The following is a 57,671-nucleotide window of genomic DNA, read 5'->3' as shown; positions in this document are numbered from 1 at the left end:
ATAGAAAACCTTCGCATAGTTGTCATCTGTCCAAGCCAAGGTATTTTCCTCGTCATACGCTGCAAAAATGCTTAACAAACCTTTCTTTGGAAGTTGATTTTCACCAGGCGGTATTTCGCTTAGATGAAACTGGGCTATAAATCTATAATCACCAAATTCGTGCTTGGGCCATTCAAAATTGCCGGGCACAAGTGGATTGCCACCATACTTGCTTATTCCCTTTTCATCAAAAACCGTTGCTTGCTCAATGATAATGGCTGGCAGCATGACGGACCTTAGAAAATCCTCTTTCAAGTCCAAATCATATTTTCCTTCAATTATAATCTCATTAAAATCCCTGATATCCATACTATCGTTTTACCACTTTAAAATTGGCTCATCTTTCCATATCACCAACCTGAAATCTTCATAATGCTTTCCTGTTGCAATGGTATGGTCGTCTCTAAGTCCTTTATCTAACTGCAGTTTATGCAGCATACCTGATGAGGACCCTACCCATAAAGTTTTCTCATCATCTGAAATGGCAATTCCGCTAAGACTAGACCCTAAATAGTGTCTCCAAAGAGAATTACCTTGAGTGTCAATAGCTCTTATATAACCAAAGGCATCTCCAAGAATGTAGTATTTTGATGTTGCTATACCACAATAGACTCTCATTTCTTCATCTATAACCGTATACTGCTCACTTTCTTCGTAGGCGGGTATATTCAAGTTTTCGAGTTCGGTGGAAGGTACACCTATGGTAACTCCGTTATAAAAGTGGCAGGAGTTTGTTATAAGTTGATTGTCATCTTTTGAAAAAAGGCAAAAATCTGGGTAAGATGATTGCGGACCAACCTCACCTATCTGAATTCCGTTGGCATCCAACACTCTGTGGTCACTACACTGGTCGCCTACAACAATGTGTTTGTTATCATTGGAAATAGTAGCGTTCTCCATGTCCATATAAGGTTCCCATTCCTCATCTTCAGGATCTGGCAATGGGTGAATCATTTTCTCGGAATCGTTGGCGATAATAAAAATACCCATAGCAGTAGTCAAGAGTACTTTTTGTCCGTCGTTAAAAGGAACCAGTTCGACTATTGCCAAGTTCTTTGCATCATGTAGATGGAACGTGGCAATAATTTCGCCTTCCCAACCTTGCGTGGTTACAATGGTGTTGTTCGATGCAATGGCAAAAACATTATTCTGCTTTGACTTTCCAATAGCGTCAATAGAACCATCCAATTCAATGATTTCATCATCTTTAAGAAGATATGCCTGCCTTTTCTGATATGCGGTACCCACTAAGAACACTATCTTCTGACCGTCTATAAATTGTAATTGCTGAATACTTTGCGCCTTTGCTTTCATAAACTGCACCATTGGTGCGTGCGCCGGCGGAAAATCATTTCTAAAAGCATCGACCGTATTATTCTTATTGGCATCTTTTAATAATTGAAATACTGCTTCTGCCAAGTGATCTCTTTTGTCTTCGGGCTCTTTTCCTTTCCAATTTTCCCATCCATTGGTTTCACCAAATTCAACCATTTTATTGATATCGGAAACGTATCTACTTCCTTTTGTATTCCATTCCGCTTTAATATCCTCTATATTCTTCTCTGTTAAATTCATATCTGATTTTTTAAATCTATTTACTAATGATCTAAACATGATTGTTTTCTATTTTGAAAGTGTTCTTCTATTAGTAATTAAATGCACAATTAGCTATTAACCTACAGAAATACACCAACATTTCTTTATAAAATCTATTTTAGTCACGCCCGTTTCAATGAGTTTCAAATGTAGAAACAGTACATACAATCTATATCCCTGAATTCAATGAAATAATCACTTAGGTAGTTTTATTTCAGCATTAATTACAAAACATAATCAGTTATTAATCTTCGGCTTTTTTCAGATTTATTCCAACCCTTTAAATCCACTCGGCATCAATACCAAGAATAACGAATTCATCACATATATGTTCTTGTGCGTAACACAAGGTGGCTTTCTTTAAATTGGGAAAATGCTTCACATCATCGCTCCGTTCAATATCCCAATATTCTACAGCTCCCCCAGAAAAAGGTGATAGGTTCATATAAATATCGTTTCCGCCATCTTGATAGATTTCAGTAATCTCCGAAGCCAAACGTTTGGGAATAGGCAAATCTTTAAAATACTGGGTTACTTCAGCTATAGGCTCATAACCTTCTTCGTCAATATCTATTTCACGACCCTTGTACCAATCTGCAAACTCATACAAGTCAAATTTCGGCTTCAAAAGTCCTTTCATGTACATCAATTCTTCAATGATGGAAAGTTTAAAGCCAAAATCCATAAACTCAATTTCTTCTTCATCGAGCGGCTTAATGGTGTATTTGTCTTCCGATATTCCCACGCCTCGCACGTATGGTTTGTGAATGCTCACTTCAATGGCGCGAACAACGTCTTTCGTTACGCTAAACCAAGCACTTAATCCGTTCTGCACTAAGGCACCGGAATCGTCCCCTTTGAATGTTGTCATCCGTTCATCCTCATGGGTTTTGTAATATTGAAGAATATCTTCACCATTGTAATTGAATGTTCCGCTAAAAACTACTTTAGGACTGAAATCATAGGTTGAAATTTCCAATTCAAATCCCAAGGAATCTACCGAATCCCCATCGGATGAATACCCGATAATCCCCAAATTTTCCCAAACAAAAAGTATCTTATTTTTTCCTTTATGTTCTTTACAATCAGGGGAAATACACGTTTTTAAAGTTTCAATGGGTATAGGGAATTCTACCGCAACGGAGTTGATTTGAAAGCTATCCGAAGAAAATTCTATGTGAACCATAAGTGTTTGTAATTATTATATTATAACGGTTTTTGAGTTCTTAAAAGTTCCGAAAAAGACTTAGATATTAATGCTACTTCGGCCCCATCGTGGTAATATGCCCAAACCGTAAATTTGCATTCGGGGTCTAAATATAGGTAATCACCATTCTCCTCACCTATTACAAAACCTTTGCCTACGCGCTCTAATTTTACGGAACGAAAATGTGCTGAAGGTGCCGTGAGCTCCATCCCTACTTCTTCTTGAACTTGTGTGTAAAGTTTTAAACATTCGTAGTTGGCTGCTTCACCTACTCCTTTCATTTCCCATCGTTTTAGCAATGCCTCAGTTCCCATTAGATTCCAAGTGCGCTTATCCCACCTACTGTTATTCTTCAGTGGTGCACCTTTTGGATTTTCCTGAAGAAACTTTAAGTATTTCAACGGTAATCTTTGCTGAAAAACATCGCTCATTTCCAATTTCATAAATACTGTTTAATTGATTTGACAGGATGTAAATGTGAACTACAAAGATGCGTGTAGGGTTTAAAATATCACTCACCGTTTTCAGTGATATTGAGATGAACTCATTACTACGCTAAATACTAAAATCACCCTTTTCAGGGATATAGAAAATCAAGGTTCACCATAGCTTTGTCCCAAAGAAATTTTCATGGAAGACAAAATAACGAATGCCGCTTTTTTAGAATCGCTAAAGCGCAACAACGAAAAAATTAGAGACGACCGTGCAAGTGCCATTGCCGAAGATGCGCAACTGATGTACAGGCGTGAAACGGAAGACTTGGCGCTGTCTTTAAAACGATTGAAACGTGAGCAGGAAAATATGTTAGATATGAGCCCGACAGATGCGAACAGTTTGGTATTGGCTTCAGATTTTGATGCGAAGGACTATGTTGCCAAAGACTTAGAGATGTCGGTAAAAATCAGAAACCTGGAAATTAAATTAGAACTGGCAAAGAAGCGCTACGCGTATTTGTTCGGTGGACAAATAAATGAACTGTAATTATGGGAGGAGGAAGATTTAGTCACGAAGCATATTCAAAACTTAGAACATCTAAAGGCTACAGCAACAAATCTAGGGAAGAGATATTTACCGCTTCGCAAATAGACCCCGAAATGGACCCCGCCAACGTAATTGTTAGGGAGTCTAGAGATTCAAAAGAGCATCCAGAAACCGTTTCCATCATTGTAGGTCTAGATGTAACGGGCAGTATGGGCTTTGTGCCAGAACTTATTGTAAAAGAAGCTTTGCCAGATTTAATCGGCTCGTTAATGGAAGCCGGTATAGAACATCCACAAGTGCTTTTTCTAGGTTTGGGAGATTTCGTTTATGACCATGCACCGTTACAGGTAGGGCAGTTTGAATCTTCTGCCGAATTACTAGACCGTTGGTTAACCCGTGTATATCTAGAAGGCGGCGGTGGCGGTAATAATCAAGAAGGCTACAACCTGGCGCATTTATTTGCGGCACGCCATACTTCTATAGATTGCTGGGAGAAAAGAAAGCAAAAAGGCTTTTTGTTCACCATTGGCGATGAACCGGTTTTCCCTACGATTCCCGCAGCGATTATAAAAAAATACACTGCCGCAGAGGAAGCTGAAACCATTACGACCGAGGCTATTATCAATGAAGCTCAAGAAAAATACAATGTTTTTCATATGCACCTAGAGCACAGCGAATGGTCTAAATCGCCAAATAGAAAAGGCAACTGGAAAGAATTACTTGGTGAGCATTTTATTGTGATGCCCGATTATAAAAAAGTAGCCAAACGGATTGCGGAAATAGTCATTCAACACCATACACCAACTACGGGCAACACTACTTCGGGCATTTCCGATACCGAAGTCGAAGATATGTTATAAATGCAGCAATGTAGTATAGTTATAGATCTAGGTTTTGGCGATGCCGGTAAAGGGTTAACGACCGATTTTCTAGCATCGCAACAACCTGAACAAAGTATTGTGGTCCGGTTTTCTGGCGGACACCAAATTGGGCATACTGTAAGCACGGATGTACTTACACATACCTTTAGCAATTTTGGTTCGGGCACCTTCGTTGGCGTTCCCACCTTTTACACGGAGCATACTACGGTATTTCCACCTGCCATTTTACAAGAAGGTAACTTTCTAAAAAAGTACAAGCCGCAACTGTATTTTCACCCGTTGGCGATGATTACTACCATGTATGACATTGCCTATAACAGGGCTTTGGAAAAAAAACAAAACCACGGTTCTTGTGGTCTGGGTTTTGGCACAACAATCGCCAGAAACAAAGAGGAGGTTTATTTCTTTGCCAACGATCTACAGTTCAATTGGGTCGTTAAGCAGCGACTAAAAAGTATACGAACGTACTACGAAACCAAGCTGTTGCATCAACCCAAAAGCGTTCAAGAATACTACTTCAACGAACTTAGCACCTATGACGAAGATTACTATTTGGATACGTGTTCGGCTATAAAACCCTTCTATCAATTGGCAACCCTACCAGAAATAGCGGCACGCTTTGAACATTTTATTTTTGAGGGCAGCCAAGGTATTCTTTTGGATACGCAACATGGTTTTCACCCACATACCACTTGGAGCTACACGACTTCTAAAAATGCCATTCAGCTTATTAAAGACCATTTGGGTCCCACTGCTACTGTGCGTATTTTCTATGTAACCCGTTGTTACCAAACCCGGCACGGCAACGGACCCATGTCCGAAACCCAATCGGTTACGCTTAAAAACAACGATAACGAGGCGAATGAAACCAATGAGTTTCAAGGTGAATTCAGAACCAAAGGTTTGGATCAAGAACTACTAAATTATGCCTTGCAATGTGATGCTATTCATCATCAAGATCTACCCATCGAGTGGAATTTGATGATTACCTGTCTAGATCAACTACCAAGTTTTTTACCTGCTGATTTAATTAAAAACTTAGCCCCCAATTTCTCATCGGTTTACGGCAGTTACGGACCTATGCGTAAGTTCATTAAGCAATTACCTGTTTAAATTTTCAATTCCGACATCACTTAAATTCCGGTTTAAAAAATTAAAATCACCCTTTTCGGGGATAGCCTCCCCATTATTCTAAGGTACCTTAGCAGCATCAATAAATAAGTGAAGATGAGAAACAGAATTGCGTTTTCAGAGCATGTGGAACAAATGAAATGGGAAGATTTTCATTTTGATGTGATGCCGGTCAACACCTTGCCACCGTTAGAAGACCCAGAGGATATTGACAATAGCTTTACATTTTGCGATGCGCTGTTAGATGCATTTAAAGAGGCTACAGGTAAAGAGGTTTTAAAAATTCTCTTTATAAGTCCAGAAGACATATCTAATTCTAAGTACTTCGGCATCGCTTATTTAGAAGACAAGGAAATCTTTACAGCTGAAATAGAAAACACGTCTTTGTTTAATGAATGGTTCACCGTTGTTGATGAACGAACGAGTAGAAACGAAATCACCACCTCAAAAGTGTATTTTTTTGGTGCCAACTCTTTTAGTTGTCAGCCAATTTCCAACTTTAAAAACAACATGGTTTTTGATAAGACCGGCGTATTTATTTCGAAGGAAATACCCAATGAATTTATTGCGGAAAAATTAACGAAGGAAAAAGCGGACTTTATAGCTCCGTTTATTCAATTAGACGCTGAAAGCCGTTTTGAGAAAGTAGTGCAGCAATTTGTGCAATTGGTTCATACGAAAGGACTCACTATTATTCCGCCTAAAAACAATGATGCTATTTATTCGGAGTTTGAGGCTGCTGCCGGATATCCTTTCCCGACTATCATAAAAGAATTTTTGACACTACATAACGGTGTACAAAACTCAGCGATTATGGGTGCCGAGAAAATTTTTCAAGAATGGAAAGATTGGCAAAGGATATATAACGATTGGACGCAAAAGGAGTTGTTGGATACCTACAGTACCAACGAAGGCAAAACATTACTAATGTACACAACGCCCTATTGGATTCCGTTTTTCGATTTACAGAACGGTAATTTTTTGGCATTCGATTTTGCTCCGGACAAAAAAGGTACTGCGGGACAAATCATCCGTTTTGGCGCTGACCAAGAAATTGGCTACATACAAGCTGATAGTCTCGATTTATTTTTAGCGAGTTTAATGGATGATGAAGGCGATATTCAAGACTATGAATGGTTTAGAAGTGAATAATCCAACCATAAACCACCATCAAAATCAATTTACAACCTACCAGAACATCTAATTACATGTTAGAAATTTTCAAGAATAAAGTAATTCCGAAGTTAGAACTCAAGGAGCTGGAAGCACCTAATACAAAAGCTTTACTACAGGTTTTAGAATTACAAGACTGCCAAAACACCGAAGTATTTGAGCAACTAAAAAATAGTTTGGACAATCAAAACATTGAAACTGTTTTTACTGAGGATTTGGCACAACAAATCTTTTATCATCCAGAAATTTATGCCGATGAAAAAGAGGGAGCAGCATTCGTAATTTCTTGGCTTCCACTATTAGAAAACGGGTTTTATCCTGATAAAAAAAGCACAGAAAAACTGATTGCATTTCTGTATTTTAATCTTGGTTTTCTTCAAAGTGAAGCTATTTCAGAGGATGAACTAACACAAATTTTCAGCGTTTTAAAAACATTGGTGCACAGCGAATCTTCCGCTTCGCTGCCCGTTTCCCGTTTTTTAATGCATCGCGCTCTAGATATTCGCGATTGTGTGAATTCAGATTTTATCATACAGAACTGCATTACTCATGAGATTCTTGCTGGAACCTATTCTGTTTTAAATGCAGATAAAACATTTTCAAAATATCCCTTCAGAATTAACAACGAATTTGTTCAGCATTTTTACGAAGGAGATTGGCATGTATTGGTAAACACTATGCACCAAATGCTGCCAGTTGGAAAAGTATATCTGCCGGGCGCTTACAATGTAATGCAAGCTTGGTTCAGTGAGGAACTAGCTGCATTTTATCAGGAAAATACAGAACTGGCACATGTAGCGCATGAAGCCTTAAACGAACGGTTCTTATTTGTAGAGGATGAAGGTTTAGCCTTATTGAACCTACAAACTTCTGAAAATATTTTTCCATTAATCACAGCTTTAGGCAGTAAACAATGGGATGCTGGCGACGTGCTTCTTTTCAATAACCGAGATAAAAACATACCTCAAGAACAACTGGACCAATGTTATAAAAGGTTTTTAGATTGGTTAAAAGCCGATAGAGGTAGTAATTTTTACACCGAAGCTTTTCAAGAGTTCGGAAAGCATATTCTAACGGAAGAAAATTCCGCCGTACTTCCTGTCGATTTTATTCCGTTTTGGTTTGAAAAGTGTAATCCTAAAACAGGTATAGCAGACCAAATTGAACTATACAACAGTTTATTTTCTAGATTTCTAAAGGCAAATTCAGAAGGAAAACTCCCGATGGTTCGTTTGGGTAATGAAGACGTTCAGCTTACTGGTGAACATCTTATTACAGAAGTATTTCAAATTACCGACAACCTGACTAACTGGATTTCAGACCTTGAATCATCAAACATATCTGACCCTCTAAATCAGTTTTTGATTCTAACTTTTTACGATGCACGAGAATCTTTACCGACGCTTTTCAATTCAGAAAACCAAGAGGTTCTATTCGGTTATCTAGAAAAAATGGCATATTCCGCCAAAGAAACAACGGAAGAAATCAGAAAAGCGAACCTTCCATTACTCGTTAAAACCCTAACCACGCTATTTGCAGAAACCAACAATTTTACGCGCGTCAATAAAATTTGGGCATTGAAAAGCATAGACGATAGTGTACTGAACTTGTGTAATGATTATGTGCAATTGCAGTATGTAAATGAAAATCGCCCTTTGTTTTTGGGTCTCCTGCAAAGCTGGTATAATTTCTTAAGCGACTACTATTATAGTTTGGGTAGCGAGTCGGTTTGGGTGCCACATATGCTGAATACACAAGGTAGACGCAGTGCCGCCTACCTTAATGAATTGGATGAAAACGTAACGTCTTTCGTGAACAAGGCTTTAATGCATCTTTTTGATTTCCATAAAAAGAGTAAGCAGAAAGCTGAATCCAACGTGTTCTTTCAGTCCATCCAAACGGATATCGAAAACTACTTAGAAGACTTCCTTAAAGAATTAATGGAACACAATCTTGCAAAAGAAACAGCAGACAATATGTTCATCTACAGTAAATCGCACTTTGCGCATCGCAAAACATTACAAGAAGTAGTTCATAAATTCCAGGACTACCATAAAGAAGTAGAACCAAAATCTGAAAAAGCCGTTCTTATTGAACAGCTACAGACATCTGAAATTGATTTTTCACAAGTAGCATTCGACCCAAAATATGCCAATGCGGTATTACACAATCTAGAAAATTATAAAACCGAAGGTACCTGCGACAGCAAACTGCTTGAGGTTTTGGATACCAACACAACAGCATTTAAAACCTGGTTGGCAGAAGAACCTACTATTGAAGCTAAATTTATACAAGCCCTTTACATGACCTTGCTAGATAAAGATCTAGCACCTGAAACCCCCTTGGAACCCTATGGTAATTTATGTAGAAGCTTGTTCATACAACTGGCAAAAGGTGGTAAAATGGCAAGCTCTTACGAGATGGGACTAAAGGCGATGGCAAATTCCGGAGCCTACCCAGAAAACTTAACAACTGCTTTGTTACAAGTAGTCAACGACTTAAAAGCTTAGAGAATGACAGCAGAAATAACATCAAAAACTCAAGATCAACTCAACCTTTCTGCCTTGGTTTTGATGAACAATTATAAAAAGGCGGATCTAAATAGTTGGTACGGATTTGATATTGAAGACCATCTACAATTAAAAAATGTAGAGCGTATTGCCAAGCTACACGGCATACTTTCTGGTGTACACCTTCGTAACAGTTTGCATCGTTACGAAACAGGTGAAATGGCATCTAACCCTTTTGAAAAACTGGCAATGGAGTTGCGTAACGATACTACCAATACTTTTGAAGCCAAGTTCAATGCCATAAAGAACCCGACGAGCAAAAATGCCTATAAACTGGTTTGGAGATACCGTTTTAGCCTTAAAGATCAAAAGCTGTACGGTTATGAATTTGCCTATTACATTTTTCTAATGCGCATAGGTGGCGCTCTCGGTTTTATAAAGCCCCAAGAAATAGCCATGCGATTGGAAGACGTGGACACAAGAATGAAAAAAACATTTTCTAGTTGGGGAGAATTTCACCGTAATGTATGTATTGGCGATGAGTTTATACGCGGGGCTTCGGAACCTGACATTAGTAAATACCCCGGTACCGAAACACTTTGGGAATGCTACCAACGATTGAATATTCACCATGCCGACAGGTTTAAAGAATGGAACATATGAGCTTAACAAGAAAAGAGGTCGTACAATATATAGAACAAGCGCATAACCTTTTAAGCGAAAAAAAGTTTGCCGAATTAAACCCGGTTATTACGGCTATACAAGATAATTTAGATGTTCTGGGATATACGTACCCGTCGGACAATGCTCGTTATTACCGTTTTTTCATGTTGTATATGGGTGCCTTTGAAAAGGTGAATATAGAGGTGATGCATTCATATGTAGAAGCGCTTGAGCAGGTTGGTCAAGTATTGGCTTCCGACTATGAATACATATGCAGCTATTACCGAACATGTCCGGAAGCGGTTTATGAAAAAGCATTACAAAAGTATCCGTATAACGAAACACTTCACATACATTATGCCTTAAAATTACAGGTCGAAAAACGGTATACAGAAGCTATTTCGGTGCTGAAATACATTCTGGAATGTTACCCAGCCACTACCGAAGCACGATTTTTACTATGGGAAGTTCAATCGGCTCAACTAGACGATTTAGTGACCTCTACCGAAGAAGCAGATTGTTATCAATTGCTAGATTTAGCCTCTGCAACCCATAATCTCCAAGTCTTAAAGGGACTACAATTAGACACGCGTTTAGACAAGAAGACTAAATTACTCACCTATATTCAAGTTGCCATATGGGAGAACAGGTCGGTTGAAGTAATCGAGCTTTGGAAGAGCGAATGGAAAACGCTAGACCTTACGGACCAGAGTCGTTATGTATTGGCAGACTATGCCAAGGCTTTTATGATGTATGATCTGGTTCCCCAAATATTAAAAGCTCCCCAGAAACCAGATTTTCCGGAAACCGATTTCACCAACTTTTCCGAATACAAAGTCTTTATGGAGGTACTTGTCAATTCCGGCTGGCAACTAGCGCAGCATCATTATTTGTTGTTGGGGAATGCCGCGTATTTTCATTCCAATAACAGCAATGCGGTAGAAATTTGCTTAAAACAAGGTTTGGCGCTCAACGAGAAAAACCCGTTGTTGTTAAACCTGAAAGCAATGTACCTTAAAAGCCTAAATAAATATCAAGAAGCTGGGGCAATCTACCATGAGGCGTTTAGAAACGGACTCACCATGGATAATTATTTGCTGTATTTAATTGAACTGAACAACAGAATTGAAAGTTACCAGGGCGTTCTAGATACCGTAAAGCAATTTCATATAAGACATACGCCCACATTAAAATCCATGTTTTTCAAGGCAAGGGCTTTGTTTAAATTCCACCGAGATGATGAAGCATTGGCAGTACTGAACGAAGCGCTTCAAGATTTTCCACTACACTCCCGCTCCTATGCTCCGTGGATGCTTCACTACCGTATGATCATCAATAAAAGAAAAAGAAACTACACCCAGTATTTCATAGATCAACAAGCGGAAATCAATTACTACGTTGATGGGGACGACGACTATTTCAACACGACCAACCTTGCCGTTGAAACCATTTTTGAACAGGGCGAATACGAGGAATGTTACAAGTACGCCATTTACAATCACGAACAAGGGAAACTGGCAGAAGAACTATATCCTATTTTTCAATGGATTTGTTTTTATGATTTTCTACTTGAGAAACCAGAAGATTTACAAGATGTAACGGAAGCAAACATAAATCAACAACCGGAAACCTTTGAAGATTTCAGAAATAATGGTTTAATCTATTGGATGTTAGACGACCATACTGCTGCTGCAGAATCGTTAATGATAGCGGCATCAAAAGCCATCAACAAGGCGCTCTATCTAAAACTAGCGTTGACTTGTGCCAAAGAGGGCTTTAACAATTCACTCTGCCTCACTATTATCGAAACCATACAAAAAGAAGTTCCCGAAGCACGCGAGTTCAAAACGGACTATACCTACGCCAACATTTTAAATGATGAACAGCGACATCAAGAAGCCTACGAAGCCCTTTTAAATGTGCTGAAAAGCTATCCGGAACGTGCGTTTTTTGAATTCCCGAAAGATTTCAATAACCTGTTGCACACTTTAAAAAACAACGCCAAAGCATTGGAAGATATGGGTGGGTATAACAAATATATTTCCATGCTTTTAAGTAGGGACAATCCTATCGAAAATCAACTCAGGGAGCAGCAAGAATTGGCAAAATCGCAAAGCGAAGAAGACCATTTTCTACAGCACAACCTCATGGAAAACCTAGCACGATTTAATTTTGAAATGCACCCAGAGGAACAAGAGGAATTAAAGGAAATGAAAAAGCGTATTAAGACTGCCCATTTCGCTTAAAGGTGGTAATTTTGCCCATTCTTAAATGAAGCTAATTACATTACATAAAACCCTCATCATCTTCCTGTTTTTAGGAGCTTACACGAATAGTTGGTCGCAAAACAAAGAAGAAAACAAGCTAATGGACTCGCTTTCATACGTTTATCAAAAAAACGTATATGCACAACCTATATTAGCAAAAGAAGCTGCACAAAAATGGCTTGAAGAAAGTGAAAAATTAGGGCTGAAAATACATACCATCAGGGCGCATTATGCACTGGCGAATCTGGGTAATATTTCGGGCGATTATAAAACGGCGGTCAGTGAAACCCAAAAAACCATTGAACTGCTAAAAGAGCTAGAGATGGAAAACGGCTTGGCGGCAAGCTATAATATTTTGGCGTTGGGCTATAAAAATCTTGGCAATTACCCCAAAGCAATGGAAAGCTTTTTGGAGTGTTTACGGTATGCCGAAAAAATGGACGATACCCAGCAAGAAGCAAATGCCTACCAAAACATAGCCACTTTATACGTTTTACAAAAGGAGTATAAAAAAGCAACCGAAAATTTAGACCGTGCCGCTGACCTCTACCGAGAATTGGGCGATGATGACGGTGTATTGGTTACCCTCTTTAATTATGCGAGTATTTTAAAAGAGCAAGGAAAATATGATGCCGCTCGCGAGCATTTTAAAACCGTTTTGGACTATCGTGAAAAAGAAGGGAACAAAGCGGTAATTGCGTATATCAACATGAATCTTTCTCAAATGTTGGTCAAAGAAAACAAGTATAAAGAAGCGGTTATTTCTTTAAAGAAAACCTTGTCACTTTTAAAGGAAGTCGATTTTAAATCGGACATGGTCATTATTCTGAACGACCTGGGTTTGTGCGAAAGTAAATTGGGGCATACCAAACAAGCCATCTCCTATTTTGAGCAAGCTTTGGAAATGGGCGAAGAACAATCCATCAGACAATACAAATCGGACATCTACAAGAACCTTTCTCAATTATATCAAGATGAAGGTGATTACAAGAAGGCACTAGCATTTTACGAAAAAGGAGTGAGTACACTTTCGCAGCAAAACTCATTGGATAAAGAAAAATATGTTGCCGAGCTACAAGAGCGGTATGAAACGCAATTGAAAGAAACGCGAATAGACCTACTTGAAAAAGAACAAAAACTGGGCGAAGCCGAACTTCAAAAGGCAGAGCTAACAGTTAAGAGACAACGTATTATTAGAAATGCTTTTATTGCCGGATTTGTATTGGTCCTGATTTCGCTGCTTATCCTGCGTCACCAATATTTTAAGCGATTGAAAGTCCAGCAAGAATTGAGCATGCAGCGCGAAGAAAATGCCGACCAGAAAATAAACCAGATGATCAAAGATTACAGGTTGTCGGCGGTAGAAAAATATCAACAAGGGCAAGATGAAGAACGTGCACGCCTGGCACGAGAAATTCACGATGGTATAGGCAGTGATTTGGCAGGCATTAAAATAGCATTTGAGCATTACATAGAAGACCAACAAGAAAAACCACAGACCAAAAGAATATTAACGGCAATAAATAATGCCTGTACCGATGTTCGCGGACTCTCGCATCAATTGCATCCGCCAGCTTTTGCCGCACTGGGTTTTACGAATTTCTTGAGCGATTTTATAGACCAGATTTCCAAAAGTGTCACCATAGATTTTCAAACGTTTTTTTATCCGGAGGAAGATATCAATCAATTGCCCGATGCCCTTCTTGCCGATGTCTACCGTGTGGTACAAGAATTGGTCAACAATATTCTTAAACATGCCGAAGCTACCAATGCAGAAGTGCAGCTTACCAAACACGAAGACCACTTGAATATTGTGGTAAACGATAATGGAAAAGGCTTTCATGAACATAAAAAACAAGGTATAGGGCTGCGAAATATAAAAGAACGCTTACAAAAAATGAAAGGTTCTTTAGACATTGACAGCAGTGCCAGCAGCGGAACATCCATAACTATAGATATTCCTTTAAAACAGACATCGTGAAGAAAATCAACATTATTATAGCAGACGACCATTTAATGTTTCTTGAAGGCATCAACACCATTTTGGGCGACATGCCCGAAATTGGTGAAGTACACCTTGCCACGGAAGGAAAACAGGTAGTGCGGTTGTTGAACCAGTTTGAAATAGGATTGATTATCAGCGATATCAATATGCCAAAAATGGACGGTATTGAATTGTTGACCGAGATAAAAAAGAAACACAGTACCGTAAAGATTATCATGTTGAGCATGTTGGACAATCATAGAACGGTACACAAGGTCATTCAAAAAGGTGCTGACGGTTTTGTACCAAAATTCACCAGTAAAGAAGAATTGCAAAAAGCGGTACGCACGGTTTTAGGCGGCGAGCAATACTTTTCCGAAGTCATTAAGCAACGTTATATGGAAAGTATTTTTGAGCGTAAAAAGTATAAGAATATTGAGCTTTCCCCACGAGAAAAAGAAGTGCTCTCTTTATTGGCAGACGAACTGACCTCCAAAGAAATATCGGAAAAGCTTTTTATATCGGTCAATACCGTAGAAACGCACAGAAAGAACATTCTTCTAAAAACAGGGTCAAAAACAACTACAGGAGCCGTGAAATATGCGATAGAATCCGGATTATTCGACTAAACTCAGCCACTTTTACATTTGAATTCCTTCGGCTTCAACCCGTAATTTGATGAGTTCTAAAGTCTCATCATAGCTAATTTTATCGTTTTCCTGAGATATCATTTCCCCAAAATATAAATGCCCCGTATCTATATCGTAATAGGTAACATAGAGTCCGGTTAAAGGGTTTTGCCATTTCTCGTTTTTGTCATTATCTATCGTTGTATCGTTCAGGTATTGCACCCATGCAATTTTAGACAATGCCGTTTTATCCAAGATAATTTTTCTATAAGATTCGTCTATTTCATAATTGGGATACAACTTGTCCAAATCGGACTGTACACGCTCTTTTATCTTATTTTCTATAGCATCAAAATCGCTCATTTTTGGCGAAAGCATAAATATTTGCGGATGCCATTGATTTTCAATATTCTCTAGCGGAATATCAATATACCCTTCGGGATGGGCTTCGGTCTTGATAAACAAAGACATGGTGTAGGGAATATCCAACTCCTCATAAGAGCTGTTCAACCTTGCGACAAACCTATCTATCAAATCATGTAAAGCAGCTGTTTTTATTTCCCCGGGAATAAAAATTTCAAACCTATCGTTCTCAAAATTGATTTCAGGAAGTTCATTTATAAAATCGGCTTTTACATTTTGTCGCGTTTCATAGCGTTTGCGTTCTCTTTCGTAGAGGTCAGCAATTTTTAAGTTTTCCGTTCCATAGTACGATAAGGTATCATTCTCCAACAGCTCTTTCGGGTTTACATGGCAGTAGAATTCAATTTCAGGTATTTCTTTATGGAAAATAACAACGGTAAACATATTCGGATTCATGGTAGCGGCATTAAAGAACCGATTCAGTTCCCTAAAACTTAGCTCGCCGTTGTGTTCTTTTTCCAAGTATTGTTCCAAATTATCAGCAGCCTTGTTGGTTGAGATTCCCCCCATAAAGCGAGAAAAGTTGTTTACGAAAATGAAAAACAGCACAAGTAAAACGCCTATTACAATCAATGTTTTCATACCTGAAATTTTATAAAGTGAAGTTAGAACGATTGCCTGCCGTACACCTCACGGAATTCCGTGAGTTTTACTTTTCACTTAATAGGGGTGCTTAGAAACTAACGTCTTAAAATACCTTTGAAGTATTCAAAATTACATCTAAAATATTCATCATGGGATTACAAGAAAAAAGAGCTGCTAAGGCAATTGAAGAACAATATGTAGGGGATTACCAAACCGAGATTAATGAAATAGTAGGTAAAGAATTACCGATTAACATTAACTGGGATACCTTTGAAATGGATTATATAAAATTTGTACCAAGCGTTTGTTTACAGCGTGTTACAGATGCTTTCAAAGAAGTTTGTACCGACGATTTAGGTAAAGAAGCCATTGCGGAAAGTATTAACAAGATTGAAGTGTATTGCATAGCCAATGAGGGTGCAGAAGACAAAAAAGAACTGAAGATAGCAGATGGTGTTTTCTCACTTACAGCTTGCTGGGGAGGTCACCACAGTGGATATTTCTCTGATTTGGTCATTAGAGAATTCTTGGAGAACAATCTTTAAGAATATTGGTCTGTAAAGACTATGTTGTTAGTAAAAAAGGAAAGCCTAATTGGCTTTCCTTTTTTTTGTTTACTGCAATTTTGACCTTTACAGGCTACAAGCATTTTTCTATACGATCTTGCAATTTAGTTTTTGATGCGACACTCTTTAGCCCTTTTGAAACATCTATGGAAATAGAAAGCAGTTCATTTTCCAGGCTCACGTTATTCGCTTTCTCCAGTTTAAAAGAGATTTTGGCAATCGCATTTACGAACGCTTCTTTGGCAAGTGTATCGGTGGCTATGGATTCTAATGTGCCCTCTAAAATTGAGATTGATTTCTTGGCATAGAACTTCTCCACATCGTCTGGCTTTTCCTCATACGCAAAGTTGATCGTTATTGCTTTCCCCAACATCTTTTCTGCTGATTGCTCTAGATCTCTAATCTCCTTTTTAAGTTGAAGTAGAGTCGGCACATCATCTGCATTCGGCGTAAAAGGAATGTTACCATCTGAAAATTGATATAGGTAATTTTCAATATTCCCTAGCGAGATCGAAACAATGGAATGCAACTCCACGTATTGCAAATCCGGTTTGTGGTCGTACCAATTACCGAGTAAAACGATACTTTTTTCTGTGTCATAATTAATAAAATATCCAGATACATGACCCGTACTGGTGCTGATTGACACGTTAGGCATTTGGGGTTTTTCCTTATTTCGTTCTTCGTTCGCTATTCCTTGAAGGGTTTTGAGCACCTGAGAAATTTCTAGTACAGGTAGCTGCAGCATTGTCTTAAAATCCATAATTCTGTTTTAATTTGATACAGTAAAGATGGACCGTATAGCGCTAAAATTACTACCCGTTTTCAGTGATATTATATACTTATTCCATTAGAAGTATGTATTCACATGATTACTAAACTCCTTTTTCAAGATAGTATAACCAGGTGTAATTAAATATTTATATTTCTCAGGAGACATATTGCTACCTTTAAATTTTGAAATGTAATACTTGAGCTCTTTCAATTTTAATTTCTGAAAATATTCAGGAACACTATACTTAAATGAACACCCGTCAATACTTAAACGCGTAAGCTTAGGTAAATCCGCAATCCAAGTTGGCAGGTGATCAAAATCTATATTATCTACATACAACGTCTCTAGATTTTGTAGCTTTTTTAGGTATTCTGGAACTGCCTTCATATGATAACCAAAGTTTAATTCCGTAAGGTCAAGGGATGTTATATTCTCGGGAACATTGTCTACATCATCATGTATACCATTAAAGTGTATTTTTTTTAACCTAGTAAACTTGGCTAACTTTTCATACCCTTCCATATTAAAATCATAGCACAATGAAAGACTAAAGTTTTTAAGCGCAGGGGCTTCTAACGGTTCAAAAGTTGCCAAAGAACTTCTAGAAACATGTAAATTTTCTAATTGGTTCAATCTCACCTCAGGAAAAGAATTGGCAACCCTATAATGTTCTAGAAATATGGTTTTTAAATTAGGTGTATTACCCAAAATAACTTCCAAGTTTCCTGCGTTATATAACTTTAATTTTAACTCCTTTAATTGTTTGGCAGGAAAGCTGTTTATTGGCAAATTACTCTGATTATTGTTCGCTAAACACAAGCGCTCCAATTTGGTACAGTACTTTAAAACATCTTGAAAGTGAGCTGTTGTGCCATATGATTTTAGCTCTTTAAGCTTTTCAGGTTCTGGCAAATACTGTGTTAAGTCTTCTTCAGTAAACTGTTCACCACCAGTTATAGACCATAGGAATTTTGAAACAACAAAATGACCAAAAAAGTTCTTTAAATCTTGTATCGGTACGCTATCTAAATACGTCCGCTCTGTTCTAATAAGCCGGTTACCCGAAATAAGTTCCTTAATTCCCACAATTTTAAAGTCATTAATTCTAGCAGGCAGGCTGTTTGTATACAGTACCAAATTAGAACAATCACTTATTTCCAAAACTGCTAAGCTCTCTATATTCCTTAAATCTTCTGGTAGTGTTTCTACATCTGCATTTACAATTTTTATATGTGATAATTGAGAACATTTACCCAGGTGTCGCCATAGAATTTCGCTGTTTTTCAACTGAAACACTTCAATACTTTCCAATGATTTTAATTGTTCCAAGCCCACGGTTATGCTTGAAAAATCATATAACTCAGTAACCTTCAACTTTTTTAACTTTGGAAAATTTTCAGGATGGTTCAATACATATTCCAGTAAAGAAATGTTTGAAATTGATAATTCTGTATTTTCAAAAACAGTATTTCCATTACTAATCTGAACATTTTCATCTAACCGCACAGACCTAATATTTGGTAAAAACAGATACTTATCTTCAATACAATGAATCTGCGGAAGTTTTTGCAACCGCAACATCCATAGATTATGCAACATTAATTCTGCGGATGGTAATTCTGCTACATCTGCACAATCGAAAATCGATAATTTTTCCAATCTATTGAGCGAAACAATGGATTTCGGTATTTTTTTGATGTTTTTTAGGCGATAAAACCCTATTTCCTTTATGTTTTCAGGAAACAAAAGTTCTGAAATATCTTCAAGAGCCGCGTCATAAAAATTTAATTCAACCAATTTCGTAAGCTTATGAAACCTATTAGGTAATGCAAAAGGCTGCTCACCTTCCTTTATACTTAGCGTCAACGAAAATTCTTTTAGGGATTTTAAATTGAAGAAGCTAATGGGAAGCTGCTGTAAATGTTCCAGATCCAATTCTAGTTCCTCCAAGTTTTCCAAACCCCCAATAGTTTCGGGCAATTTTTGGTAACTACCTTCTATTTCTAGGCTTTTGATTGTTTTAATATTGCAAAATTGCTCTAAAATGTTGTCTTGCAAATCGATTTCAATTATGAGTTTTTCTATTCCCTCAAATCTTTGAATTACTGCAGGTTGTTCTTCTAACTTCTCTGCAAGGGTTTCATTCACAAAAACCTGTAAAAAGCCTAGCTTGCCATATAATTTACCTAATGGAAATAGCGGGTCTTTTAAAGTGAAATTGATAAATGAGTTTAGTATTTTTTCACTGTCATCTCCCTTTTCCGGTAACTTACTTCTAGTCTTAAAAGCAGCATTAATCTCTACCGTACCATATTTTTCTATGTATTCAGCAATTTCATTAATGGTTTCCTTGTCCCTGGTCATTTTGCCCACTAGAAAAAGCTCATAGAGAAAAGCTTCAGGGAAATTATCATCCGTTTGTATATGCTTATAATAGGTGGAAAGGTAATTTTTATTGAATTCCATAATATGCGTAAAAAAGTAAGAAGGCAGCTATTAAATCTCTTCCGATACAAGTAAAAAAAATGATGCTAATTAATTGAATGACTATTCCGCTCCTTAATTTATAGCCGTCATTCTTTTTAAAAGAATAGGCACGAACAAAGCAAATTTAGCATTGAATTCTTCTTGCGATGCAGCCGTATTTATGGTTTTTACCATACTGCTCCAACTGTTGAAAAGTGCTTCTTCGGTAGTTGAACCATCGGTATCTATATTCATGGCTTTTACCAGTTTAAAATTTTCATCTTCATTGTAAAAACCGGTATGCTTTACTTTCTCAAAAATGTTCTCAAAGATATTTTGCGTAGCTAATAGCTCGGTAACGCTAAGCGTTGCTTCTTGTGATGTTTTGATAGCTTCAAAAACGTCTATCATTAAATTCTGTACCTCATCATTGATACTTGGATCTAAATATGTCAAAATCGTATGTGTTTTAGTTCTTTATTGGTGTTCTGAAAAATGGAATTTGAACCACTTTTATTTTGGCAAGTATTACCAGTAGGTACCCACCAAAAATGTCATTCGTATAAAGGCGATAACGCTTTCTGAAGTGAGTTCAATGGGTGCTTTCAAATCGGTTACCTCATCGTCATCCAAGAATACAACGAAGAGTCCGTCTTTAAAGGCTAGCAAAACATTTTCTATCGCTTTTTGCTCGTTGGCGAGGTCTTTGTTCGCTAAATCACCAAAATCTACTTTACCGCTCTGTGCCTGGTCCTGAATTTCTGCGGGACTCAAAAAACCGACCACATTAACTTCCATCCGTTTTTTGTTGAACGCCGCTACTTGGTTTTTTACGCAACCGATTAAAAGTTCTTCCAGATTTTTTGGCGTTTCTTCTAAGGTAAAAGGCACTTGTTTTACCTTTTTCTTACCCAGTCTTTTTAGCTGTAATGTAATTTCCATTGATCTCTATTTTGTTTTTGCGTTAGGGATTGTCGTGGAAAGCCCACAGTGCGATAGCACGCGGACTTGCAACAAAAGCCCGACCCCACCTAAGTGGGGTAACGCCCTTATCATTAACTTTTAGCTGTTTATCTGTGCCAAAATTGTTGGGTCTTGTATTTTATTATCTTCTGATAGCAACTTCATTTTTGAAATGATTTCCGCAGATTTTGGGTCGTCGTCCACGAAGGGTAAAAACATGCGACCCCTATGCTGACTGTGTACTGGAATGATGGACAACGACAAGCCGTTTTTACTCACTTGACCGCTACCCAAATGTATGCTGTACTCGCCCAACGTGCCCTGTATAAATATGTGGCGCTCTTTGACCGTTATGTTGCTGAGCTTGAACAGTTTTGCCGATTCTTCGGCTAGGGCTGCGCGCATTTGCATGGTACTGTGGCTCGCCTCTGGGTCTACGCCGCCAACGTGGGCAACACTTACCACAAGGTCCATATCCCGCATGATCTCGCTAAAAACCACGGGCGGAATATCGGTCAACGGAATGCGCTCGTGGGTTTCAATGGAATGGAAACACACTTCCTCTAGCGTTGGCGCCTCTACATCTGACGGGGAATACCAGTCTGCCATGGCGTACATGGTGGCGATGAAACCACGTTTGTGATATACTTTCTGCAAGCCTTCTTCCCTACTCACCGTCCAGCCGCGACCTCTTAATAGTGCCACGGTCTGCTTGGGCTGAATTTGGTGCCCTTGGTAGCGCTCAGACCTATTGCTGTGCTCGCGTTCATCTTCGGTGAGTAAATACAGTTCTCTGAACACTTGCTTGAACGGCTGCACCAAACGCTCTGCAAAGAGGTGTTTTTGGTAGACATCCCACTCCACTGCGGTGTATAAATGCGATGCGTGGGCAATGACCAACACATCTTCTTCTTGTAATTTATGATTTTTGCCAGAAACATCCGTTAGGCTACCATCGGTATAAAAACCAGAAATTTCTTTTTCTGGAGCAAACAGCACCAACTTGCTCAACATCACTTTAACGATAGGATGCAGCATCATGTTATGAATCTCCAAAGCGGTAAACTTATCTTCGTTTACCATGGCATTTTCTAAGGACAAACGGGTTCTGCTGTACTGTCTAGACAAATACGTTTTGCTTTCCTTAAGCGCGACTACCTGCTTGTCTTTCCTCAGTTTCGCAGGAATCGATTTTAAGGATTTATCGCCTTTGGTAACTTTGATTTCGGCTTTACCTAGGTCGTTGATGACCAAGGCAATCTCTGTATCTTCAATAGTTAACACCGCATTTTCCATAATGGTCTGGGTTGCTTTCGCCTCCATCGCCCAACTGAAACGTACACGGTCTTGGTAACCGGCATTTCTAGATAAATTATCTAGAGCAATTTCTACCGCAGCCTTTTCGCTTTCTTGGCGCTGTGCCCCAAACTGCTTGCTTTCTTTTAGGAAATCTTGCAATAGGTTGTACCGCTTCAACAAATCTTTTTCAGGTACGGTTTTGCTCAACGGAATCAACCCTAAGGCACGCACATAATCCTTATCTCGCTTATCCTTGATTTTCTTTAAGGTCTCGGTAATTTTCACCTCGCCCAACATTACGCTAGAATATAATTTTACCAATCTGTGCGCATTACCATCGGTAATATATTTGGCGGCATCGTGCAGTATTTTCCAGTTGGCTTTACCCAAACTGCCGTACACTTTATTGAACCAATCGATATCTATGGCACCCAATGAAAAGTCGGATTTTGGAATGTTGGAATACCTAGAAATAATGGTTTCTTTCTCGCTGCTCATATAATCAGAGGCGTGGGCTTGAAACCACCAAACGGCATCTTCCAGTTTTTCCAATCCTAAATATTCACCGATAACGCCTGCCCATTGTGTGGCGTAGCACGCCACTTCTATCAATCGTTTTTTGGGTATTTTATGTTCGTCAGCCAATGCTACAAAATCGGCATAACTCTCGGTTTCCTTAAAGGTTGTTTTCTTTAAAATAGAGCTGAAAAGCGACCTCTTGCTATTGCCATAATAACTGTAGCCACGCTCAAAGGTTTCTTTACCCAAACGTTGCAATACCTTAAAAACATAGTCTACCCCTTCTACGGTATGTATAGGAAAGATAAATTCCGTTGCCGGAGTTACCAAATCGCCCCGTTCCAGTTCGGTTTCCAACAAGTTTGTTTTTAAGGGTAAAAACACATGTTTGGGAACGGGATTTTCTTCAATAGTACTCCTGCGGAATCTATAGTTAGAACCACCATCAATGATAGACATGAGCTCGTTGGAATATAATGCTTGAAAAAGAAGGTCATCGTCATTGATCAATCCTTCTTTATATAATTTTAAGGTCACCTCAATATCTGGAAACTTAAGGTTGCCCGAATTTCGTTTCTCCCTGGTTATTTCCTTTATTTCGGTTATCTCATCTGGATGACCAAGGTCTTGCGCTACCAAATACATATGAAGGTCCCAATACCTTTTTAGGTCATCTTTAGAAAGTAATTCAATTTCATTTGCACTTAAATTACCTGCAAACGTGGTAATAATATGCGCCCAATTCGCCGTAATGGAATGGTGGTAACCACTTAATTGAAACTGTAAATTTCGTAACCGTTCCGGAAAGGTAGCGACCATATCTTCAAAGACATCCAACTTATACGAAACAACGGTACTTCTATCTGCGTACACTTTAAAAAGACGCCCAATAATGGTACTATACGTTCTTATTTTGGTGTAATAGTTTTCATTATCATTAAGATGTAGCCCCATTAAATCGGGAAAAAACTGTTTCATAAAAGGTACCAATTCTTCATACTGCCCAAAGGGATAACTTTTATGGTTTAGATAACGTAAGACGGCACTCATTTCAAAATCGTTCAGCTGACTTTTTTCGTACCAAGCCACCCAAATATTTGACAATGGTAAATTATGCAAACGGTCTTCTGCCGTGGCATGCTCGTCTAGTCTTTTAATATCATGCAGCCCACGGTTAATGAAGGTAGTATCGGTTTCACCTTGGTAGCCTTCCATCTGGTATTCATATTTTCCGTTTTCGTTCACCAAAGCAATTAGGCTGTTAACGGTGGCTATGATTTTATTGACATCCATAATATCCTTAAACTTAAAATTCGAGGATATGGAGCCTTTTATACCCAATTTATCCAAGAAACTAGATTTAACTTCAAAGCGCGGTTGCGGTTGGTACACGGCACTTAGATTATCATAATCGATAGCTCCAAAACCGTTACTGAAATTGTATTCATCCTTATTTTTAACGAACTTATTTAACAGTACCTGTTCGTTTTTGGAGATTTTAGGTCGCTCGTTAAAGGCAGCTACTTGCGCTTCAACAAAATCTGGATATCTGTTCTCGGCATCTAAAATGGTGAGTATCTCCAAACCTGCCAACCGTTGGTCTATACTTTTTGCCGTTACTAAATTGGTGGCGCTTGTTTTTACATCATCATTAGGCAAACTGACCAGTAGTTGAATTACTGCGGTACGCATACTTTTACCTTTGCGTTTCAGCAAATCTTCGGCAATCTTCAAATCTGTATCATATAAATACATCTTTCGGAAAATGTTAAGTCCCGTTGCCATAACACACTCATTTCTATTGTACACCGCCTTTCTTGCCAATGCTCTACGCCACGAGTATTTATCGTAGTCCAACTTTACTTTTTTCTCGTCGGTCTTATAGTGGTGAAACGCATAACTGTAATGTATTGGAAAAACTTTACGAATGTAAGTTTCCCTAAATTCCGATGGCAATTCATCTAAATCGTTCGCCATTAGCTCCAGCTGTTGTTCCGTAGCTTCATGCAATAAAAACTGATAGAAATATTGTGAGCTAGGGGTAAAACTCCACCAAGAAAAAATCTTGCTTTCGTATGTTTTTCCCTTATTCCCAACTGTTTTTGCAACCTCGAACAGTTTTACGAACGTATCATTATCCAACTGCATTTCCGGTAAGTTAACCGCCATCCAATGGTCTAGCGCATAATCTTTCCCTAATTCTTGTATGAAATAAGGGACCAAAGAATCATTGGTACGCTCGGTTTTACTCATAAAGTAGAGCGCTAGAATCTTCTTGTTTCTATCTGCTGAAGAATACACGATATCCAAGGCTTTGGCATTGGCTTTATCCGCATCTAAAATACCGATAGCCCATAATGCCACCAACACCTCAATATTATCTTTGCTCTTCAAAAGCGTATCTACTTCCTTTAAGTTTAAAATCAGGGAATGCGCCAATTCTAAAATACGATTGATGACCGATTTCTTTGGGGCGTCCCAATTTAATCCGAACCAAGTGTTTACCGCCCGTACCACACTGCTGAAACGGGTAAGGTCGTTCTCCAACACCACATTGATCATGTATTTCAAAGACTGGAGTCCCGCTTCATCCATAGATTCCAAAATGGACTGTCGTAAACCTTCTTGACGTTGAGCTGCCAACAATAATTTACCCACCATCTCCCAATGCTTTTCATCTTCGGATAATAACAAAGCTCTAATAATATCTTGACTTACACCACCAATTTCATCTTCGCCTTGAATAATATCGTTCAATAATTCATTGAACATATCTCCACTATTCTGCAAAACAATAGCTAAAAAAACACTGTTAGAATGTGGGTAATACGTGCTGTATTGAAAATGTTCTTGCAAGGTGAGTCCGCAAAAACCAGAACGGCTAGCGCTTAAAAAATTACTGAATATCGTTAGTTTATTCTGTAAAATATCTTCACTGGGTTGAGACCTAAACGCTTTACGACCATAGCTTCTCTGGTAGGGCATGGTGTTAATAAAATCCCACATGGCAGCTAAGTACGGTGCTTGTACCAAACCAAATAATTGCATACCCAAACGCATGCCTTCTTCCGTTGCCCAAGGGTTGATTGTTAAAGGATCATCAAACTCATTAATGAAGTCGTTAATATTATAATACTCATACTTCTCCCTCTTTATTCGCCCTAAAATTTGCCCAAGCCTTCTGTAGGGTTGAGAAAAGGGACGAAATTCAAAACGGTCTACTGCTGGTTTTTGATGTTGACCTATATATTTATGAGCTTCTTCTGCTGGAATCATATGATGCTATTCTTTATGCTTTTTATTCTGAAAAATTGATTTGAAAAAAATGTGACATCATATAAACTTATGCTGCCCAATGTTATTTTATAGTTTCAAATATTTTATGGCAAGGTAGCCGGAATTCAACTTTTCCTTCTAACGGAATTTGGGGATATTTTTATCTACAGGATTTTTTTTTCTTAATATCACGGAATGCAGTGACAAAAATTCGGATGCATTTAGAAAACTTTGTACATCTAAACTATTACGTGTGTTATGCCGAATACCAACGAAACTCCTCAATTCGATTTTTTTGAGATAGATGCATCTTTTGAAGCAATTAAAAAGAGTGCCAACTACCCTGAAGATTTTTATTATGAAATTTTTGTTATAGCAAAAACCACGGCTAAGAAAGAAATTAGAACGGAGTGTACCAACATTATAAAAAAGCAAGCACCGGAGAATTTACAGGCGGCATTTAAAAGCCGAAAAAAGATAAGTCAAAAAGGAGGTGTGAAATCCGTAGACTCCAGATTGGTTGCTATGTTGGAATACGGATTACTTTCTGATGAACTAGACCTATTTAAACTACACTCGTTATTATTCAAAGAACCCGAATTAGGGCTATTCAATTTCACCAAAAACTTTTTAGACCGTTTGGTAGAACACCCGAATATATTAGGCAGATTAAACGGGATTCAAAAATTAGAAATCTCTCTAAAAGATGAGGGAAACGGCTATAATTCTATTCTAGAGTATTTACCACAATTAACGACTTTAGAAGAACTGGAAATAAAGGCAGATTTTGAGCAATTGCCAGAAGAGTCGGGCAACCTTGTCAATTTGAAGCAAATGAAGCTGAACATGCCTTACCTACAGCAAATACCTGCTTCAATAGGTAAACTAAAAGCACTAGAAGAATTCAACTTTAAAGGCGATTACTCTTTTGGAGGCGATGATAACAATACCTATTTAAAAGATTTCAATTGGCTCTCACACCTCACAAGTTTAAAAGTGCTAAAGCTGCAATATGTAGGAGTAGAAGATTTGTCTGAAGTTGTATTCCCATCCACTTTGAACAAGATAGATTTGTTCGGTTTAGATGAGCTTACAGCACTGCCAAAGGAAATGAAAAACCTGCCGAAACTAGAAAGATTTAAAGTAGTTTCAGACAGTTTAGCAACCTTGCCTACCGGTTTTGAAGCAATGCCAGAGTTACAGCTATTTGAACTTATAGCCCCTAAAATAACAACCATTTCTTCTGATTTCTTTTTTGGTTTTGAATCGAAACCGAATTTGGTTACAAAAATTGGCAACCGCAATGTAGACATTGCCCCAATGACCAAAAAATCAAGCCGAAAAGAACTGAATTTAGATACACCCAAACTGCTAAATTATGTGTTGGACAATGCGGAGTTTTTTCAAGAATTGACCACCATTTCAATTGATTGCGAAGCTCCGGAAACAAAGCATACAAACACTTTGGCTGCATTTAAAAACCTAACCAACATAACCTTTAAACTAGTACCCGACTTAGATTGGATTTTTGGTAAAATAAATGAATCGGAAACAATAGAAAGCATCACCCTGTATAAAAACACTTCGTATGCCACACCTGTAGACGAAGCACCTAGTTCGGTAAATGTTCCCGCCGCTCTTTCTAAAATTGAAAAACTAAAGCAATTCACTGTTCAATTCGAGAATCATTTGGAATTAAATACGGATGCACTGCCAATACATACAGAGCAGTTGACCATAAAAGGTTTAAAAGGAATTGTTCCTGGAAAAATGAAACGTTCAGCAACTCAGGTGTATGTTGAAAATACTTCCATATTCGATTTAAAAGAGTTTTATAATGTTGTGGATGCCGAACAGATGGACTTAGGTAAAAACAACTCCTACATCGCAGGTGAATCGGGATTCGGGTTTCTTAAAAATCCAGAGTACATTAAGAAATACGAATATACCGGTCCCGCTTCAAATGTTGCGGAGCTGTTAAAAACTTGTCCGAATTTAGAACGTCTTTTTATTGAGTTTCCCGAAGACAAACCAGAATTCTGCGCGGGACTTTCAGGTTATAAAAACTTAAAATTAAAATCCCTACAACTCAATAATTACAAAGGAGATAGTGCCTCATTGCAATCGGTTTTGGAGCAAACTCCCAATCTTGAACATCTGGAACTAAGAGAATGTGAGGGTATTCAAAATCTTCCAAAGGTGACTTTAAATAAGCTAAAAATACTAGAACTTTACAGCTGTGATGTTCAAACCGTAGCTGCCTTAGAGGTTCCAAAAATAGAAGCCTTTAAAGTTAATTTCTGTGATGACTTTGGATATGATGCAGTTGAGACCATCACCCAATGGAAAACCTTAAAATATCTTTGGTTAGAACATATATCCAAAGAAATGAAAACCTACCCAGAAGCAATTGCCACTTTAAATCTGGATACACTTTTAATAAGCGGAAAGAACAGCAAAAGAGAAATACCACAATGGTTAGGCACTATGAAATCGCTTCGTGTTTTGGGAATAGAAGGGTTTAAACAAAGCACGCTACCCATAGAATTAGCAACGCTCACCCAATTGGAAGTTTTGAGTATAACCGGTTGTGAATTTCAAGAGCGCATATCGGAAGAGTTCAAAAATCTTAATTTAAAAAAATTGGTTTACTGGACCTCTAAATTTTCGGGCAGTAATATGAAATATGAACTATACGAGCCACTTGTAGGCAAGTGTATTGCTCAAAGGTATTTGGATGATGATGATAAAATAACTCCGTTTAAACTTGCTAGCAAAGATGTATTAAATGGTTTCTAATTATCACATTTTTGAGATATTATATTGTGCAATAACATTAATAAACATTAACCTTAAAAACTATATTATGATGAAATTATAAATTTAAAAATGATGGACAAGCAAGAATTATTGGGAAAAGAATTAAGTAACCTGTATGCCATAAACAAGCAGGTAAACCATTATTTCAACAGTTGTGACATTAGCTTTTTAGATGAGCATAGACAACAAGCCATTAAAGACTACATTAACGCCAATACTAAAAATGAAGAATTGGTAGCCAAAACATTGCGGTCGTTAGAAGTAAACCCGGGCAACACAGTAGACTCTATAGTGAACGAAATCATTGAGAACCTACAAGAAATCTGCCTGAAGAAAACAGATAACAAAGCATTGGACGGATTAGGGTATATGATGTCTTTTAATAGACTAGTTAGCTATCACAAGGCAAATGTGGTCAATATTGATTTTATCTTAAATGAGCTGGAGGTTGCATAAAACCAACAATGCACCTTTTGACACTTTCAATACCATAAAGAAGACTTGATAGTTACAGACGTTTTTAAAACCTGCCAACTATTAAACAGCAGTCTTACTCATGGTAATAATGTCATTCAAATTTTTTGAGATCAATGGTTTAGTGATAAAATCACGAACCAACTCATACTCTTTTGCCCTTTTCATTTCATTCTCGCCGTACATTGAACTTACTATATACACCTGAGGTTTGTTCTTTAGTGGCAATTTTGAAAATTCATCCAAAAAACCCCAGCCATCCATTATGGGCATATTAAGATCCAGTAATATAATATCTGGCATTTGCTGCCCTTTATTCAATTGGGCGGTTAAATTGGTTAGCGCTTCATCTCCATCCTCATAAACAAGAATATCAGCACTCATAAAATTGTTATGGTTCAAAAGTATTTTAGTACCATACACACAAATAGGGTCGTCATCTATAATACAAACTGTATCTTTTTTCATAGCTAATTACATTCGTTAATCCCAGGGGGGAAATATAGTTCTCAAATTAACAGGATTTAACTTACAAATATATTTTGAAAATAACTAATGATTTATATACAAAATGCAATATACAATGGGAACACAAAAAATTTGACTAGTGATTCCTTAAAATATGCAGTCTAAAATTCACAATAAAAGTACGAAACAAATTACAATCATTTGAAATAATAAAAAAATGACCCTAAAATAAGAATTATGTAAAAATATATACCCCTCAAAATTAAAGCCTTACTTGTCACATAAACAACTGACAATATGCTTCTTAGATAATTAATAAATAAACTTTCAAAATTTAAAATCACAAACACAAATGAGAAAAATTAGCTACATCCTATTATTGACCCTTTTTGGAATTACCGCTATGCAGGCACAGATCGACACAAAGGCAAAAACCGTAACTGTTACCGCCAGTGCGCCATTAGAAAAAACAATTGTAAAATACCGTGTTAAAGCCACACTAAGTATGGATCAAGTATATTATGCAGACACCAGAGTAGAAAACCTAGAGCAGTTAAAAAAACAATACTTTCAAGAACTGAAAGATTTAAATATTGATACGGCTATCTTTCAAGAAAAAGAAATGGAATATTTTTCTTTAGGATATCAACGAGATGGTACTATCTTATACTATGAGACCGACTCTAAAGAGTTAGCCATGAAATTATTAAAAACTAATTTATTAGGCGTACAACTTCAATTTCAAGTAAAACAAATAGTATCGTCAGTGAATAATAAAATGGCATTAAACGCTGCATTGGAAAATGCAAATACGTATGCTACTGAGCTATGTAAAACCATAAACACCAGTTTAGGTGATATAAAAGCTATTAGTAGTAGTTCTAATTATAATGATGATTGGACAAGTTTTTATGCAGACTACCAAGAACAATTAACGGTCAACGTTGAATACAACATGAATTAAAAGTTTTATCTCTTAATTATTAAAAGGGCTGTTATTAAAAATATAACCGCCCTTTTAATTTTTAATTAGTTACAAAAAAACCAACACCAAAATTAATTGGCATTGGCTTTTTAACAACTCTAAATTATTCTAAACTCAGCGTAAAAATGGCGATTAATACTATCTTTTATTTAAAGAAATTGTCAATGTCATTTTAAGTTTATGGGCTTTGCCGACATTGACTTATCATCCGATTTTAAGCTTAAGATTTTAGCTAACGTTGGTGCTATCTGATTTGCAAATAGTTGACCATTGCCCACTTCACCAACAGGATTTACATTTGGTCCCAAAATAGCGATCCAAGTGTGCTCAGCTCCTTTTACATCTGTACCATGACTTGTCCATTTTGAATCTTCTTGAACACCATCTCCCCTACCATGATCTGTAGTAATTATGAAATAGGTATTGTCTTTGTAAAATGCATCATTTTGTACATAATCCCACAAATCTGCTATTAAAGCATCGGTGTTGTGCAATGATTTCATATAAAAATCAAACTGACCGCCATGTGCAAAATCATCCGTTTCACCATAAGAAATATACACCACTTTCGGATGGTTCTTTTTTACGTACTCTTTTGCGAAATGATGCGTAAAAACATCTAAGCGCACACTTTCCCAAATTACTGGAGCCTGCTCTTGAACCTCATTTAAAAATTGTTCTTTTTCGTTCAATTCTCCAATTGCGTTCATGTAGCCCGCATTAACAGGTATACCGCTTCTTTTATCGTTGATGATGTACGGAAACACATCCCAACTGGCGAAGGCCGCTACTTTGTTCTTATATTCATCTTGGCTGTTTGCCAATTCTAACACCGTTACGTTCTTATTATAATTTTTATCGTTACTATCAATATGGGCGTCATCTGCCTTACCCGTTAAAATCTCATTATACCCAGGGTAGGAAAACAGCATTTTATTGGTTAAATCTACCTTGCTCCCATTATTTCTATTACCATACAATTGTCCTTCTTTAGCAATGGTATTCCAAAAAAAAGGCATGACCATTTCCCTATTTTCTTCGGTTGATTTACCCACAAATTTTCGGGTCAGCAAATCTTTATTTTGTGTAAATTCACTATTCAACAGGTCAGTATCCATACCTGTGAACACATCTTGCCAGCGCACGCCATCCAACGTAATTAAAAACACATTGGGATCTTTATCTTCTTGAGCGTTTATCTGTGTGGTAACAAATAGCATTGTCACCAAAAACATTCTTAATAGTACTTTCATAATCAATTAGTTATTTGTTTTAAAAGACTGCGTTTTTGACCAATCGCTCCAATTTAAATACTGGTCTCGGTAACGTACACGCCAATAATAATTGGTATTTGGTTTTAGCCTTTTGGTAGGCTCATCGGTTAAGTTATCATTTTTTTGCCTGTTCTCCCCGTAATACCAGTTTTCAGATTGCTTCCAACTATCCAATACCAAATCACTGAAATCTTCGGTGGTGGCTATTTGCCAGTGCGAAGCCGCATGGTAGGCATCTTTCAACGTGCTTTTAAAAGGTTGCGCCTTTAACATTCCTCCAGTGTACTCCACATTACCTTTAAATGCAATAGCTTCTGGAGTATTGGGTTTATATTCATTTGCGTAGATGACGATTTCATCGGTCTTTTCATTTTCCCTGAACTTGTGTTCGTTACCACGGCTTATTCTTTTGATCGTAAATTTAGGGTTGTTCTTATTCGCGTCTACCTCAACCATAACAAAACCATACTCATCTTGGGTAACGCTAAACTCATCATAATCCCTACCTTCAAATTCTCCCCAATTATCTATTGCGCCTCCCGCCGAGGCTACGTTGATCCAAAGATGTTTATGATCTTTAGACTGTCCTCTTGAATAGCCATGCGTATGACCAAAAAAGTGCAAACTGGGTTTACCGGTTTCGGTTGTGAACGCTTCTAACATTTTTACCACTTTACCTGAGGATTCTTCTTCACCGGGAATCCATAATTCTGATTTATGCGGATGATGCAACTGTGCGAAAACAAAATCGATTTCCTCATTCTTTGCCGTCTCTTCAAGCAATAATTTTAACCATGCAAATTGTTCTCTACTATCACGATAACCATCATTAGAATTCAGCCCGATGATTCTCGTATTGCCATAATCTTTATACCACCAATGCTCGGCATAGGCAGGCGTACCGTTCTTTGGTAGACTGAAATACTTGAAATAATAGTTGGAGTTTCGTTCATGATTTCCCAAAACAGGATACACGGGTACTTCAGCAAATAGATTTTGCGCGGGCTTAAAAAAGTCATTCTGCCATTGCTCATATTTTGCTCCGTTCTCCACTAAATCTCCGGGAATCAATACCATTGCCAAATCATCTGGCACGTCATTACCATATTCCGACTTTAAAAAAGGAAGCACTCCTTTATTTACTATTTCATTGAACTTATCTGGATTCTGATAATCTATTTGCATATCGCTCATCGCCAAAAAGTTGAACGATTCGTTATCACTAGCAAATGGAGGAGTTTTAAACTGAAAAATATCGGATACCAACTTACCGGTCTTTACTCGATAATAATACGTAGTAAACCTTTTGAGTCCGGTTAGGTGTACTTCATGAATACGAGAAGTACTGAAGTTAATATCATAAGCATTTCCGTTTGTCTTTTTCCCCAATTTTGGTGTAGTACCATATTCCACAGCACTTTCTTCACCTAACGATGTCTCCCACTTAACGGTCATTTCGGTAGGGTTCGCATCTTGCAAATAAGGCTGAACCACAAAAGCTGCCTTTTTTTGGGCATTCAGAACAGTTCCCCATAAAAGGACAACCAATACATTAAATTTTATTGTTTTCATACGTATCTAATTACTCGCACTTTCCAGTGCATTTTCTAAAATTATCAAGGCTTCTTTTAGCTCTTTTCTTGAGATGGTCAAAGCTGGCGCCAACTGTAGTACGTTGCCGGCAGACACCTTAAAACTCAATCCGTTTTTAAGGCATTCGTACATTACCTGTTCTGCTTGCTGCACTGCCTTTTCTTTTGTTTCCCTATCGGTAACTAACTCAACACCCCACAGTAAGCCGCGACCACGTATATCACCAATCAGTTCGTACTTTTCTTTTAATATGGTCATTGATGTACACATGTTCAACGAGTCACCGGCAACCTTATGCAAGATTTTTTCGTCTTTTATAATTTCTAAGGTAGTTAAAGCTGCCATGGCACCTAACGGACTTTTCTCATGGGTATAATGACCCAATGAAATATCTGGGAATGTGTTATACCTATCTCTGGTAACGATACATGCCTGAGGAAAAATTCCGCCTCCCAATCCTTTTCCCAAGCAAAGAATATCGGGTTCAATGTCATAATGTTCAAAAGCGAACATTTTACCTGTTCTACCTAATGCGATGGGAATTTCATCTAAAATAAGTACCACCCCATATTTATCGCACAGGGCACGTGCCTCTTTCCAAAACCCTAGAGATGGCAGTTGTACATCGGTATTTCTTACGGTTTCGGCAACAAAGGCACCAATATCACCTTCTTTGGCGAAAACATATTCTAAATGCTCCAAGCACTTTGCTTCATTACCTTCAAAAATTCCGCGATAGGTTACCGGTGGCGGAATGCGTTCAACACCCGGCATCATGGGACCCATATACTCCCTAAAAACCGCTTCGCCACCAACACTGATTGCATCTAAAGATGCGCCATGAAAAGAATCCCAGAAAGAGACCACTTTAAACTTGCCCGTAATGGCTCGTGCCAGTTTCAGGGCAATACCGATTGCCGAACTACCATTTGGGGTCATTAATACCCGATTTAAATCTGAAGGAAGTAAGGAGGTAAGCTTCTCTGCAAATTTTATAGCAGGCTCATTCGTATATCTTCGGGTAGAAAAAGATAAGCCTTGCAATTGCTCGGTTAAACGCTTTACCAATTTAGGATGCGAAAATCCTAATTGATGCACATTATTACCATGAAAATCAAGATAGCGCTTACCAGATATATTTTCTATATGTGCACCGTTACAATTACCGAGCACGTCTAAGCACGGAGTAGATAATGCTTGATGAAAAAAGTAACGCGCATCTTTTTCCAATAATTTTAAGGTCTTAAGATCAGTGATACCTTCAATCCACTCATTTCTTGCCTTGGTATTGTTTATATCGCCTTCGGTACGTTTGTTCAGTAGTTTATCTTGCTTCATACGGTCCGAATTTTGCGGTTATTTCTCTTTTATCCGTGGTATCATCAAGTACAAAAATGGCGTAGGTATTTCCATTTGGATATACGCGTAGCACTATATGACCATTTTGACTTTTGTATTGATTTAATCTACCACCAATAACATCTTTATTTGCCTGTAACATGACGTTAGAAAAAATGTCACGTTCTCCGGGATATAGTTCTTTGGATGTAATTCTTCTCAATACTTCATCACCCGGATGGTCTGATGACCAATTTTGTTGAATCCATACCCGTGGTCTCAATGTACGCACGTAGAAATCATTCTGAGAATCGCGATTGCCATGGTGATTTAAGGTTGCCACATCTACCGCTCCAATAACGGGTGCAATATGAGATTCCACCGAATTATCATCGGTAGCACCGGTACCATTTATTCCACTAATATCTCCGCCGGTAAAATAATCGAACTTACCGTAGCTAATTTTAATACAGGTACTCAAATTATTCTCACCCGGGTATTCCCCTTTTGAAAAAAGAGCCAATGTATCATTACCTACCCCCGTCCAAACTGTTCCGTTTACGGCAATATTGCGAATATTAAAATTGTGATACTTTTTCGCTTTGTTCACCAAAGCGATCTGGTTATTTTGCCCTGGTATCAATTGCTCGTGTACCAAACCATTTCGAGTTTGTTCAGCCGCTAAAAACTTCCAATAATTCTTAAGCGTCGGCACCATACCATAGGCATCATTTTGAAACCTTTCTTGATTTTGAATCTCGGGGTTACGTAAATTAATGGGGTATGTAAAGCCTCTATCCAACACTTTATGTATAGGAAACTTATTGCCTACTTCGGTAATACCGGTGAGCCTATAATCCCCATTTGCGGCTTTTAACCTTAAACTATCCAATTCACCAAAATGATCATCATGATAGTGTGTGATCAGCGCATAATCCAGTTGTTTTTTATATCCTTTCGGAAAAAATTGATGTATGTAATCAACAATCCACTCTGGTGCTGTTTTATTTGTATTTGGCAATCTAGGTGCATTTCTTGCCGACAATGTTCTCGGGTGGGTCTCAGACATATCGCCAGCATCAATCAATAAAGTAGTACCGTCCGGTAAAATGGCAAAAGCGGCATCTCCCCTACCTGAATTGATATGGTGAATATCCATCATTCCCTCTTCCCAGCTGGGTAATTGCATATTGACACCTTGAGAATAACAAAATGCCGATACCAAAAGAATCTGTATAACTAAGAGGTATTTGTACTTTTTCAATGTTAGTTTCTTAAAAGATTGGTCGACAAAATCTGATTGGGCATTTCATCACTTTTCACATACACATCTAACCAACCATCACCTCCACCATTAAACCAAAGTACCTCAACGGTATGCTTCCCTTTTTCAAGTTCAATGCTTCCGTTTTTTGTTCTTACGCCGTGGTCACCATCGTTATCCACCACCAAATCACCATCAATAAATAACTGACTACCATCATCTGATCTTATGGCAAAATTATAGTTGTCATTCGTAGGTATTTCAAGTATACTTTTAAAGCGGAACAGCGTATTCGATTGAATATGTTGACGCACCTCTTCCGATGAAAATTCGAATACGGCACCTGTAGCATCTGGTTTTCTATTGCCGATGGATGGAATAAACGACAGGTTATTCAAATGAAAAACCTCATAAGAAACGGGAGCTTTTAATATCACTGGTTTAATTCTGAAATACGCTTCTTTTACCCCGCTACTCAATGTACTGTCTACAAAAACAGCACTTTTAACCACCGTGTTTTCTGTAAGCACTACGGGTGACGAAAAAGTGTAGGCATCACTATTGGGCATATTCCCATCTAATGTATACTTTACTTCACCTACCGAATTGGGATTCTTTAAAATGAGTTCAGCAGAATCATTGAACAATCCGCCTTCAGCAGCATAGCCTTTTGCCGGATTAGACAATTCTGGTTTCTTCAATTGTACCAAAACAGGATAATCATCTACTATTGTTTCGCCCTCAAATGCTTCAAATACAGGTCTACCTATCCAAGCGCGCGGTGTTTTTATATTCAAGGCATGAGCAACGGTTGCTGCATTATCATATTGATATACCGGGTATTTAATTTGGTAATTCTTTTTAATACCCTTTCCCCAAAGGATAAATGGTATTTCTATTTCATCCATGGATTCACCACCGTGCCCTTTTCCTGTACCCCCGTGATCGGAACTAATGATGACCATGGTATTATCTGCCATATCAGATGCCGCTATGGCTTTCATAATCTCAGCCAATAATGAATCTCCTTTTTCAACAGATTTATAATACTCTTTTGTACCATGTCCAAACTCATGACCGGCGTGGTCAATATGGTCAAAATGAATAAACGTAAATAACGGTTGTTCTACTTTAATATAACTACTGGCATTCACGGCAGTCTCTTCTTCCGTAGCCGGATTTTCGTCAAAATCAACGGCACTTTTTTCAAATAAGCGACCAAAACCGCCCCAATGATAAATGGCTCCGATTTTCTCCGATTTTCGTTGTTCACGTATCAAATGAAAAATACTAGGAAATAAAAACGGTTCGCTCTGCGTAACTGCCGGTAAAACTAAATTATCCTTTTCCCATGAATTGGAAGTTATACCGTGTTGCTCTGGTCCTGCCCCCATAATCATAGAAGCCCAATTGGTGCTTGAACTTGTTGGCAATACCGCCCTAGCATGCATGGTAGATGCACCTTCTTGCATTAGTTTATCGAAAGTAGGCGTATCTGAATTCTGGAGTCCGTCGGGACTCAACCCATCAAAACCGATGACCACAACGTGGGTATTTTCCGCACCCATATTATCCAACTTGTCATAATCACAAGACCATAGGGAGGTCATCCCTATGGTCAGTGCAATAATTGAAGTGTATTTTTTAACCCTATGCTTAATCAACATCCCACCAAAGTTTGGTATTAATATCATCTGCACCCATACTTTGTACGGCGGCATTGTAGTTTTCGCTGTTCGTGGATTTTACAGAATTTGGATATTGAAAACGAACCGGTACCATACCATCGTTCACGGCATCGGGACCAGGAATTACCTCTGGCATTCCCGTTCTTCTCCAATCGGACCAGCCTTCAAAACCGGTATAGAAAAGAGAAATCCATTTTTGAAGTGCAATTTTAGCCAAATTGTCATCGGTATCGCCCGTAAGAGCTACGGCATCTTGCGCTACATAGGCATCAAGATCCGTTGCTTGCATAGCGTTTGCAATATCAGACCATCCGCCAGCAGCAACTCTTTCTGTGTAGTACTCAAAAGAAGCTCTAATTCCGTTTTCATAATACGTTGCCGCATCACCTGCAGAAATGAATCCTCTTTCCGCAGCCTCTGCCAAAATGAACTGTAGTTCAGAATAGCTCATGATAATGGTCTGTGAAGCGGTAGCAGATGCCTGCTCTGGGTTACATGCTCTACAACCTAATAATATACCCAATCTGGAAATGAAATTAGATCCAGACTCATCTGGATTTCCAGACGGACTGTAGCCTAATGCTGCCTCATCATCCAATCCATTTGGCATACCTACATAATCATCAAAATCTTCAGAGAAAATTCCCTTTTCAGAAGCTGTAGTAGGCTGTGCGAAAACATACAATCTGTTATCGTTCAAATCCTTTAAACGAGTTTCTAAGGTTTGGCTTAAACGAACCTCATCAAAACTACCACTACGCGTGTCATATTTTGGCTGTGGGTTATCTGAATTCCATGCCACGAAGGTCATGTCCTCATTACTCTCAAAAATAGGGTATGCAGTTGGGTTACTCGTAATTTGAGTCATACCAGCTACTGCGGTTGCATTATCCACATCACTGATTCTCATCAACAAACGCAATCTTAACGAATTGGCAAATTTTCTCCATTTTTCAATATCGCCATCATAAAAAATATCACCTGAAATATTATCGGCATCTGTCAAAACCGTATTCGCTGTTTCTAAATCTGCCAAAATACCGGCATATATAGTACTTTGAGCATCAAAAGCAGGAGTAACATTACCATTCTCAATACCCATGGTAGCTTCTGAGTAAGGCACATCTCCGTAAGCATCGGTAACATAAGAATAGATCCAAGATTTCATCACCAAGGCAACGCCGTAATAATTCTGGGCATCTTCGTTAGCTTCGGTATCCCTAATAATATTTTCCACATCTCTTAAAGATGCATAAGCGTTATCATAAGGATCACCGGAAGGAGACCAGTTATAAGTATCACCACTGGTAAACTGCAGTCTAGCCCCATATTGTACCACGGTAAAACCTTCTTCCCAACCTTGATCGCCCCAATTGTAAGCCATCTCTCTTTGTACGCCCGGCAATAATAAACCTGGCTCTGCAGAAGCAGGATAGTTAGGGTTTATATTGATCGTTTCAAAATCTTCGGTACAGCTTACCGCCAGTACTAAAGAACATATAATTAATAGTGTTTTTTTCATGATTTCTTTAATTAATAGTTTCTTCTACTCTTAGAAATTAACCTGTAAATTGAAGGTAAACGAACGTGAACTTGGGTAAGACATATTCTCTATACCCGGTTGTAGCGTACCACCCGATACCCCAACTGTTTCAGGATCGAAATGAGGGTTATCTGTCCATAAAATCAAGTTTCTACCTGTTACAGAAATTCTTGCATTGGTAATAGGCAATTGGTTGATCATTTTCTGTGGGAAAGAATACCCTAAAGAAACTTCACGTAGTTTAGTGTAAGAAGCATCATATTTTGCAGCTTCAACATTATCTCTCTCGTAATATCTGTTGTTAAATGTTCTAGCATCTACATTTACGGTATTTGGCACATAATTAGGACTCTCGGCTGTACCGGTATTTACTACACCTTCTGCAACGATACCTGTTTCTCTACCTTCCAATGTTTCTTGCAATTGACCAGAAGTACTACCAATGGTTTTTGTTCTAGAAACTACGATACCACCTTGTCTGGTATCGATCAAAAATCCTAGGTCAACATTCTTATACTTAAACGTATTTTGCATGCCCAAAGTAAAGTCTGGTGCATAATCGCCTTGGTAAACTAAATCATCCGTACGTTCTGGAATACCTTGATTATTGATGATCATTTGACCAAAATACTCGCTATCCTCATCTTCTACCCTTTGAAAACCTCTACCGTAGATCGCACTGATAGAACCACCTTCACGGGCTTGAATATATGCCCCGTTCGCTGAAGTTAAGGTGAACTGGATATCATCTCCTAAATCGGTCACTTCACTTTTGTTGGTAGCAAAGTTGAAGGTAGAGCTCCACTTAAAGTTATCTGTAAGTACCGGAACAAAGTTCGCAATAGCTTCAAAACCGTAGTTACGAACCTCACCGGCATTGATCAATTGACTACTGTAACCACTAGCGATATCTGTACTAATGTTGATAATCTGGTTTTTAGTAGAACTGTCATAATACGTAAGATCTAAATTGATTCTGCTTTGCAAGAAACGTAGATCTAAACCGAATTCGTAAGAACCTGTAATCTCTGGTTTTAAATCTGCATTCGGTATCAACGATGATTCAGTCAATATGGGTGTAGAACTATCAAAAGCAGTCTCATTTTGATAGAAGCTACGTAACCTATATGCATCGGTATCATTACCCACTTCAGCATAAGCAGCCCTTACTTTCGCAAACGTTACCCAGTCTGGCATATTGAACATATCACTGGCAATACCACTTAATGTCACCGATGGGTAGAAATAAGAGTTATTTCCTTCAGGCAAAGTACTAGACCAGTCATTTCTACCTGTAATATCCATGAACAATACATTGTCATAACTAAAACGTGCATAGCCATATAAACTATTGATGCGTTTTTCACTGTTGTTAGAACTTACCTGTACCGCCTGTCTACTATTGTTAAAAGAATATACCCCAGGATTGATTAATTGTGGTGCAACACTTTTAGTGAAATCTTGCTTTTGGCGCAATTGGTTTCCACCTGCAGAAACATTTAAATTGAATTTCTCACCAAAATCCTTATCATAGCTCAATAAGAAATCTGAGTTACTTTCTTCGAAGAAAATATTATCCTCTTGGTAGGTACCAAATGGGAAACGCTGGGTGCTAAACGCTCTTTTACGAACTCTAAAATCTCTATAGAAATCGCGACCACTACGTAATAATAATTTCCAGTTTTCGCTGATGTCATAGGTAAGGCTCACATTACCGAACATACGATCCTTGTCTTGCGCATTTGTATTCTCATACATGGTAAAGTAAGGGTTATCGTGGTAGTTGTAGTTGTAGTTGAACTGCTGCGTACCCTCTAAACCTGGCTGCCAGTAATCTCTTAAATTACTGGTATTCAATTGACGACCGTACCATATAAACAAGTACATAATACTTTCTGTACCATAACCAACCGCAGGTCTGTTGTCACTGTCGGTTTTTACATAATTCATATTGGCATTTACCTTAACCTTATCCGATACGTTCATGGTACCAGAAAAGCTCAAAGTATTTCTCTTTAAATCCGTATTCGGTAAGGTACCTTCCTGATCTAAATTCTGAAAAGACAAACGCATATTCCCCATTTCTCCGCTTTTAGAAATAGCGATGCTATTGGTCTTTGTTATTCCCGTTTCAAAGAAATCTCTAGTATTATCCGGTTGAGAAACCCATGGCGTTGGAATTATATCGGCATCACTAACAAAAGTGTCGCCACCACGAGTACCGTCTGTTCTTGGTGAATCAAATTGTGCGATCATTAGTCCGGTATCTAAACGAGGTCCCCAACTTTCATCAACACCATCGGCAATACCAGAACCACTACCGTCAACAAAAGAGAACTGTTGATTGTTACCTTGACCATATTCATTTTGCCAATCTGGCAACATCAAAACATTTTCAATGGTAATACCGGTATTAAAGGATACTCCCAGTTTACTGCTTTGAGATGTTCCTTTCTTGGTCGTAATAATAATTGCACCATTCGCAGCTCTTGACCCGTATAGTGCTGCTGCAGCCGGACCTTTTAATACGTTGATCGATTCAATATCCTGAGGGTTGATTTCTGCGGCGCCGTTACCATAATCTACACTTTGTGTACCAGATCCGCTCGACCCTACAATTTCATTACTAATAGGCGTACCATCAACAATGAACAATGGTGAGTTACCATTAATGTCCAAAGAAGCATCGCCACGTATAGAAACTCGGGCAGAACCACCCAAACCTGTAGGGCTGTTGGTAATTTGCAAACCGGCAACTTTACCGGACATGCTATTCAATAAGTTGGGTTCCCTTGCCTGAACAACTTCATCGTTATCCAATTCTTGTGAAGCATAACCCAGCGATTTTTTCTCTCTTTCTATACCCAATGCGGTAACCACAACCTCATCTAGCTGTTGAGAATCTGGCTGTAGGGATATAGTACCCGTAAGCTTGTTCGCAGTTTCAAACTCCTGCTTAATGTACCCGATATAAGATACCACTAAAATGTCATCTGAACTGTTTAGTTCAATACTGAAGTTACCATCAAAATCGGTAGCAACTCCGTTCGTTGTTCCTTTCACTACCACTGTGGCACCAGGTAAAGGAACTTGGTTTTCATCTAACACAGTACCCGTAAATACAGTTTGGGCATGTGCTACAAAACTTGCTAAGAAAACAAGCATTGTAATTAATAATGTTTTTTTCATTTTGTTCGTATTTGTAAACTTTGGTTTGTTAGTTCAGCAAATATCTAAATGAAAATTCAATGACAAGCCTATTATATATTAAGCAATTGCAACCATTGCAAGGCTAAGGTTACCTAAAAGTTAGTTAAACATTATTTACAAATATGCAAAATGTAAGTTTTATGTTAAGCCCCTTTATAATGGGTGATAACAGCCATACCACCCACCAAAAACCAATACATTTTATTTTTCATTATGTTTGTAGGAGAACACTTATCAATGGATGATTACCTTATTGGAATAGGAAAACGAATAAAGGAAATTCGCAAAAATGGAAATTTGACTATTAGTGAAATTGCTATGCGTGCAGGGGTCACTGCCGGGCTTATTTCTAGAATAGAAAACGGAAGAACCATACCCTCTTTACCTGTGCTTTTAAAAATTATCAGCTCTTTAGATATAGAGGTGACCGATTTTTTTAGCGGACTACCACAATCTAACGGCGCCAACTTTATTGTATCTAGAAAAGAGGACAATACTTTTATTGAAAAAGAAGACGATGCTATAGGATTTTCGTATTCTTTTATTTTCGGAAAACAACTGAACAGCCTGGGGTTTGAAGCCGTATTGCTACACGTGCATCCAAATTCTAAAAGAGAGAAGGTGAAAACCGATGCCTACGAATTCAAATACATGCTCTCGGGAGAATGTTACTACATTATAGACGAAGAAGAAGTACTTATAAAAGAAGGGGATTCTATTTTCTTTGATGGTAGAATTGCCCATGTACCCGAGAATAGAAGTAATAGCACGGCAACTATGCTAGTGCTCTATTTTTTTATATAGTTAACCACAGAATTCAAATAAAAAAAGCCACAATCAGTGGCTTTTTTTTATTTTCATTTTATTCTTTATGATGGCAATAACAACTGTTTTAATTCGGTCAAGCTATCTAAAACATGGGTAGGGTTTGCACTGAGCAACTGTTGTCTGGTATGTGCACCGGTAGTAACACCTATAGTTACACCACAATTGGCATTTTTACCTTCTTCTATATCAATAATGGAATCACCTGCCTTTAACACCAACTCTTCTTGTTGCACGTTAAGTTTCATCATGGCCTCAACTATCATATCTGGATTAGGCCTACCAAGAACTACGTCATCTGCAGTTACTAAAACATCATATTGTTTACCTTCGACCCAATCCATTTTATCTAATAACAACTGGGCTGTTTGGGTATCATATCCGGTATTCAAAGCCACTTTTATTCCGTTCTCCTTTAAGGCCAGCAACAAGTCCTCTACCCCGTCATAACTATCAACCTCCAATTGCTCGTAAGCCTTACCCAGCAATACTTTAAAATCCTCAAAAATGGAAGCTGCCATATCTGCATCAACACTACCTATATCCGCTTTAATAATATCTTTTATAGCTTGATGTTTTTCTTTACCGGCACCGTGTTCCAAGACAAAATCCAAAGTCACTTGAAATCCTCTTTCATTAATAGCTCTCTGTAAGGTCTTGTATACCACATTGTCTTCATTGACAACGGTACCCGCCATATCAAATACGGCCAATTTAATTGTATGCATGTTAAATATTAAAAAGTTGTTGAATGTTATGTTTTGAAAAACCGGCACTGCCCGTCATTCCCTTGCCGCCGATACCGGTTATGATATGTATATTTCTATCAATGGTACGCTCATAAATATCGGCGTTTTTACATTGCGAATACATACCGAACCAGCGTTGTTCTATTTCATAAGTAGGTAAGCTAAAAATTTCTTTGGCTTTTGACAGCATTAGATTATCAATATCCATATTTAGGTCAAACCCAAGGTCATCTATATTATCCGCATCGGCATATTCGTGAGAATCCCCCAGAATTACACCTCCATCCATAGCTTGTTTGAATAAAATGTGAACACCCCATTTTTTCTCTAAGCTATCCAATGGTTCTTTGGATTTAATCTTTAAATATGACGGGCATTCGGCAAAAGCCTCATATCTTCTTATGGAAAGTCCCGTTAAAATAGAACCACTAATTTTATAATCGCCCTGTGATTTCGTCTTCATCATTTGCAACTTAGAAATTTCTAAATCGCTAGTAGCGAACATCTCTGGATACAAGGTTTTAAAATCACTCCCATTACAGATAATCACTTTAGAAGACAACAACATTCTACCATTGGCCAATTGTGTACTTACCTCGTTATTTAGAGCGTTGCATTCAATGACTTTGGCTTTGTAAAAAATACTGACACCCTTTTTCTTTAAATACTTATGCACACGACCGATCATAGTACGGGGTTCTACGGTAATTTCCTCCGGAAAAAATAAGCCCGCTTTTACATATTGTTCGTTTAGACCTGGATATTTTCTAAGACATTCCGTCTTTGTAAATAGTATGGAGGTGTAATCATTGGCACGATTTATTTCCTTTAACTCTTCTATAAGCTGAACTTCCTCATCGTTGGAAGCCAAATAAATAGAACCTTCTTGACGTACCGAAATATCGAATTTGGCGTGAATCTTCTTATAAATCTTTAAACTTTTACGACCGTACTGCTGCCATTTGGTATTCATGCCAGATGGCACTACCTGCCCAAAATTTCGAACGGTTGCCCCTTTGGGCATGGCATCTTTTTCGAGCAAAGCCACTTTTAAACCTTTTTTCATAGCGTGATAGGCATGAAAAGTACCTAATACACCACCACCAACTACAACTAAATCATACTCAATATCTGCCATTAACCATAGGTATTTTAAAATGGAAACTAGAATTATCTTGCTTGTATTTCTTTTGAAAATAAAACATTGACACTACGGAAACTCCAACGCCCAAAAATGCAATACAGTAGGTAGCGTTTACAAAAAACTGAAGCCATGAACTGTTGGGTTGTCCAAAATTTTTATAGAGCAACACAGCCATACTACCCAAATAGCCAAAAGAATCAGCAATATAAATAAGGTAGCCAGCGTTACCTTTAATTTTAAATGTTGCTATCATTCTATCGAAAAATATACAGTTGAAAGGCACATAGCAGGCATACAGCCCGAAGCCTATGAGCACCATCCAATATACGGGAGACATCGCACCGTGCTGAAATAAAAAGGTAGAAACACCCACAAGTATACTTGCCAATATCAACAAGAAATGAAAACCCATAAATGCCTTAAAATTATTTTTTACCAAACCGAACAACCCCAGTACCAGCAAGACTAAAAATGCAATGGGCAGTTCTGCCAAGGTATAGATAGAAGCATCACCGGCATAGCCTACACTGTCCCATAATTCCCTAGAAAAATTATCCCTAAAATCTCGCAATGCCGTAAGCGCGGTATAAAAAACCACCAAAATTATGATGGGGAAAGAAAATCTTTTGAAAACCTGCTTGCGGTCTGCCGCACACATTGGTTTTCTTTTTTTTCTAAGACAAATATCTTCGGTCGTTGGCGGTGGTAATTTTTTCAAAAAATACAGGCATTTAAAAAACGGAAGTAAAAAGATTGCACCGGTTACCGCCGGCATCCAAAATTCGGAAATAGCATAAGTGGTCATTAGCCACAACCCAACAGATTTCACGGCTCCACTGGAAACAATAAAACTTGAGCATAAAATAATACTTAGAATTTCGGTCATTTTTCTACCTTCTAAATAAGAAAAGGTAATTCCCCAAATCATCCCTAGGGAGAGTCCGTTAAAGAAAAAAAGGATGAAATTATAAGGTTTTGGCAATAGTCCGAATAAAACAAGTGTCAGCTCTGCAAATAGTATCATACCCGTGAGGTAGGCTACTCTATGCTGTGCTTTTAAACTTGAAACCACCCGAATACCAATAAACTTAGAAAGCATATACCCCACTACCTGAGCCAGAATGAGAAGAATCTTATAATCGATACCGAATAAAAATTGACCATCGAATGTTGCTACCGAGAAAGGCTTTCTAAAAGCATACATACAAAAGTAGAGTCCGAATGAAGCAAAAGCTCCGTTCAGAAGTACGTTCATATTTATTTTAGAAATTTTAAACATGCAACATTTGTTTACTAATAGTAAATATTTACTTCAAAATTCAGTATTTATTTACTATTAGTAACTTTTTTAATGTTATTAGATGGTTATAAAAAGTGGTAGAATAAGTTAAACCTCTGGTTTGTTGAGGGGATTATTATATATCAAATAGCAAAATCTCAAAAGTTTAGTAAAATAAAGACCCTACCATTTATTTTAGTTTCCTTGAATATTATTCACTCTCCAAAATCACTTTCATCATGTGATGATAAATCTCACTATTCTCATATATCCCTTGAAAGTTATGAGCTCCTTTCCCTTTAGCAAATACTGGAATTAATTCGCCTGAGTGTTGATCGGTATTAAAATATACACCTACCTTTTGTGGCACCTCTGTTTTCTTACCGCTTTCCTTATCTGTTTTATAAAATTTACCAACACTTACTCCGCCAGTTTCATGATCTGCTGTAACCACTAATAAAGTATTAGGATGACTTTCTACAAAATCTAAAACCGCACCCAGCGTACGATCAAAATCACTTACCTCAGAGATTACCATTTCCGCATTTTCGGCATGACCTCCCCAATCAATATAAGACCCCTCTATCATCATAAAAAATGGCTGGTTCGCCTGATCAAAGTAATGCAGTGCATTTTCTGTAGCCTCTTTCAAAAAATCACCACGACCATCTATTTTTGACGGCAACCCTTCCTCGGTTAAAATAAATGCATTTTTAGTAGACGCATTGGGCTTTGACAATGCCAAAGTATCAACATTATACTGCCTATTTGCCAATTCTAAAAATAGGTTTTTAGCATCCTCACGCTGGTTAAAATATTTCTTTCCACCACCTGCAAAAAAATCAACATTAGAGACCACCAATTGCTCGGCTATCTCTTCATGCATATCTCTATCTTTCACATGGGCATAAAAACTAGCCGGTGTGGCATGGGTTATAGATGTTAGACTTATAAGTCCTGTTTTATAGCCTTTATTCTGTAATTTTTCTAAAATCGTTTCTTTTGGAACCGTATCTGCCGAAACACCTATAGCCCTTTTATAAGTTTTCTCTCCAATAGAAAATGCAGTAGCACCAGCAGCAGAATCGGTAATCCAATGACTGGTAGAAGATGATTTATGAAATCCGATACTTTTGAACCGTTCAAAATTTGAAGTTCGATCTTCAAAATAAAAAGCGGTAGAAATTTGAGGAACACCCATACCGTCACCGATCATGAGAATTATATTTACCGGAGCTTCCTCTTTAGAGACAGATACATTTGTTTCTTCTTTAATTATGGCTGTTTGCGAAGTACACGCCCATTGTAACAGAATTGCAGCAATTAAAATTTTTCGCATTGTATAATATTTATGGAAATAAAAACGGCAAGAACTTACGTTCTTACCGTTTCCTATTAAAATTAGTTTTCGATTAATATCCTGGATTCTGATCCAAGAAACCATCTATACCAGAAGCACCATCAACGGCACTTTGCGGTATAGGAAATAATCTATGATTTACATCTGTATCCGTTTTTTCTGTCCAGCTATCTTCATACTTTCCAAAACGTATTTGATCTCCTCGTCTAAACCCTTCCCAATACAGTTCAAAACCACGCTCACGAAATAAGTCATCCGCATCTATAGAAGATAATGGAGCGGGCGTTTGTTCTGGGCGTGCCGTTCTTGATGTTCTTACTATATTCACATCTGCCAAAGCACCAGCGGTATCGCCATTTCTTAATTTAGCTTCCGCTCTCATTAAGTATACCTCAGCTAATCTCATCAACACCAAATCAACACTACTGTTACCATTACCGTTAGGTGAGGTACGGCTAAATTGATATTTAGAAACTCTATACCCTGTATTATGTAATGACCCTTCATTAGTGAAATCAATTTCTAAAGTGTGGTCTACATACCCTATATCTCGTGAAGGACCGTTACCTTTTATCTGTCTTACAGGTAATATTTTAACTGTACCGTCTTCACAGGTAAGAAACTGACCATCATCACCTTTTCTTGGTCCCCACTGTATACCACGAAGAATACCTCTGTCCATTTCAAAAGCAACATCTTGCACACAGTAAAAACTATCTTCGGTCTCTGTCTCCAACAGTTTTTCACGACCTTCCAAATCTGCCAATTGTACATCTGGCACCAAGGTATTTTTTTGATAGAAACGCGCATCTGCTTCTGCAGGATCTACATCGCCATAGGCATCTGCCCATGTTTGATAAAAATCTGAAGTAATGGCAGGTCCGTCAGTACCATCGGCACTAGGCCACTCCGGTCTTGGAAACATTGATCCTGCAATAGACCAATATGCCCAACGGCTGTGCTCCCTTGTCAATACCCCACGTTGATCTAAGGCAAATATCAACTCAGGATTTGAATGATTTTCATCATTGAACAGTTCAAAGTACTCCGGAGATAAAGAAAAACTTCCAGAGTCTATAATATTGCTAGTATATGTTATTACCGCATCCATATCGGCTTGCGTAAAATTAGGCGTACCATAAGGGTCACGGTATACAGCAGCGTTAAGATTTAATCTAGCCAAGAATCCGTAAACGGCAGAACGTGTCATTCTACCAGGTCCTTTATCATCGTTGATTACATCAACAACCGATAACAATTCACTTTCTATATAATCAATGGCATCTTGGGTTCTCAATACCTCAGAAAGTTCTTCAGATGATTCCTTTTTAAGCACGATACCCCAACTATCTAACAACAACATGTTCAAATAAGCCCTTAAAGCTTTCATTTCATACAAAGCCCCTGCAGCTTCCGCATCTCCTTCATCCGCTAACGGAGTCAGCACTTCAATTGCTGCCAAGGTTCTAGAAATATTGGTAGTAAGCTCATTCCAACCACTGGCAACCAAATCATTTGTAGGCGTAAAATTATGGCTATGTGCCGCCAAGAACTTACCACCATCAAACCAATCTGTTCCTCCTCTATAAGGCAAAATAGCCTCATCTGAAGGTATTAACTGTAAACCATAATAGTTGGTATGCCTCCATGTCCAAGAAATATAGCCGTAAGCAGGCGCAATAGCTCCACTAATAACTTCTGCCTGGGCACCGGTCAATGATTCATCTAATAATTCTTCTTCTAGATCCGTACAGCTCCATGTCAACAAAGCGACAAGAAACAATGACGATATAATTAGTTTATTTTTCATTTTGATAGTTTTTTTATGTTAAAAGGATACATTTAAACCGAACAAGATGGTTCTTGAATTAGGGTAAGTATACCGGTCAATACCAAAAGTTTGAATACCATCTATTGCACTACCTGTATTTACCTCTGGGCTGTAACCCGTATAATCTGTAATGATGAATAAGTTCTGACCTGTAAGTGTAAAACGTATATCGTTCACATAATCGCCCAAGCCTATTTTACTTGCCAAAAGATTGTATCCCAACGTAGCATTATTCAATTTTAGGTAAGCACCGTCTTCCAAATATCTCGTTGAAACCTCGTTGGAATTACTAACATCTTCGTTTGGAAACTGAATAGCAAAATCAGTAGTATTCAAGTTTCTGCTTAATTGCCCTTTTGAGAAAGAGGACATTGCGGTATGGTTATAAATTTTATTGCCGGAAACCCCATTGAAGTTAAAACCAAGATCAAAATTCTTATAATCGAAATTCAAATAGAAGGCATAAGTAAAATCTGGCAGGGCACTACCTGCAGCAATACGGTCATCATCTAAAATTTCACCATCGCCAGTAACATCTCTAAATTGATTTAAACCATCATCACCAATACCGATAAATTCTTTCATGTAAAAAGTACCGATAGCTTCATTATTTAAATAACCATTGATTGTAGCACCCGTTTGACCACCACCTTGCGCAGCACCAGTGGTAATAATGGCAAAAGGAGAATCTGTTACTTCATTGTTTATGAAAGTTGCGTTACCACCAACATTTAATGAGAAATCTTCACCGATCATTGTTCTAAAATCCAACGCAAATTCTACACCGGAGTTATGTATTTCCAAATCTTCAAGATTGGTCCATATTTTCTCGGTTGGCTGAATTGGATCTACTCTATTGGCGAACAAAACTACATCTGTAGTTACCTTATTAAAGTAATCTATTGTACCTGTAATTTTATTGTTCAAGAAACCATAATCAAGACCTATATTGGTTTGTGTAGCTACCTCCCATTTTAAATTAGGATTTGCAGTTCGCGCAGGTACCGTACCAAAAGGGTAACCATCTAAGGTAGTGGCACTATCATCTAAAGGATAAGTATCATTGTCGCTCTTACTATCAATATAACTCGCCAAGGATACTTTATTATCTATACCTTCTTGACTACCCGTTTGCCCCCAGCTAGCACGTAACTTTAAGTTGTTGACAACTGTACTTTCTGCCAAGAAATTCTCTTTACTAATATTCCAACCTAAGGCAACAGAAGGAAAATATCCGTATTTATTGTTCTCACCAAATTTTGAAGAACCATCTGCACGCATGGTCGCCGTTAGCAAATACTTGTCTTGATAATCATAATTTACCCTACCAAAGAAAGACTGCAACTCATTTTTCTCAGCCGTTGAGTACATGCTCGTTGGATACTCTTGACTACTGATCTGATCTTGATATCTTGGCTCGATGTCATTATCGGCAAAACTTTCCAACTCAAATTTCTTTTGTTGAAATAACACTTCTTGGTATGAATGACCAACTAAAATCGTTGCACCATGATCACCTTTTTCAAAAGTATAGGTCAAGGTATTATCTACCTGTGTATTTTGGTTCGTAGTGATCCATGTATTTAAATACCCTTGATTTAAATCTTCTAACAAAGCATAAGGTGCACGTTGCTGATCCCTATTCGTAGAAGAATAATCGACACCCAAGCTCAGTTTATACGTTAGCCCCTTTACAATTTCTACAGATGGGGAAATATTGGCTAGAATACGATTGCTGTTAGACTCGTCTGCATAAATTTCGTTACGTATCAACGGGTTTAATCTGTTATCATCCAATATCGTTGGTTCTCCATTCGTGTATAAAGGAACGGTAGGATTCAACTCTAACATATCTGTAACCGTAGCACTTGCATCTGGTCTATTGTTCAATGTTCTGGTAGCGGAAAGATTAAAATCTACGTTCAACTTACCATCCAATGCTTTTTGATTTAAGTTTAAACGACCGGAGTATCTTTTTAAAGAACTGTTTGCAAACGTACCCTCTTGATCATCGACCCCTACCGAAGCATAATAGTTGAATTTATCTGAAGCACCACCGCTCATGGAAAAGTTTACATTTTTAGATATTCCTGTTTGTGTAAGCTCATCTTGCCAATCGGTATTTGCACCGCCATCGACCAAAGTACCACCAACAGCTGGCACCTGCGTTCTAAACTCATCCGCAGAAAACACATTAATTTTATTTGCCAATGTTGCAAAAGCAGTTGAGACCGACACATTCATTTCCGTTTTACCGGTTTTTCCTTTTTTGGTAGTGATTACAATTACCCCGTTTGCAGCACGTGCTCCATATATGGCAGCGGCAGAAGCATCTTTCAATACATCCATAGACTCAATATCTTGCGGATTGATGAAATTTAAAGGATTGGAAGCTACACCCGTAGAAGTGTTATCAATGACAAAACCATCAATAACGAACAAAGGTGAAGTACCTGATCTAAAACTTCCGATACCACGAATAACGATATTTTGGGAGGCACCAGGCTCACCACTTACCGAAGTAATGTTAACACCGGCAACCTTACCTTGTAATAGCTGACCAGGATTGGCAACTACCCCTTTATTAAAGTTTTCGCTCTTTACCGATGCAATAGAACCGGTAACATCCGATCGTTTTTGAGTACCGTAACCAACGACAACAACATCATCTAACTGGGTAGCATCTTCCGCTAACTGAACGGTCAACGTAGTTTGACCCTGTAGCGCTATTTCTTTAGTTGTAAAGCCCAAATACGATACTTCTAATACAGCATCGCTCTTAACGTCTATGGTGAAGTTACCATCAAAATCTGTCGTAACTCCGTTCAAAGTTCCCTTTTCAAGTACCGTTGCACCCACCAAAGGAACACCGCCTTGATCTGTTACCGTACCATTTACAGTGAGAAACTCAACCTCTACTACTCTCTTATATACCTTTGGCTTAACCGTAATAGAAATGGTTTTGTTAATTCTTCTAAAGGTTAAATTGGCATCTTTGGCCATTAGCTCTAAAACCGATCTTAAAGACACGCTTTCATAAGCTATATTATAGGTATTCTTAAGCCTACCTACTTTACGATCGTAGACAAAATTAAAATTCGTCTGATTTTCGATATCATCTAAAATATCTAAAACCGATGCGCCTTTTACGGCAATATCCACTTTATAATTTTCTAATTTTTGGCCCCTAAGGTCAGCTGCAAGTATGGGATTCAGCATCGCCATGATTATAAGGAGACAAAACGTATTGAATGTCAACTTGATAAATTGTTTATTAGTTAGCAAATTCATAATTTCACATAATGTTTAATGGTTGTTTTTTTTAAATAATCGTTGAATAATCGACAGTCTGTTTTAGCTCGCCAAAGTGTTACAGACTGTCTTCTTTTTTAAGTTTACATCATAGATTGGTTTTTTAATTTATTGGTTGTTATCTCTGCATTTTCCTTTGATCAGAATGGTATTGTTTTTTAATGGCTTAAAAGACAAGTCTTTTTTCACATAAGTGATACTTTCTAAAACATTAGATAGGGTTTCATTATCAAATGAAGCTGTAATATGGCAATCCAATGGTTGATCATCATGTATTACAAAGGTTACTCCGTACCACTTCTCTAACATTCCTAAAGCTTCTTTAACCGTTATATCATTGAATTTTAGTAGTCCTTTTTGCCAATTGATCAAACTGTTTGTGTCAACATCATTCTTTGATATACTATCGGATTTTTTATGGAACACTCCCTGCTCATTTGGCAAGAGATAAACCATACTGTTTTTAGCACCTATTTGCACTTTACCAGTAGCCACGGTCACTGAAATATCATCACTTTTTGGGTAGGCATTAATATTGAATGATGTACCTAAAACCGTAGTACATAAATCTCCAGATTTAATAATGAAAGGCTTATCAGGATTCTTGGCTACATTAAAAAAAGCTTCTCCTATTAATGTTACCTCCCTAGTATTGCCAATAAATTTTTCTGGAAATGAAATGGTACTTCCCGAATTCAATTTTATCTCAGTTCCGTCAGATAGCACAAAATCTTTTCGTTTACCCCAATCTGTAGTTTCAACTATTTGTGAAACGGTTTCAGGCACTTTATTATCCGCATTCAGACCAAAGTAGGCTACAACCCCAAGGTTGATAACAACTGCAATTGCTGCCGCTACTTTTAGCCACGGTTTTTTCGACTTCTTATTTTGCTTACTGTGTATTCTATGCAACAGTTTTTGACCTAGTTGTTTTTTATTGTCATCACTTTTAAAAACACGATCTTCATTTTCAATAATTAAAGAAGCATCGAACTTTTCTAATAGCTTTTCCTCATTGGCTGTAATGGTACCATTAAGGAACTTGGTCATGAGTATTTTTACTTCTTTTTCGGTCATTATACTATCGTTACAATGACAAGTACCGAAACAGACGGGGTACGCACACTCAAAAAAGCAGGCTTAATGGTTACTTAACAAAGCAACCGTTCACTTAACTTTTAGATAATGAAAAAGAAACTAAAGAAAGGAAAACAACGTTTTTGCCACTGCAAGTTCTTTACGTAATTGACGTAAAGCATAAGAAATTTGATTCTCTACAGAACGTTGGGAAATATCTAATTGACTGGCAATCTCCTTATTGTCAATATTGTTTACTCGACTTAGTCTAAAAATTACCTGACATCTTTTTGGAAGGTTTGATATAACACTATTTATTCTGGTAGATAATTCAATGACATCATCACTTTGATCTACTTCTGATGCAACCGACACAGATTTGGCAACTTCCAATTGGATCTTATTGAACTTTTGATCCCTTAAATGATTGTAGCACTTATAACGAATGGATTTATACAAATATGATTTCAAAAACTTGACTTCAACATCTTGTCTTCTTTGCCAAAAATCGATCCAAATATCTTGCACGATATCCTTAGCAAGGCTATCGTTCATAAGAATAGAACAGGCATAGGAATACATAGGTTCCCATAATTCGTTGAACAATGTATTGAATGCTTTTTGATCTGATTTCTTAACACGCAAAACCAAGTCTTCAATTTCAATAGTATCCATGCCCTCCTTTTTCATAGTTCACAAATCTCCCTTAAATTAATTGAAGTGATATTATAACATTGTAAACATTAGGTAAAATGATCTCTATAGCTCGACCTCTAGATAGTGGCTAAAAACTACTTCTTTGTAGTTATATCCAATACGCTTAATAGCTTCGCGAAAATTTCATTATTCTCGTACACCCCTTGAAATTCTTGTGACATTGGTCCGTATGCAAAAACAGGAACCATAACGCCAGTATGGTCATTGGTAGTGAAATCTGCCTCAATTTCATGTAACCCTACATTACCTTGGGGTATGGTCAATCCGCCAGTTTCATGATCTGCCGTAATCACTACTAAAGTATTTTGATCGGCATCTGCAAACTTTATAGCTTCTGCAACAGCTCTATCAAAAGAAATACTTTCGGTCACTACACCTTCAATATCATTAGCATGACCATAGCTATCGATTTTTGCGCCCTCAACCATTAAGAAAAAAGGTTTCTCTTTATTTAAATACGAAATTCCATTTTTAGTAGCCATAGCCAAATTCTGAATATACCCCGATAAGTCCTTTTTATCGGTATTGAACCATGCCCCAACTTTTAGTTCTGTACTCGCTGCAATGGTATTGATATCTGTTTTCATTACAAAACCGGCTTCTTCATTGTTCTTTACAGCTGCAGTTGGTTGAGAAATAAACAGTTTCAATTGAGAAGTTTGTAAATCCGATGCTATTTCTGCCGCCATTCCCCTATCTGTTCTATGCGCAAAAAAAGAAGAAGGAGTTGCACCAATAATTTCATCAGTAGTAATAACACCTGTACTGAAGCCTTTTTTAGATAAAATTTCGGTTAGATTAGGGATAGGTTCTCCATCTATATTGGTTCCTATCGCCCTGTTATTTGTTTTCTCACCAGTAGCTATTGCCGTACCAGCACCGGCAGAATCTGTAGTAAAATCATCGGCAGATTGTGTCTTAATCAAACCAATACTTTTTAACTGTGTTAAAGAAAGTGACCCGTTATTTGCCAAAACCGCAGATGATATTTGCGTTAACCCGTTACCATCACCGATCATTAAAATAATATTCTCTGGCGAGCGCTGTGCTTTATCCGACTTAAAACTTGGATGATAAACTTCAGAGAAAACGGAATTTTGCACCACCCTATCCTTTAAAGAAGAAACATAAGCTACACACGCATTAGGCATATCGGTATTAATAAAATCGACACCCATGTTTACAAAAGCTTTCCAGGCGGATTTAGAATCGGGTGTAGCCCAAAATCGAAAAGGCTTCTTTAATTGATGTGCTTGTGCTATAACTTCTGTTACCTTATTATAGTCTTGTGAGGTAAGCCTGCCTTTACCGTTCCATTCAGAATAGTTCTTAAAACTTACACTCACCAAGGCAATTTTATCAAGTACTTCTGTATCGGTTACCGGTTGTAGACTTTGATAGTCGAAATAAATATAACTTGGATAATCTACATATTCTTTTAATGCCGGACGGTTACCAGAGATGACAATTTTCACATGCTTATTGTTGATTATCGACGGATACTTTTTTAGACTAGCTACAATAGCTTCTAAAGTTTTATAGGCATCGGTCTTTACATCGATTAATAATTGCAAAGATCTATTGGCAGACAAATTTAAATCTAAAGCTTCTTGCAACGGATTTAAATAGAGCCTCTCTAATGTTTTATTTTCTTCTATTTCTCCTTGTTCATGGGCAACCATTAACTTTCCGTTCTTATAAAAAACATCTACTTCAATTGACTGCACCTCTGCACCAAAAGCTCTCCAAAAGGGAATATTCTGCTTATAATCGTTATGGGAATGAACTTTATAATCTTGGGCAACAGCTACAAACATGTTAATAAACAACAAGCAGGCTATTGGTAATTTCAAAAATTTCATATGTCTATTGTATAAGTATGGAAGTTTGGTCAATAAGTTTAAGGTGTGGTTATACCTCAAGAAAATTTAACAGATTGCAAAAGTGAGGTCAAAATTTCATTATTATTTTAAGTTAAGGTCAAGTAAACATTAAGATGTTATGAAAATGCTCATATCTATTTTATTTTTTTGGCAAGCTGAAAGACTTTTTTATTTATTTTTGAAAACTACCATAACCACCAATGACCGAAAATATAAAACAAATGTTCAGTAAAATGAACGACGAAACTCGCGAGGAAGCATTAGAATGCTTAATGGGCGAATTCAACTTGGAAAGTACTAAATACGCCAAAAAAAATTGGATTATAGGAGGGCGTATTCCTGAAGAAAACCAGGAAAGAATAGTTCGTATTTTTCAAAATCTATTGAGAACACAAGCGTTCAAAATAAAGGAAATAAAGGTCAAGCTTTAAAAACTAGCTCTTTAATATTTCACCAACTTCAAGCTTTAATGATACTCCGCTAATTTTTAAAGCGAAAGATTTTTCAATTAAATACTGCAGAAGTTGAGCACCTTGTTTACCACTTAGTCCGTTCGCATGAATATTTGAAATACAATTTCTACGCTCATCGGTAAAGCCTATTTTTGGATGATACGTGGTGTAAATACCCATACTTTCGGGGGAGGACAAACCTGGTCTTACACCAATACACACAGCTACAAAATCTGCACGGTATAATTCCGCTACAGCATCACCTATAGCAACTCTCCCTTGTTGAACAAGTGCAATTGCGAAAGAATAGTCTTCGTTTATATTTGGCAAAAGGTGACTTAAAACTTTAAAGGCATAGGTATTTACCGCTTTTGCCGAAAGTCCGTCAGTAATGACAAAAACAATATCGACCTTTTCAGTCTTTTTTAAATTAGTATTGAACAATAACTGCC

43 protein-coding genes (2 of these 43 running past the window's edge) are annotated in these 57,671 nt (G+C 37.7%); 15 read left to right on the top strand and 28 right to left on the bottom strand.

The annotated features are described in order from the left end of the window. The 4 genes from EXIGUO8A_RS11215 to EXIGUO8A_RS11200 all read right to left on the bottom strand — a co-directional run. On the bottom strand, positions 1-348 hold the 5' end (the start) of the coding sequence (locus EXIGUO8A_RS11215; RefSeq protein WP_159303191.1) for a DUF1963 domain-containing protein. It extends 393 nt beyond the left edge of the window; only the first 348 of its 741 coding nucleotides appear in the window; the start codon lies at positions 346-348; its stop codon lies beyond the left edge, outside the window. Between the two features lie 9 nt (positions 349-357). Then, entirely contained in the window at positions 358-1,614 is a 1,257-nt protein-coding gene (locus EXIGUO8A_RS11210) for a hypothetical protein (RefSeq protein ID WP_159303190.1), read from the bottom strand. Between the two features lie 301 nt (positions 1,615-1,915). Further along, positions 1,916-2,821, bottom strand: a complete 906-nt coding sequence (locus EXIGUO8A_RS11205) for a DUF6892 domain-containing protein (protein ID WP_159303189.1) — start codon at positions 2,819-2,821, stop codon at positions 1,916-1,918. A 20-nt stretch (positions 2,822-2,841) separates the two neighbouring features. Continuing rightward, positions 2,842-3,285, bottom strand: coding sequence for an SMI1/KNR4 family protein (locus EXIGUO8A_RS11200; RefSeq protein ID WP_159303188.1), 444 nt, complete (start codon positions 3,283-3,285; stop codon positions 2,842-2,844). Positions 3,286-3,472: 187 nt separating this feature from the next. Here EXIGUO8A_RS11200 and EXIGUO8A_RS11195 point away from each other — a divergent pair, with 187 nt between their 5' ends. From EXIGUO8A_RS11195 to EXIGUO8A_RS11155, 9 genes are all read left to right on the top strand, one after another. Continuing rightward, positions 3,473-3,823 (top strand): hypothetical protein, encoded by a 351-nt coding sequence (locus EXIGUO8A_RS11195; RefSeq protein ID WP_159303187.1) that lies wholly within the window; start codon positions 3,473-3,475, stop codon positions 3,821-3,823. Between the two features lie 2 nt (positions 3,824-3,825). Beyond that, positions 3,826-4,683: a hypothetical protein gene (locus EXIGUO8A_RS11190; protein ID WP_116770520.1), complete on the top strand. Its 858-nt coding sequence runs from the start codon at positions 3,826-3,828 to the stop codon at positions 4,681-4,683. Continuing rightward, on the top strand, positions 4,684-5,817 hold the full coding sequence (locus EXIGUO8A_RS11185; RefSeq protein ID WP_159303186.1) for an adenylosuccinate synthetase: 1,134 nt from the start codon (positions 4,684-4,686) through the stop codon (positions 5,815-5,817). It begins immediately after the preceding gene. 114 nt (positions 5,818-5,931) lie between these two features. Next, positions 5,932-6,987: an SMI1/KNR4 family protein gene (locus EXIGUO8A_RS11180; protein WP_159303185.1), complete on the top strand. Its 1,056-nt coding sequence runs from the start codon at positions 5,932-5,934 to the stop codon at positions 6,985-6,987. Positions 6,988-7,043: 56 nt separating this feature from the next. After that, positions 7,044-9,518, top strand: coding sequence for a hypothetical protein (locus EXIGUO8A_RS11175; protein ID WP_159303184.1), 2,475 nt, complete (start codon positions 7,044-7,046; stop codon positions 9,516-9,518). 3 nt (positions 9,519-9,521) lie between these two features. After that, positions 9,522-10,181, top strand: coding sequence for a DUF1266 domain-containing protein (locus EXIGUO8A_RS11170; protein ID WP_159303183.1), 660 nt, complete (start codon positions 9,522-9,524; stop codon positions 10,179-10,181). Then, complete coding sequence (locus EXIGUO8A_RS11165) at positions 10,178-12,427, top strand: tetratricopeptide repeat protein (RefSeq protein WP_159303182.1); 2,250 nt, start codon at positions 10,178-10,180, stop codon at positions 12,425-12,427. Before EXIGUO8A_RS11170 ends, EXIGUO8A_RS11165 begins: the two co-directional genes overlap by 4 nt. Positions 12,428-12,452: 25 nt before the next feature. Then, entirely contained in the window at positions 12,453-14,429 is a 1,977-nt protein-coding gene (locus EXIGUO8A_RS11160; RefSeq protein ID WP_159303181.1) for a tetratricopeptide repeat-containing sensor histidine kinase, read from the top strand. Next, positions 14,426-15,061, top strand: coding sequence for a response regulator transcription factor (locus EXIGUO8A_RS11155; protein ID WP_159303180.1), 636 nt, complete (start codon positions 14,426-14,428; stop codon positions 15,059-15,061). Before EXIGUO8A_RS11160 ends, EXIGUO8A_RS11155 begins: the two co-directional genes overlap by 4 nt. 12 nt (positions 15,062-15,073) lie before the next feature. On the opposite strand, the gene EXIGUO8A_RS11150 is transcribed toward EXIGUO8A_RS11155, so the two are convergent. Next, positions 15,074-16,066, bottom strand: coding sequence for a hypothetical protein (locus EXIGUO8A_RS11150; protein WP_159303179.1), 993 nt, complete (start codon positions 16,064-16,066; stop codon positions 15,074-15,076). 152 nt (positions 16,067-16,218) lie between these two features. Here EXIGUO8A_RS11150 and EXIGUO8A_RS11145 point away from each other — a divergent pair, with 152 nt between their 5' ends. After that, entirely contained in the window at positions 16,219-16,614 is a 396-nt protein-coding gene (locus EXIGUO8A_RS11145; protein WP_159303178.1) for a hypothetical protein, read from the top strand. A gap of 94 nt (positions 16,615-16,708) precedes the next feature. Here the strand turns inward: EXIGUO8A_RS11145 and EXIGUO8A_RS11140 are convergent, their stop codons facing one another. From EXIGUO8A_RS11140 to EXIGUO8A_RS11120, 5 genes are all read right to left on the bottom strand, one after another. Beyond that, positions 16,709-17,398: a hypothetical protein gene (locus tag EXIGUO8A_RS11140; RefSeq protein WP_159303177.1), complete on the bottom strand. Its 690-nt coding sequence runs from the start codon at positions 17,396-17,398 to the stop codon at positions 16,709-16,711. Positions 17,399-17,485: 87 nt separating this feature from the next. Then, positions 17,486-19,876, bottom strand: coding sequence for a leucine-rich repeat domain-containing protein (locus EXIGUO8A_RS11135; RefSeq protein WP_159303176.1), 2,391 nt, complete (start codon positions 19,874-19,876; stop codon positions 17,486-17,488). 93 nt (positions 19,877-19,969) lie between these two features. Next, positions 19,970-20,332, bottom strand: coding sequence for a hypothetical protein (locus EXIGUO8A_RS11130; RefSeq protein WP_236564473.1), 363 nt, complete (start codon positions 20,330-20,332; stop codon positions 19,970-19,972). 72 nt (positions 20,333-20,404) lie between these two features. Then, on the bottom strand, positions 20,405-20,818 hold the full coding sequence (locus EXIGUO8A_RS11125; RefSeq protein ID WP_159303175.1) for a hypothetical protein: 414 nt from the start codon (positions 20,816-20,818) through the stop codon (positions 20,405-20,407). A 120-nt stretch (positions 20,819-20,938) separates the two neighbouring features. Next, the gene (locus EXIGUO8A_RS11120; RefSeq protein WP_159303174.1) at positions 20,939-25,933 is read right to left on the bottom strand and encodes a DUF4132 domain-containing protein; all 4,995 of its coding nucleotides are present in this window, start codon (positions 25,931-25,933) and stop codon (positions 20,939-20,941) included. A gap of 258 nt (positions 25,934-26,191) precedes the next feature. Between EXIGUO8A_RS11120 and EXIGUO8A_RS11115 the strand changes: the two genes are divergently transcribed. Further along, complete coding sequence (locus EXIGUO8A_RS11115; RefSeq protein WP_159303173.1) at positions 26,192-28,732, top strand: leucine-rich repeat domain-containing protein; 2,541 nt, start codon at positions 26,192-26,194, stop codon at positions 28,730-28,732. Between the two features lie 90 nt (positions 28,733-28,822). After that, a complete protein-coding gene (locus tag EXIGUO8A_RS11110) occupies positions 28,823-29,209 on the top strand; it encodes a hypothetical protein (RefSeq protein ID WP_159303172.1) in 387 nt (128 codons plus the stop codon). Positions 29,210-29,290: 81 nt separating this feature from the next. On the opposite strand, the gene EXIGUO8A_RS11105 is transcribed toward EXIGUO8A_RS11110, so the two are convergent. Continuing rightward, entirely contained in the window at positions 29,291-29,695 is a 405-nt protein-coding gene (locus EXIGUO8A_RS11105) for a response regulator (RefSeq protein WP_116770503.1), read from the bottom strand. 352 nt (positions 29,696-30,047) lie between these two features. Here EXIGUO8A_RS11105 and EXIGUO8A_RS11100 point away from each other — a divergent pair, with 352 nt between their 5' ends. Next, positions 30,048-30,659 (top strand): SIMPL domain-containing protein, encoded by a 612-nt coding sequence (locus tag EXIGUO8A_RS11100; RefSeq protein ID WP_159303171.1) that lies wholly within the window; start codon positions 30,048-30,050, stop codon positions 30,657-30,659. 188 nt (positions 30,660-30,847) lie between these two features. Here the strand turns inward: EXIGUO8A_RS11100 and EXIGUO8A_RS11095 are convergent, their stop codons facing one another. Genes EXIGUO8A_RS11095 through EXIGUO8A_RS11065 form a run of 7 tightly spaced genes read right to left on the bottom strand, consistent with a single transcriptional unit; the run spans position 30,848 to position 42,569 of the window. Next, positions 30,848-31,933: a phosphoglyceromutase gene (locus tag EXIGUO8A_RS11095; RefSeq protein ID WP_159303170.1), complete on the bottom strand. Its 1,086-nt coding sequence runs from the start codon at positions 31,931-31,933 to the stop codon at positions 30,848-30,850. 6 nt (positions 31,934-31,939) lie between these two features. Then, on the bottom strand, positions 31,940-33,526 hold the full coding sequence (locus EXIGUO8A_RS11090; RefSeq protein WP_159303169.1) for a fibronectin type III domain-containing protein: 1,587 nt from the start codon (positions 33,524-33,526) through the stop codon (positions 31,940-31,942). Between the two features lie 6 nt (positions 33,527-33,532). Next, on the bottom strand, positions 33,533-34,885 hold the full coding sequence (gene pbfA / locus EXIGUO8A_RS11085) for a (R)-1-hydroxy-2-aminoethylphosphonate ammonia-lyase (RefSeq protein WP_159303168.1): 1,353 nt from the start codon (positions 34,883-34,885) through the stop codon (positions 33,533-33,535). Beyond that, a complete protein-coding gene (locus EXIGUO8A_RS11080; protein WP_236564472.1) occupies positions 34,872-36,149 on the bottom strand; it encodes an MBL fold metallo-hydrolase in 1,278 nt (425 codons plus the stop codon). Before EXIGUO8A_RS11080 ends, pbfA begins: the two co-directional genes overlap by 14 nt. A 2-nt stretch (positions 36,150-36,151) precedes the next feature. Beyond that, positions 36,152-37,816: an alkaline phosphatase family protein gene (locus EXIGUO8A_RS11075; RefSeq protein ID WP_159303167.1), complete on the bottom strand. Its 1,665-nt coding sequence runs from the start codon at positions 37,814-37,816 to the stop codon at positions 36,152-36,154. Then, a complete protein-coding gene (locus EXIGUO8A_RS11070; protein WP_159303166.1) occupies positions 37,806-39,359 on the bottom strand; it encodes a SusD/RagB family nutrient-binding outer membrane lipoprotein in 1,554 nt (517 codons plus the stop codon). Before EXIGUO8A_RS11070 ends, EXIGUO8A_RS11075 begins: the two co-directional genes overlap by 11 nt. 30 nt (positions 39,360-39,389) lie before the next feature. Then, the gene (locus tag EXIGUO8A_RS11065; protein WP_159303165.1) at positions 39,390-42,569 is read right to left on the bottom strand and encodes a SusC/RagA family TonB-linked outer membrane protein; all 3,180 of its coding nucleotides are present in this window, start codon (positions 42,567-42,569) and stop codon (positions 39,390-39,392) included. Positions 42,570-42,827: 258 nt separating this feature from the next. Here EXIGUO8A_RS11065 and EXIGUO8A_RS11060 point away from each other — a divergent pair, with 258 nt between their 5' ends. Further along, positions 42,828-43,394: a helix-turn-helix domain-containing protein gene (locus EXIGUO8A_RS11060; protein WP_159304442.1), complete on the top strand. Its 567-nt coding sequence runs from the start codon at positions 42,828-42,830 to the stop codon at positions 43,392-43,394. 65 nt (positions 43,395-43,459) lie between these two features. Here EXIGUO8A_RS11060 and EXIGUO8A_RS11055 read toward each other — a convergent pair whose 3' ends face one another. From EXIGUO8A_RS11055 to EXIGUO8A_RS11015, 9 genes are all read right to left on the bottom strand, one after another. Next, positions 43,460-44,143: a phosphonatase-like hydrolase gene (locus EXIGUO8A_RS11055; RefSeq protein ID WP_116770493.1), complete on the bottom strand. Its 684-nt coding sequence runs from the start codon at positions 44,141-44,143 to the stop codon at positions 43,460-43,462. Position 44,144: 1 nt separating this feature from the next. Next, positions 44,145-45,302, bottom strand: a complete 1,158-nt coding sequence (locus tag EXIGUO8A_RS11050; RefSeq protein ID WP_159303164.1) for a TIGR03364 family FAD-dependent oxidoreductase — start codon at positions 45,300-45,302, stop codon at positions 44,145-44,147. Beyond that, positions 45,289-46,563, bottom strand: coding sequence for a DUF5690 family protein (locus tag EXIGUO8A_RS11045; RefSeq protein ID WP_201304114.1), 1,275 nt, complete (start codon positions 46,561-46,563; stop codon positions 45,289-45,291). Before EXIGUO8A_RS11045 ends, EXIGUO8A_RS11050 begins: the two co-directional genes overlap by 14 nt. Before the next feature lie 235 nt (positions 46,564-46,798). Next, a complete protein-coding gene (locus EXIGUO8A_RS11040) occupies positions 46,799-47,926 on the bottom strand; it encodes an alkaline phosphatase (protein WP_159303162.1) in 1,128 nt (375 codons plus the stop codon). Between the two features lie 73 nt (positions 47,927-47,999). Beyond that, positions 48,000-49,757, bottom strand: a complete 1,758-nt coding sequence (locus EXIGUO8A_RS11035; protein ID WP_159303161.1) for a RagB/SusD family nutrient uptake outer membrane protein — start codon at positions 49,755-49,757, stop codon at positions 48,000-48,002. 18 nt (positions 49,758-49,775) lie between these two features. Further along, positions 49,776-52,997 (bottom strand): SusC/RagA family TonB-linked outer membrane protein, encoded by a 3,222-nt coding sequence (locus EXIGUO8A_RS11030; RefSeq protein ID WP_236564471.1) that lies wholly within the window; start codon positions 52,995-52,997, stop codon positions 49,776-49,778. A 201-nt stretch (positions 52,998-53,198) separates the two neighbouring features. Then, on the bottom strand, positions 53,199-54,167 hold the full coding sequence (locus EXIGUO8A_RS11025) for a FecR family protein (protein WP_159303159.1): 969 nt from the start codon (positions 54,165-54,167) through the stop codon (positions 53,199-53,201). A gap of 120 nt (positions 54,168-54,287) precedes the next feature. Beyond that, a complete protein-coding gene (locus EXIGUO8A_RS11020; protein ID WP_159303158.1) occupies positions 54,288-54,842 on the bottom strand; it encodes an RNA polymerase sigma-70 factor in 555 nt (184 codons plus the stop codon). Positions 54,843-54,958: 116 nt separating this feature from the next. Continuing rightward, the gene (locus tag EXIGUO8A_RS11015; RefSeq protein WP_159303157.1) at positions 54,959-56,746 is read right to left on the bottom strand and encodes an alkaline phosphatase; all 1,788 of its coding nucleotides are present in this window, start codon (positions 56,744-56,746) and stop codon (positions 54,959-54,961) included. A gap of 221 nt (positions 56,747-56,967) precedes the next feature. Between EXIGUO8A_RS11015 and EXIGUO8A_RS11010 the strand changes: the two genes are divergently transcribed. Beyond that, positions 56,968-57,198, top strand: coding sequence for a hypothetical protein (locus EXIGUO8A_RS11010; RefSeq protein ID WP_116770485.1), 231 nt, complete (start codon positions 56,968-56,970; stop codon positions 57,196-57,198). Between the two features lie 3 nt (positions 57,199-57,201). Here EXIGUO8A_RS11010 and eutC read toward each other — a convergent pair whose 3' ends face one another. Beyond that, positions 57,202-57,671 carry the 3' portion of an ethanolamine ammonia-lyase subunit EutC gene (eutC, locus tag EXIGUO8A_RS11005; protein ID WP_159303156.1) on the bottom strand. 271 nt of this gene lie beyond the right edge of the window, so only the last 470 of its 741 coding nucleotides appear in the window; the start codon falls outside the window, past its right edge; its stop codon occupies positions 57,202-57,204.

Origin of the sequence: Maribacter litoralis (assembly GCF_902506355.1) — a bacterium.
Taxonomy (GTDB): Bacteria; Bacteroidota; Bacteroidia; order Flavobacteriales; family Flavobacteriaceae; genus Maribacter; species Maribacter litoralis.
This window is presented reverse-complemented; position numbering and strand designations above follow the sequence as displayed.

What these genes read in the sequence shown, in the direction of transcription:
- pbfA (WP_159303168.1), bottom strand. Translation starts at nt 34,885, where the DNA reads ATGAAGCAAGATAAACTACTGAACAAACGTACCGAAGGCGATATAAAC.
- EXIGUO8A_RS11025 (WP_159303159.1), bottom strand. Translation starts at nt 54,167, where the DNA reads ATGACCGAAAAAGAAGTAAAAATACTCATGACCAAGTTCCTTAATGGT.
- EXIGUO8A_RS11030 (WP_236564471.1), bottom strand. Translation starts at nt 52,997, where the DNA reads ATGCTGAATCCCATACTTGCAGCTGACCTTAGGGGCCAAAAATTAGAA.
- EXIGUO8A_RS11210 (WP_159303190.1), bottom strand. Translation starts at nt 1,614, where the DNA reads ATGAATTTAACAGAGAAGAATATAGAGGATATTAAAGCGGAATGGAAT.
- EXIGUO8A_RS11190 (WP_116770520.1), top strand. Translation starts at nt 3,826, where the DNA reads ATGGGAGGAGGAAGATTTAGTCACGAAGCATATTCAAAACTTAGAACA.
- EXIGUO8A_RS11205 (WP_159303189.1), bottom strand. Translation starts at nt 2,821, where the DNA reads ATGGTTCACATAGAATTTTCTTCGGATAGCTTTCAAATCAACTCCGTT.
- EXIGUO8A_RS11075 (WP_159303167.1), bottom strand. Translation starts at nt 37,816, where the DNA reads ATGTTGATTAAGCATAGGGTTAAAAAATACACTTCAATTATTGCACTG.
- EXIGUO8A_RS11055 (WP_116770493.1), bottom strand. Translation starts at nt 44,143, where the DNA reads ATGCATACAATTAAATTGGCCGTATTTGATATGGCGGGTACCGTTGTC.
- EXIGUO8A_RS11065 (WP_159303165.1), bottom strand. Translation starts at nt 42,569, where the DNA reads ATGAAAAAAACATTATTAATTACAATGCTTGTTTTCTTAGCAAGTTTT.
- EXIGUO8A_RS11200 (WP_159303188.1), bottom strand. Translation starts at nt 3,285, where the DNA reads ATGAAATTGGAAATGAGCGATGTTTTTCAGCAAAGATTACCGTTGAAA.
- EXIGUO8A_RS11060 (WP_159304442.1), top strand. Translation starts at nt 42,828, where the DNA reads ATGGATGATTACCTTATTGGAATAGGAAAACGAATAAAGGAAATTCGC.
- EXIGUO8A_RS11150 (WP_159303179.1), bottom strand. Translation starts at nt 16,066, where the DNA reads ATGAAAACATTGATTGTAATAGGCGTTTTACTTGTGCTGTTTTTCATT.
- EXIGUO8A_RS11020 (WP_159303158.1), bottom strand. Translation starts at nt 54,842, where the DNA reads ATGGATACTATTGAAATTGAAGACTTGGTTTTGCGTGTTAAGAAATCA.
- EXIGUO8A_RS11160 (WP_159303181.1), top strand. Translation starts at nt 12,453, where the DNA reads ATGAAGCTAATTACATTACATAAAACCCTCATCATCTTCCTGTTTTTA.
- EXIGUO8A_RS11180 (WP_159303185.1), top strand. Translation starts at nt 5,932, where the DNA reads ATGAGAAACAGAATTGCGTTTTCAGAGCATGTGGAACAAATGAAATGG.
- EXIGUO8A_RS11050 (WP_159303164.1), bottom strand. Translation starts at nt 45,302, where the DNA reads ATGGCAGATATTGAGTATGATTTAGTTGTAGTTGGTGGTGGTGTATTA.
- EXIGUO8A_RS11185 (WP_159303186.1), top strand. Translation starts at nt 4,684, where the DNA reads ATGCAGCAATGTAGTATAGTTATAGATCTAGGTTTTGGCGATGCCGGT.
- EXIGUO8A_RS11110 (WP_159303172.1), top strand. Translation starts at nt 28,823, where the DNA reads ATGATGGACAAGCAAGAATTATTGGGAAAAGAATTAAGTAACCTGTAT.
- EXIGUO8A_RS11125 (WP_159303175.1), bottom strand. Translation starts at nt 20,818, where the DNA reads ATGGAAATTACATTACAGCTAAAAAGACTGGGTAAGAAAAAGGTAAAA.
- EXIGUO8A_RS11140 (WP_159303177.1), bottom strand. Translation starts at nt 17,398, where the DNA reads ATGGATTTTAAGACAATGCTGCAGCTACCTGTACTAGAAATTTCTCAG.
- EXIGUO8A_RS11010 (WP_116770485.1), top strand. Translation starts at nt 56,968, where the DNA reads ATGACCGAAAATATAAAACAAATGTTCAGTAAAATGAACGACGAAACT.
- EXIGUO8A_RS11115 (WP_159303173.1), top strand. Translation starts at nt 26,192, where the DNA reads ATGCCGAATACCAACGAAACTCCTCAATTCGATTTTTTTGAGATAGAT.
- EXIGUO8A_RS11120 (WP_159303174.1), bottom strand. Translation starts at nt 25,933, where the DNA reads ATGATTCCAGCAGAAGAAGCTCATAAATATATAGGTCAACATCAAAAA.
- EXIGUO8A_RS11100 (WP_159303171.1), top strand. Translation starts at nt 30,048, where the DNA reads ATGAGAAAAATTAGCTACATCCTATTATTGACCCTTTTTGGAATTACC.
- EXIGUO8A_RS11145 (WP_159303178.1), top strand. Translation starts at nt 16,219, where the DNA reads ATGGGATTACAAGAAAAAAGAGCTGCTAAGGCAATTGAAGAACAATAT.
- EXIGUO8A_RS11045 (WP_201304114.1), bottom strand. Translation starts at nt 46,563, where the DNA reads ATGAACGTACTTCTGAACGGAGCTTTTGCTTCATTCGGACTCTACTTT.
- EXIGUO8A_RS11070 (WP_159303166.1), bottom strand. Translation starts at nt 39,359, where the DNA reads ATGAAAAAAACACTATTAATTATATGTTCTTTAGTACTGGCGGTAAGC.
- EXIGUO8A_RS11165 (WP_159303182.1), top strand. Translation starts at nt 10,178, where the DNA reads ATGAGCTTAACAAGAAAAGAGGTCGTACAATATATAGAACAAGCGCAT.
- EXIGUO8A_RS11105 (WP_116770503.1), bottom strand. Translation starts at nt 29,695, where the DNA reads ATGAAAAAAGATACAGTTTGTATTATAGATGACGACCCTATTTGTGTG.
- EXIGUO8A_RS11135 (WP_159303176.1), bottom strand. Translation starts at nt 19,876, where the DNA reads ATGGAATTCAATAAAAATTACCTTTCCACCTATTATAAGCATATACAA.
- EXIGUO8A_RS11095 (WP_159303170.1), bottom strand. Translation starts at nt 31,933, where the DNA reads ATGAAAGTACTATTAAGAATGTTTTTGGTGACAATGCTATTTGTTACC.
- EXIGUO8A_RS11170 (WP_159303183.1), top strand. Translation starts at nt 9,522, where the DNA reads ATGACAGCAGAAATAACATCAAAAACTCAAGATCAACTCAACCTTTCT.
- EXIGUO8A_RS11195 (WP_159303187.1), top strand. Translation starts at nt 3,473, where the DNA reads ATGGAAGACAAAATAACGAATGCCGCTTTTTTAGAATCGCTAAAGCGC.
- EXIGUO8A_RS11040 (WP_159303162.1), bottom strand. Translation starts at nt 47,926, where the DNA reads ATGCGAAAAATTTTAATTGCTGCAATTCTGTTACAATGGGCGTGTACT.
- EXIGUO8A_RS11035 (WP_159303161.1), bottom strand. Translation starts at nt 49,757, where the DNA reads ATGAAAAATAAACTAATTATATCGTCATTGTTTCTTGTCGCTTTGTTG.
- EXIGUO8A_RS11175 (WP_159303184.1), top strand. Translation starts at nt 7,044, where the DNA reads ATGTTAGAAATTTTCAAGAATAAAGTAATTCCGAAGTTAGAACTCAAG.
- EXIGUO8A_RS11015 (WP_159303157.1), bottom strand. Translation starts at nt 56,746, where the DNA reads ATGAAATTTTTGAAATTACCAATAGCCTGCTTGTTGTTTATTAACATG.
- EXIGUO8A_RS11090 (WP_159303169.1), bottom strand. Translation starts at nt 33,526, where the DNA reads ATGAAAACAATAAAATTTAATGTATTGGTTGTCCTTTTATGGGGAACT.